The 57,671-nt window shown below is 42.0% G+C and carries 42 protein-coding genes (2 of these 42 running past the window's edge); 23 read left to right on the top strand and 19 right to left on the bottom strand.

The features are described from left to right. Positions 1 to 885 carry the end of a glycoside hydrolase family 2 TIM barrel-domain containing protein gene (locus ABNE31_RS14360; protein WP_349351607.1) on the top strand. It extends 2,307 nt beyond the left edge of the window, so 885 of the gene's 3,192 nt are visible here — the last part of the coding sequence; the start codon falls outside the window, past its left edge; it ends in the stop codon at positions 883 to 885. 144 nt (positions 886 to 1,029) lie between these two features. On the opposite strand, the gene ABNE31_RS14355 is transcribed toward ABNE31_RS14360, so the two are convergent. Next, complete coding sequence (locus tag ABNE31_RS14355) at positions 1,030 to 5,145, bottom strand: ATP-binding protein (RefSeq protein ID WP_349351606.1); 4,116 nt, start codon at positions 5,143 to 5,145, stop codon at positions 1,030 to 1,032. A 685-nt stretch (positions 5,146 to 5,830) separates the two neighbouring features. On the opposite strand from ABNE31_RS14355, the gene ABNE31_RS14350 reads away from it, so the two are divergent. The 5 genes from ABNE31_RS14350 (at position 5,831) to ABNE31_RS14330 (ending at position 14,470) form a co-directional block, all read left to right on the top strand. Continuing rightward, positions 5,831 to 6,937: a TlpA disulfide reductase family protein gene (locus ABNE31_RS14350; protein ID WP_349351605.1), complete on the top strand. Its 1,107-nt coding sequence runs from the start codon at positions 5,831 to 5,833 to the stop codon at positions 6,935 to 6,937. A 609-nt stretch (positions 6,938 to 7,546) separates the two neighbouring features. After that, entirely contained in the window at positions 7,547 to 9,058 is a 1,512-nt protein-coding gene (locus tag ABNE31_RS14345) for an arylsulfatase (RefSeq protein ID WP_349351604.1), read from the top strand. 333 nt (positions 9,059 to 9,391) lie between these two features. Further along, positions 9,392 to 11,959, top strand: coding sequence for a sugar-binding domain-containing protein (locus ABNE31_RS14340; protein ID WP_349351603.1), 2,568 nt, complete (start codon positions 9,392 to 9,394; stop codon positions 11,957 to 11,959). Positions 11,960 to 11,988: 29 nt separating this feature from the next. Then, a complete protein-coding gene (locus tag ABNE31_RS14335; protein WP_349351602.1) occupies positions 11,989 to 13,578 on the top strand; it encodes an arylsulfatase in 1,590 nt (529 codons plus the stop codon). A 46-nt stretch (positions 13,579 to 13,624) separates the two neighbouring features. Continuing rightward, positions 13,625 to 14,470 (top strand): alpha/beta hydrolase, encoded by an 846-nt coding sequence (locus ABNE31_RS14330; protein ID WP_349351601.1) that lies wholly within the window; start codon positions 13,625 to 13,627, stop codon positions 14,468 to 14,470. A gap of 440 nt (positions 14,471 to 14,910) precedes the next feature. Here the strand turns inward: ABNE31_RS14330 and ABNE31_RS14325 are convergent, their stop codons facing one another. The 5 genes from ABNE31_RS14325 to ABNE31_RS14305 all read right to left on the bottom strand — a co-directional run bounded on the left by ABNE31_RS14325 (position 14,911) and on the right by ABNE31_RS14305 (position 23,223). Further along, positions 14,911 to 16,767, bottom strand: a complete 1,857-nt coding sequence (locus ABNE31_RS14325; protein ID WP_349351600.1) for a sulfatase-like hydrolase/transferase — start codon at positions 16,765 to 16,767, stop codon at positions 14,911 to 14,913. 13 nt (positions 16,768 to 16,780) lie between these two features. Then, entirely contained in the window at positions 16,781 to 18,259 is a 1,479-nt protein-coding gene (locus ABNE31_RS14320; protein WP_349351599.1) for a sulfatase, read from the bottom strand. Between the two features lie 95 nt (positions 18,260 to 18,354). Continuing rightward, on the bottom strand, positions 18,355 to 19,764 hold the full coding sequence (locus tag ABNE31_RS14315) for a T9SS type A sorting domain-containing protein (protein WP_349351598.1): 1,410 nt from the start codon (positions 19,762 to 19,764) through the stop codon (positions 18,355 to 18,357). After that, a complete protein-coding gene (locus ABNE31_RS14310; protein WP_349351597.1) occupies positions 19,761 to 21,368 on the bottom strand; it encodes a hypothetical protein in 1,608 nt (535 codons plus the stop codon). Before ABNE31_RS14310 ends, ABNE31_RS14315 begins: the two co-directional genes overlap by 4 nt. 427 nt (positions 21,369 to 21,795) lie before the next feature. Then, positions 21,796 to 23,223 carry an RICIN domain-containing protein gene (locus ABNE31_RS14305; protein WP_349351596.1) on the bottom strand — a complete coding sequence of 476 codons (1,428 nt, stop codon included), beginning with the start codon at positions 23,221 to 23,223 and terminating at the stop codon, positions 21,796 to 21,798. Positions 23,224 to 23,900: 677 nt separating this feature from the next. Here ABNE31_RS14305 and ABNE31_RS14300 point away from each other — a divergent pair. From ABNE31_RS14300 to ABNE31_RS14240, 13 genes are all read left to right on the top strand, one after another. Beyond that, positions 23,901 to 26,969, top strand: coding sequence for a TonB-dependent receptor (locus ABNE31_RS14300; RefSeq protein WP_349351595.1), 3,069 nt, complete (start codon positions 23,901 to 23,903; stop codon positions 26,967 to 26,969). An 11-nt stretch (positions 26,970 to 26,980) separates the two neighbouring features. Beyond that, positions 26,981 to 28,528, top strand: coding sequence for a RagB/SusD family nutrient uptake outer membrane protein (locus ABNE31_RS14295; protein ID WP_349351594.1), 1,548 nt, complete (start codon positions 26,981 to 26,983; stop codon positions 28,526 to 28,528). An 18-nt stretch (positions 28,529 to 28,546) separates the two neighbouring features. Then, positions 28,547 to 30,034 carry an arylsulfatase gene (locus tag ABNE31_RS14290; RefSeq protein WP_349351593.1) on the top strand — a complete coding sequence of 496 codons (1,488 nt, stop codon included), beginning with the start codon at positions 28,547 to 28,549 and terminating at the stop codon, positions 30,032 to 30,034. 308 nt (positions 30,035 to 30,342) lie between these two features. Beyond that, the gene (locus tag ABNE31_RS14285) at positions 30,343 to 30,618 is read left to right on the top strand and encodes a hypothetical protein (RefSeq protein WP_349351592.1); all 276 of its coding nucleotides are present in this window, start codon (positions 30,343 to 30,345) and stop codon (positions 30,616 to 30,618) included. After that, positions 30,615 to 31,736: a galactokinase gene (galK, locus tag ABNE31_RS14280; RefSeq protein WP_349351591.1), complete on the top strand. Its 1,122-nt coding sequence runs from the start codon at positions 30,615 to 30,617 to the stop codon at positions 31,734 to 31,736. The genes ABNE31_RS14285 and galK overlap by 4 nt, the downstream gene beginning before the upstream one ends. After that, positions 31,729 to 32,052, top strand: a complete 324-nt coding sequence (locus ABNE31_RS14275; protein ID WP_349351590.1) for a hypothetical protein — start codon at positions 31,729 to 31,731, stop codon at positions 32,050 to 32,052. Before galK ends, ABNE31_RS14275 begins: the two co-directional genes overlap by 8 nt. Positions 32,053 to 32,095: 43 nt before the next feature. After that, entirely contained in the window at positions 32,096 to 33,757 is a 1,662-nt protein-coding gene (locus ABNE31_RS14270) for a sodium/sugar symporter (protein ID WP_349351589.1), read from the top strand. Positions 33,758 to 33,792: 35 nt separating this feature from the next. Continuing rightward, positions 33,793 to 34,839 (top strand): UDP-glucose--hexose-1-phosphate uridylyltransferase, encoded by a 1,047-nt coding sequence (locus tag ABNE31_RS14265; RefSeq protein ID WP_349351588.1) that lies wholly within the window; start codon positions 33,793 to 33,795, stop codon positions 34,837 to 34,839. Between the two features lie 4 nt (positions 34,840 to 34,843). Beyond that, positions 34,844 to 35,854, top strand: coding sequence for a LacI family DNA-binding transcriptional regulator (locus ABNE31_RS14260; protein WP_349351587.1), 1,011 nt, complete (start codon positions 34,844 to 34,846; stop codon positions 35,852 to 35,854). A 36-nt stretch (positions 35,855 to 35,890) separates the two neighbouring features. Further along, positions 35,891 to 37,015 carry a formylglycine-generating enzyme family protein gene (locus tag ABNE31_RS14255; protein ID WP_349351586.1) on the top strand — a complete coding sequence of 375 codons (1,125 nt, stop codon included), beginning with the start codon at positions 35,891 to 35,893 and terminating at the stop codon, positions 37,013 to 37,015. Further along, positions 37,012 to 38,025, top strand: coding sequence for a UDP-glucose 4-epimerase GalE (gene galE, locus ABNE31_RS14250; protein ID WP_349351585.1), 1,014 nt, complete (start codon positions 37,012 to 37,014; stop codon positions 38,023 to 38,025). The genes ABNE31_RS14255 and galE overlap by 4 nt, the downstream gene beginning before the upstream one ends. Next, positions 38,004 to 39,065, top strand: a complete 1,062-nt coding sequence (locus tag ABNE31_RS14245; protein ID WP_349351584.1) for an aldose epimerase family protein — start codon at positions 38,004 to 38,006, stop codon at positions 39,063 to 39,065. The genes galE and ABNE31_RS14245 overlap by 22 nt, the downstream gene beginning before the upstream one ends. Before the next feature lie 601 nt (positions 39,066 to 39,666). Further along, positions 39,667 to 40,941 (top strand): site-specific integrase, encoded by a 1,275-nt coding sequence (locus ABNE31_RS14240; RefSeq protein WP_349351583.1) that lies wholly within the window; start codon positions 39,667 to 39,669, stop codon positions 40,939 to 40,941. A 237-nt stretch (positions 40,942 to 41,178) separates the two neighbouring features. Here ABNE31_RS14240 and ABNE31_RS14235 read toward each other — a convergent pair whose 3' ends face one another. Continuing rightward, positions 41,179 to 42,177 (bottom strand): nucleotidyl transferase AbiEii/AbiGii toxin family protein, encoded by a 999-nt coding sequence (locus ABNE31_RS14235; RefSeq protein ID WP_349351582.1) that lies wholly within the window; start codon positions 42,175 to 42,177, stop codon positions 41,179 to 41,181. Then, positions 42,174 to 42,788: a DUF6088 family protein gene (locus tag ABNE31_RS14230; protein WP_067036133.1), complete on the bottom strand. Its 615-nt coding sequence runs from the start codon at positions 42,786 to 42,788 to the stop codon at positions 42,174 to 42,176. Before ABNE31_RS14230 ends, ABNE31_RS14235 begins: the two co-directional genes overlap by 4 nt. Positions 42,789 to 43,386: 598 nt before the next feature. Here ABNE31_RS14230 and ABNE31_RS14225 point away from each other — a divergent pair. Continuing rightward, the gene (locus ABNE31_RS14225; protein WP_090297488.1) at positions 43,387 to 45,183 is read left to right on the top strand and encodes a ParB/RepB/Spo0J family partition protein; all 1,797 of its coding nucleotides are present in this window, start codon (positions 43,387 to 43,389) and stop codon (positions 45,181 to 45,183) included. 558 nt (positions 45,184 to 45,741) lie between these two features. Next, on the top strand, positions 45,742 to 46,548 hold the full coding sequence (locus ABNE31_RS14220) for a membrane metalloprotease (protein ID WP_245668099.1): 807 nt from the start codon (positions 45,742 to 45,744) through the stop codon (positions 46,546 to 46,548). A gap of 62 nt (positions 46,549 to 46,610) precedes the next feature. Here ABNE31_RS14220 and ABNE31_RS14215 read toward each other — a convergent pair whose 3' ends face one another. From ABNE31_RS14215 to ABNE31_RS14165, 11 genes are all read right to left on the bottom strand, one after another. Beyond that, on the bottom strand, positions 46,611 to 47,564 hold the full coding sequence (locus tag ABNE31_RS14215; protein WP_072882303.1) for a DUF4382 domain-containing protein: 954 nt from the start codon (positions 47,562 to 47,564) through the stop codon (positions 46,611 to 46,613). A 444-nt stretch (positions 47,565 to 48,008) separates the two neighbouring features. Next, a complete protein-coding gene (locus ABNE31_RS14210; protein WP_349351581.1) occupies positions 48,009 to 48,830 on the bottom strand; it encodes an NHL repeat-containing protein in 822 nt (273 codons plus the stop codon). A gap of 24 nt (positions 48,831 to 48,854) precedes the next feature. Beyond that, positions 48,855 to 49,160 (bottom strand): hypothetical protein, encoded by a 306-nt coding sequence (locus tag ABNE31_RS14205; protein ID WP_349351580.1) that lies wholly within the window; start codon positions 49,158 to 49,160, stop codon positions 48,855 to 48,857. Positions 49,161 to 49,165: 5 nt separating this feature from the next. Beyond that, on the bottom strand, positions 49,166 to 49,651 hold the full coding sequence (locus ABNE31_RS14200) for a heavy metal-associated domain-containing protein (RefSeq protein ID WP_067036158.1): 486 nt from the start codon (positions 49,649 to 49,651) through the stop codon (positions 49,166 to 49,168). Between the two features lie 28 nt (positions 49,652 to 49,679). Continuing rightward, a complete protein-coding gene (locus tag ABNE31_RS14195; RefSeq protein ID WP_349351579.1) occupies positions 49,680 to 50,537 on the bottom strand; it encodes a hypothetical protein in 858 nt (285 codons plus the stop codon). A 17-nt stretch (positions 50,538 to 50,554) separates the two neighbouring features. Continuing rightward, positions 50,555 to 50,824, bottom strand: a complete 270-nt coding sequence (locus tag ABNE31_RS14190) for a thioredoxin family protein (protein WP_275648327.1) — start codon at positions 50,822 to 50,824, stop codon at positions 50,555 to 50,557. Positions 50,825 to 50,983: 159 nt separating this feature from the next. Then, positions 50,984 to 51,346 (bottom strand): metal-sensing transcriptional repressor, encoded by a 363-nt coding sequence (locus ABNE31_RS14185; protein WP_072882308.1) that lies wholly within the window; start codon positions 51,344 to 51,346, stop codon positions 50,984 to 50,986. A 58-nt stretch (positions 51,347 to 51,404) separates the two neighbouring features. Then, a complete protein-coding gene (locus ABNE31_RS14180; RefSeq protein WP_072882309.1) occupies positions 51,405 to 51,611 on the bottom strand; it encodes a GDCCVxC domain-containing (seleno)protein in 207 nt (68 codons plus the stop codon). A gap of 1 nt (position 51,612) precedes the next feature. Next, positions 51,613 to 52,215, bottom strand: coding sequence for a mercuric transport protein MerTP (gene merTP / locus ABNE31_RS14175; protein ID WP_349351578.1), 603 nt, complete (start codon positions 52,213 to 52,215; stop codon positions 51,613 to 51,615). Between the two features lies 1 nt (position 52,216). Next, positions 52,217 to 52,588 carry a metalloregulator ArsR/SmtB family transcription factor gene (locus ABNE31_RS14170; RefSeq protein WP_067036171.1) on the bottom strand — a complete coding sequence of 124 codons (372 nt, stop codon included), beginning with the start codon at positions 52,586 to 52,588 and terminating at the stop codon, positions 52,217 to 52,219. A 246-nt stretch (positions 52,589 to 52,834) separates the two neighbouring features. After that, positions 52,835 to 53,188 carry a hypothetical protein gene (locus tag ABNE31_RS14165; protein ID WP_141673419.1) on the bottom strand — a complete coding sequence of 118 codons (354 nt, stop codon included), beginning with the start codon at positions 53,186 to 53,188 and terminating at the stop codon, positions 52,835 to 52,837. 23 nt (positions 53,189 to 53,211) lie between these two features. Between ABNE31_RS14165 and ABNE31_RS14160 the strand changes: the two genes are divergently transcribed. Beyond that, the gene (locus tag ABNE31_RS14160; protein ID WP_275648324.1) at positions 53,212 to 53,520 is read left to right on the top strand and encodes a DUF6660 family protein; all 309 of its coding nucleotides are present in this window, start codon (positions 53,212 to 53,214) and stop codon (positions 53,518 to 53,520) included. 123 nt (positions 53,521 to 53,643) lie between these two features. After that, positions 53,644 to 57,671, top strand: the 5' portion of a protein-coding gene (locus tag ABNE31_RS14155; RefSeq protein WP_349351577.1) for a CusA/CzcA family heavy metal efflux RND transporter. The gene runs 346 nt beyond the window's last position; the window shows 4,028 of its 4,374 coding nt (coding positions 1-4,028); its start codon is at positions 53,644 to 53,646; its stop codon lies beyond the right edge, outside the window.

Genomic DNA, 57,671 nt, shown 5'->3' with positions numbered 1-57,671 from the left:
CAAGTAAATGGCAATACAATTCAGGGAGCGAACTTTACGGTCCAATTCGATACAAATACGGGACAATTAACACAATTTGTTTATGATGGAATAAACTTGGTGACCTCAGGATTGCGGCCTAGTTTTTGGCGGCCCTCTACGGATAATGACCGTCGAGGTGGGAAAACTCCCAAGGATTTATCAGTTTGGAAATCGGCATCACAGAACCCCGATAAAATTGATTTTCAGCTAAAACAAATTTCGGAACATGAAGCCAGGGCAATCGTGAACTATCTTTTCGCGAAGGGAAAGGCTAAAATGCGGCTGACCCATTCGATATTTGGAAATGGAACAATGAAAACGGATGTAAGTTTTACCAAAGCGGATGATTTACCAATGCTTCCAAAATTAGGACTGCAATTGGAAGTTCCCCAAACTTTAGAGCATTTGAGATGGCTGGGGCGTGGACCCCATGAAAACTATTGGGATCGAAAATTGGGTGCCAAAGTGGACGAGTACTCGGGAAAAGTCATGGAAAACTATTATACCTATATTTTGCCGCAAGAAAGTAGTAATAAAACAGACGTTCGATGGTTGAGTCTAACCGATGCCAAGGGACATGGTATTTTGATCAATGCCATCGACGAAAACCTAAGTATGAGCGCCTGGCCCTACAGTACATGGGATATTGAAAAAGCATTACACACCTATGATCTAAAAGCTAGGGACTTTATTACATTGAACATTGACCATAAACAAATGGGAGTAGGAGGGGACGACAGTTGGTCCAAAAAGGCACTGCCACATCCAGAGTTCAGACTTAAGGATACGGAATACTCATATTCATTTATCATACAACCGATTCAAAGCGTTAAAGAAATTGGCAGGGTTCCACCCCCTGAATAGGGTGCGATATCCTATATGGAAAAGACGGTTTGAGATTGGATCAAGTATCAGGTCCTGTGCTCAAATTGTCCTTTCTTCAGCAAAATAATTTAACAATAAGTACTTGGCCACTAAAGTTTGAGGTTTCGGCTAAGTCAACGCAGACTATGAGACCTTTCGGGTTTCATCCAGATTCTCTTCCTCATTTGACGCATACTTTTTTATGTATTCCGTTGGACTCATATTATATTCCTTACTGAAGCATTTTCCGAAGTACTTCTGATTGTTGAATCCGGTCATGTAGGCAATTTCCGATATATATATGGAGTCTTTTTTGAGTAACTGGGCAGCGCGTTCCAAGCGTATTTTCTTGATGAAATTAACGGGTGTATCATTTAATATCGCTTGCACCTTTCTGTAGAGGTTGGCTCGACTCATCCCTACTTCGGATGCCAAAAATTCAACATTCAGTTGATTGTCAGCCATATATTCCTCAATAATACCAACTAATTTGCTGATGAATTTCTCATCATTGGAAACGATTTCGTTATCCGTGGGCCTGGCAGTAATTACCCTGCTGTATTTTTCTTTTAGGTCAAAGGTCCTTGATAGGGTGTTTTTGATTTTCCATTTAACAAATTCCAAGCTAAAGGGTTTTTCTATGTAATCATCTGCACCCAATGCCAGACATTTTATTTTATCCTCAGCTGCATTTTTTGCGGTGAGCATAAAAATGGGAATATCCTTTAAATGTTCATTTTGCTTGATTTTTTGTAGCATTGATATTCCATCACCAAGTGGCATTAATATATCACTCACAATGAGTTCAGGTGTTTCGGCATTGGCAGATTTGTAACCTTCCACCCCGTTGGAAGCCTCAATTACATTAAATTCATTTTGTAGATCCTCCCTTAACATTTGTCTTAAATCGGTATTGTCCTCAACCAATAATATGGTAGGTTTATTTTTTTGGTGATTTGTATTATCCTTTTCCGTATCAGTTTTTTGAATTCCTATAACTTGATACTCTGAGTTTTTGATAAAGTTTTTCTTAAGGGGAGTGGCCCTTTTTATCAATTCGGATTTCTTAAATGCATCTTTATTGATGGGTAAATGAAAAGTGAATTTGGTGAATTCTTTTTCCACACTTTTCACATCTATTGACCCGTGATGCCTTTCAACTAGTTTCTGCACCAATCTCATCCCTATTCCTGTTCCGGGAATTTGATTTTTATAGGTCTTTATGGACTGATAAAACCGATCGAAGATATGGGGTAGGTCTTTTTCCGGTATACCGATACCATTATCTTGTACTGAACATTTGATAAAGGCCCCTTTATTGGAATTCTCCTTTTCAACGGGATTTCTATCCCTATCTACCAATGCAACGCTAATGGTTATTTTGCCTTGTTCGGGGGTGTATTTAAAAGCATTGGACAGTAAGTTGAACAATACTTTTTCCAATATATCCACATCGTACCATGCGTATAAATGATCAAGGTTCGTATGTAATTCATAGTTGATGTTATTGTTTTTGGCAAAGTCATCAAAGGCATTTTTTATGATTTTTATGTCCGTTATGATATTGTTCTTGGAAATATTCAATTTCAATTTCCCATCATCATGTTTTTGCAAATCCATAATTTGATTTATCAAACGATGCATTCTAAGGGTATTACTGTAAATTCTTTGAGAACTATCCGTACTCAGGGTGTGCTCTTTGGTTTTAAGCACTTTTTCCATAGTTCCAAGAATCAAAGTCAATGGGGTTCTTAACTCATGGGAAATATCGGTGAAAAAGGTCATTTTCATTTGGTGGTGTTCCTTATCCTTTTCACGACTAATGGTTTCCATCACGAGGTTCTTTTTCATGGTATACCATTTTCGTATCAAAAAGAAACAAGTGATAATAACAAGACAAGCTATAATGCTGTAGATCAAGATAGCCCATTGACTGGCCCAAAGGGGCGGTAAAATGGTAAATTTCACTTCAATTGGATCCTCGTTCCAGATACCATCGCCGTTGGAACTCTTTACTTTAAATATGTATCCACCTGGTGATAAATCATTATAGTTGGCATTTCTATTGGAGGCATCTGTGTATATCCAACCGTCATTAAGGCCTTCCAAAGTATAGGCATACTTATTGTTTTTGGGAGAAGTTAGGTCAAGAGCGGAAAACTTGATAGCTATACTGTTTCTATCGAAAGGTAGTTTGATTTCATCATTGGAGAAGATATTGACATCGCTTGAATAACTCATCCCATTGTATGGGTCGGAATTGTTTTTGGAGGCTCCCAAGGTCTGGAAACTTGTGATAACCGTAGTCGGGGTTTTATTGTTTTGTAAATATTTATCGGTTTTCACCATATTAAAGCCATCAGCACAGCCAAAAAAAAGCTCTTTACGATTTTCACTTGCAGTACTAACGTTAAATCCAGAAACAATCTCAATATTTTCGTTCTCCGCCCCAAATGAGGTGAATTTTTCGTGATCAACATCAAGCCTTATGATGCCTTCTTGGGTAAATAACCATAAATTGCCTGAATCATCACCTTCAATGGCTGATATGATGTTTGAATTCAGTCCATCCCGTACGCCATAAGTTGAAAAGGTTTTGGTCTCTGCATCGTACTTATTCAATCCCCCACCACGGGTGCCGATCCAAATATTATCATTATCATCCTGATAAAGACTTAAAATGGCATTCGAGGAAATACCATTGGATTTTTGTGGTTGAAACCCCTCTATTTTTTCATTGTTCATATCAATTTTATACAATCCTTGCCCTCTGGTTCCCACCCATAATTCCATTTTAGGGGTAAGAAGCATTGTTGAAACATGTTGATCATTGAATAATGAGACTACCTTTTCCTTAAAGTCACTCAAAGGGTTTTCCCTGTTGATGATTTGAATGCCACGTCCCCAAATGCCTACCCAAATTTCGTTCTTGTTGATAGGGATTATGCTCGTTATTTGCCCGTTGAATTTGGCAAGTTCACTTACATCCAGAGAAGGCATTGAAGATTTGAACAATGAAGTTTCATAAAGCGTATTGTCACTGGACAACAGCAGTTTATTTTTTTCAAAATTCTGGGAGATAAGACTAACCTTTGATAGGTCAACATCGATTTGGGAGAACTTTTGTTTTCTAAGATTGTATTTGAACAGTCCGCCCAATCTTCCAATCAACAATGTGTTTTTGCCGAAAGAGAGCAAGCTGTTCGACATAACGTTGTTTGTATTGGAAGGATAAAATTTATGTGATTCAAAAATGGATTTCCCGCGAACATATTTTTTTACCCCCTTAAATGTGCCTATCCATAAATTACCATAAGAATCGAATATCGTGCTGGTCACTTTTTTGTCCAGTGGAGTAATTTCTTGTGAGTTTGGGAACGATTTCCTAAAAATAAAACGATTGTCGCTTCTGGTACCTTTGTAAAGCCCATTGGACCCACCCACCCATAACTCGTTTTTAAGGGTATCCATCGCAATGCTTTTGAGTGAAGCCTTTCTGAAAAGGGAACTTGCGTAATGCTCAAGAACTTCTAATTGGATGGATGATTTGTTATACCCCAAAACATAGATGGAATCATCACACAATGCGAGCAGTTTGTTGTTCCTTAAATGGATTAATGACTTTACAGGTTGTTTGAATTCCGTATTGCTAAACTCTCCTTTTTGATTCAGGACTCCGATGCCAAACCATGAAGCAAACCAAATGCGTTCAAACCCATCTTCAACCAAATCCATGTTTTGGATTTTTGCCATGGTATTGGAATCATTATTGTAGTCGAACAAGGTTGTAAAAGTGGAATGATCTACCTTTTCCTGCGGTGTGATTTTTGTAAACCCTTTACCACTAATAGCGGCATAAATGTTTCCGAAGGAGTCCTTACCTATGATGGTGGAAGAGTTACTCTTGTAAAAACCATAAAACTTATTTTCCTTTCTATTAAAGTGTATGATATAACTTTCACTTCCCAGCCATAGATTTTGGAACTTATCCTCGATAATGGAGTTTATGTTGTTGTTGGGTATTGAGTAGTCATCAAAAACGTTGAATTGGAAATGTTTGATTTCATAACCGTCATAGCGGTAAAGCCCCGATTTGCAGCCAATCCACAAAAAGCCACTTTCATCTTCATAAATGGTATTTACACTTTGGTTGAACGGTTCGCCATTAATTTCCAAATCTTGGATTCCAGACAGTTCAGCTTGAGCAAGACAACTTATCAGCCCTAAAAGATTGAATGTTATTATTGAGAAGTACTTCATATAGCCTACTGTAAAAGGAAATCTTGACATGTTCAATGCAATAAATGTTAGTAATTACGGACAGTCTTTAAATATGGGGATTTTCTTTTTTGAAACAAATGTTGCACACCTATGGGTTTGTTTCAATATAGGGTAAAAAATGTTGCAATAAGTGGTTTAGAGCGAATTCTCTTGTACTTGTAACATTTTGAAGATGTATTTGGGAATTTTGGCCGTAATAGCCAACTTATATTTGACCTAAAAGAGAATGTGTTAAGGTTTTTTTCTTTTAGAGGTTCTCAATATGTAAAGAAGCCTTGGTCAGTTTATCAACTCTATATATTGTTGATAATAACTGAACTCTTATTAACAGAATATAGAGTGTAAACAAGAGGTGCTGATCGCGGGCATAACTATATTCTGATAGGGTTATTACATAAAGGTTTAATGTGAAACTGTAATTATTTTCAATGACAAATCTGAAGAGATTTTTTTGAGTGAAAACAATACCATTAAGGTAATAGGTCAAATTAAGGTTTCAGGAATTGAGCATAATTAAATAATGACTAATGCTGAAGTAATCCAATAGTGAAGAAAGTTCAAATAAACGATTGATACTTTGTCTTAGTTCCAAATTTGTGGCATATAGCTGTATTTTACATTCATATAAACAAGTTTCACAAAATTTATCAAAAACCGAAAGCAAATGAAAAAAACATTTATAATACTTTCAGTAATGATAGCTTTTTATAGTTGTAAGGAAGAAGCTAACATCGATACGAAATATGTCATTGCCAAATTTCAAGAAACTGCTGACACAATATATACCTTGGAATATCGAATGCAGAAAATTGACACTTTTGCCAAGGGTGGAACTGTTTGGAATAATACTGGTGTTGCCCTAATCGAAAAAGACAACAATGATAAAATATTTGGTTTTTCATTTTATGGCAAAAGAAATGATTATGACAAAGAATATATCTATGATGCTGGAAATGGATTTGAAATCTCTATAACTGATAAAACTTACGAAATGGAACCTGCACATTTTGGGTTTATTGGTTCTCCAGGTGGACAAATGGTTCATCAGAATATTTTCAAACTTGACTCAGTTTATAAAAACGTTACTCTTTCTGAGACAGAAAATTCATATTTGCTTTCATTCGAATTTGAAAATGATACAGTTTACAATGTATCTGACAGAATAATGGTTTATGAACTTAATAAAACGGATTTCTTTCCAATTAAAATTAAACAAACCGCATACGCACTTGGGAACAAGACCGTATCTATTTCAAAATTTAGCGAAGTAAAATTCAACAATAATGTCAATACCACAATTAAAGATTTAAAGAAAGGATTTCAGGATTATGATATAATACAGCCTGAACAAAGAAAGCCAAACATGTTGCTTACAAAAAAAATTCCTTTATTGGAACTGCCCGATTTATTTGACAACAATAATATTGTAAAGGTCAATAACAACAAGCTGACTTTAATTGACTTCTGGGAAGTTTGGTGCGGACCTTGTATTGCATCATTTCCTAATGTGGAGAACCTAAAAAACAAATTCTCAACTAAATTAAGCGTAATTGGGATAGTTTCGGAAGATTTTGAAAACGCCATTAAGTTGATAGAAAAAAAAGGAACCACCTTTCAAAATTTGGTAGGAAATAATGACTTGAAGAAAGAATTTGGCGTCAATAGTTGGCCAAGATATTTTCTGATAGATAATAACGGGATTGTTCAGAAGGAATATTTTGGATTTTCTGAACAAATAGAAAAGGACATAAAAGTATACATAAACAAATAACGGTTTTAGAAAAATTTGCGAACAAACATGGAATAACATGGCCTCAAATTATCGATAGTTCTAACAAAATTAAAGAGAAGTACGGGGTAAGAGCAATCCCAGCAACATTTCTGATTAACCCTGAAGGAATAATTATCGCAAAGGATTTAAGAGGAAAGGAGTTGGTGACCAAAATAGATAGTTTAATAAAGAAATAAAGCCTGAAGCTAAAAATGGAGATAATTCATTCTTGCAAGTATTTAAGTAAAGTTCAATTAAAAGATGCCATTGTATGTAAAATTTAAGAAAATAGTTTTACATATCAGTTGCAATGGTTCTTTATTCTAAATGAAAACAAAACCGAACATTTCATAACCGGTTAAACAAGTTTAGGTCAGTTTCATGAATTGTGTAAGTCCGTGTTAAACGATTGGGTTAAGTTCCAAGTGCCGAAATTGAAAATACCTTTTAAGTAAGGATTTGCCTCACTAGGAAACCCACATTAAAACAGGTTGAAAAGTGGGGACAATGCATATGTCAAATTAAAAAAAAGCTTTACAAAGATGCAGTGTAATGCACTACTGAAAAGATGAAAACGAAAAAGAGCGTCAGCTTAGTTCCACTTAATTAATGGAAACACTTAAAAAATTAATCAAGAAAATAATTCATAGAATGCATAAGAAAATATTTTTAGCTCTACTGTTTGTTTCGTTTGTAGTTTGCTCCTGTAAATTGGTCAAAGAAGATAAAAATGACCAGACTGCTTTAGAAATGAGCACTACTAGGCCACCTAATGTAATTTACATTTTAGCTGACGATTTGGGATATGGGGATTTAAGTTGTTATGGACAGGAAAAATTCAAAACACCAAACATTGATAGGTTAGCCAAAAGAGGAATGATCTTTACGCAACACTATGCTGGCAGTACGGTTTGTGCACCTTCCCGATCGGCCCTAATGACAGGAATGCATACAGGTCATACCATAGTTAGAGGCAATAAGGAAGTTAAGCCTGAAGGACAATATCCCTTGCCGGATAGTACCTATACTCTGTCCGAGATGTTCAAAAAAGCCGGATATGTAACAGGGGCTTTTGGTAAATGGGGTTTAGGATACCCTGGGTCTGAGGGAGATCCAAATAATCAAGGATTTGATGTTTTTTATGGTTACAATTGTCAAAGATTGGGTCATAATTATTATCCGGGACATTTGTGGTCGAATCAAGACTCCATCGTCATTCCCGAAAATTCCGGAACCGATAAAATCACCTACGCACCGGATTTGATTCATGAGAAAACGTTGAAATTCATTAGGGATAACAGGAGTTCCCCATTCTTTCTTTATGTGCCATCAATTATCCCCCATGCGGAATTGGCTGCTCCCAATGCACTAATTGATAAGTATAGGGGCAAATTTTTACCTGAACGTTCGTATAAGGGAGTCGATAGTGGAAACGATTTTAGGAAAGGTGCCTACGGCAGTCAAAAGGAGGCCCACGCTACTTTTGCTGCCATGATAGATTTATTGGACCAACAGGTCGGCGAAATAATGAAAGAAGTTGAACTAATGGGGATTGCAGATAATACCATCATTATATTCACTTCGGATAACGGTCCACATACTGAGGGTGGGGGAGATCCCGATTACTTCAGTAGTAATGGGCCCTTCAAGGGGACTAAAAGGGATTTGTACGAAGGTGGAATCAGGGTGCCTATGATTGCTAGTTGGCCTGGCAAAATTGAGGCTGGCTCGGTAAGTGATCATGTCTCAGCATTTTGGGACGTTTTACCTACATTTTCGGAAATTACCAAAGTTGAAGTTCCAAGTAACACGGATGGTATTTCTTTTATGCCTGAAATACTGGGGCAAAAGGATATTCAGAAGAAACATGAATATTTATATTGGGAGTTTCATGAAAGGGGAGGAAGACAGGCGGTGCGGAAAGGCAAATGGAAAGCCGTCAGATATGGGGTGTTGAAAAATCCCAACGCGCCCATTGAATTGTACGATCTTTCAAAAGATTTAGGGGAATCAACCAATATTGCAGAGCAACACCCCGAGGTTGTTAAAGTAATGGAAGGAATCATGGAAGACGCGAGGACTCCATCGGATATTTTCAAATTTGATAAGAATCCGATTTGATTCGGTCAGTTGCAATTTGAATCGTTGGTCCTCATAAAAACGGTAATACAATTACTGTTTTTATTTGCAGTCAAGCCCATAGGTTTAAACGCTAAGAGCCAAAGCATAATTCTTGTAAAAGACCGGCCCTTGATATTTCATAGCGTTTTATGGTCTTAACTTAAACCGATGATCATTTGGTCTTGCTTATGACAAAGGTAAAGTCAAATGCGGAGCTCTCAACTTATTTGAACCTTTGGCACTTATAGTTGAAGTGTATGTTAGTCGCTGGATAATAATGAACATTGACATCTCTATTTAGGAAAATAAAGTCAATACAATATAAACGTACCTATGAAGTATAGTATTAAATCATTTTTGCTTTTTGGTTTGATGATAATGGGTATGGTCGGTTGTGGCCATCAAATTAAAAAAGAGGTAAAGAAAAACAATAAGGTCAGATATACTTATAAAATAAATGATGACTGGTCTTTCAAGCTGGGAGATAGTAGTATTTTCAGTGATACTGCCTATAACGCTGAATCATGGCGGAAATTGGACCTGCCACATGATTGGTCCATCGAGGGAACCTATGACACCATTTATGGAACCGATTGGCAAAGCGGATATCTCCCTGCTGGAATTGGTTGGTACAGAAAGGATTTGTATTTAGAGGATAACCTCTTAAACCTTTCTGTCGAGTTACAATTTGATGGTGTTTATAGGAACAGCACCGTTTGGGTAAATAACGTGATGATTGGCACCCAACATTATGGTTATACCACTTTTTTCTATGACATTGGAGCCTATTTAAAACAGGGAAAAAACACGATAGCCGTGAGAGTTGATAACTCAAGGCCAAAATCGGCCAGATGGTACACTGGAGCAGGAATTTATAGGAATGTCTGGTTAAAAATCACCCCGAAGATACATTTTAAGACCAATGAAGATTTTGTCCAGACCAGTTTTTTGGATGAAAGACGGGTTTCCGTCAAAGCTAACTCAGTATTATTGAACAATACCAATACATCCATTACAGGAACCCATGTGACCAAAATTTTTGATTCTGATTTAAAACAGCTTGCCCTTTTGGAGAACCCGATCACTCTTGCGGGCAATGATAGTATTGAATTGATTCGGGATATAGAACTGGAGAATCCGCAGCGATGGTCTTTGAATGATGCCAAAAGACATATAGTGGTGAATGAAATTTATGACAATAAACAAGTTTTGGTAGATTCTGATTCCACGTTTTTTGGTATTCGTAAAATAGAGTTCAGCCCGGAATGGGGTTTCAAGCTCAATGATAAGAACATCAAGGTCAAAGGGGTCTGTATGCACCATGATGCTGGAGTTTATGGAGCGGCGGTGCCTGAAAGTATTCTATTATATCGCTTAAAGCTGTTAAAGAAAATGGGATGCAATGCCATAAGAACATCACATAATCCATTCTCACCGGAATTTTACACCATGTGTGATACACTTGGTATTTTGGTACTCGATGAGATCTTCGATGGTTGGGAAAAGACCAAAGCAGCTGATGACTATGGGCACTATTTTGAGAAAGACTGGAAAAAGGATGTTTCTTATTGGGTTAAAAACAACCGAAACCATCCAAGTATTTTTATGTACAGTATTGGGAATGAGGTTGCAAAACCCACTGTACAAACACAGAGAAAGCTGATAGATTTCATAAAAGGTATGGACGGTTCACGCCCCATAACCCAAGGGGGATTAGATCCTACGCGTGGAATGAAGGAAGTGCTTGGTTCAACGCAATTAGATGTGAAGGGATTTAATGGGGATGGAGAGGAAATGGGACGCTATGAATCATTTCATGGGGAATTCCCCAAGGTCCCCATGATTGCCACCGAGGTACCACATACCTATCAAACGCGTGGAGTTTATAAGACACAAACACAATGGAGACGTAGGGATTTTCCGGCCAAGTGGGAAATAGATAATGGGTCTGCCGGTACAATGAAAGGGTTGGAGGGGAAGCTCTATCCATTACCGGATTTGGCCAAAACAGAGGTATTTCCTGAAGAAAAAACGAACTTCTTCACCATTTATGACCAGGAATATCCCATACAGAATCCAAATCCTTGGAAAGAAGACGTATATTACCAATCGTCATACGATAACGCCACAGTAAGAACCAGTGCTAGAAAAGCATGGCAAAGGGTAGAGGAATTGAACTATTTAATGGGACAGTTTCGATGGACTGGCTTTGATTATTTAGGAGAGACCAATCAGTGGCCATCACGATTTGCCAACTTCGGCGTAATCGACATAGCCAATATGCCCAAGGATGCATATTACTTGTATCAGAGTTTATGGTCCGATGACCCCATGGTTCATATGTTACCCCATTGGACACATCCGGGAAAAGAAGGGGTTGAGATTCCGGTGGTGGTCTATACCAATACAGACATGGTGGAATTGTTTCTCAATGAAGTCTCCTTGGGAAAGCAGTATTACAAGGGGGAACAATTGAAATGGATGGTCCCATATACTCCAGGCAAAGTGGTGGCAAAAGCCTATAAGAACGGTGAGCTTGTGGCCAGGGATGTCTATGAGACAGCTTCTGGGGAGAAAAAGCTGAAAGTGAGTAGTCCTACCCAGGAGATATCATCCAAAAGCAAGGAAAATACGTTGGTGTTCATTGACGTAGTGGACCACAAGAATTCCAGATTTCCTTTAGCGGATGATTATTTGACCATTACGGTATCAGGTCCGGGGAAATTAAAAGGGTTGGACAACGGAGACCCACTTGATTTGACTCCATACACATCTTCCTCAAAAAGGGCATTTCGGGGAAGACTCGTGGCTTTTATAGAAGCAGAAGGGGAAGGATGGATTGACATCACTGTGAAATCCAGACAGGGTCTAGAAAGTAAATTACGAATCGAAAGCAAGTAGTGGGAACCCAAAACCTAAATAGTCACAACATGAAAAAATTGGCAAAAACCTATGTCTATTTTATATTTATTTTTTGCTTGCCTTTGGGTATTCTAATTTCTTGCTCAAAAAAAAGTGATAGTACTGGTAGTGAGAAGCACATCCCAACAGCGTATCACAATAAAAAACCCAATATCATTATTATCCTAGCAGATGATTTAGGTTATGGCGACTTAAGCTCCTATGACGGCATAGGTTTGTCAACACCGAATATTGATGGGCTGGCAGAAGGCGGAATAAAGTTCACTAATGGGTATGCCACTTCGGCCACATGTACACCAAGTCGTTTCGCATTGTTGACAGGGACTTATCCTTGGCGAAATGAAAAGGCCCAAATTCTAGCGGGCGATGCACCATTGCTTATTGATACTGCTCAAAGTACTATTCCAAAAATGCTCAAATCAAAAGGCTATGATACGGGAATCATAGGAAAGTGGCATTTGGGCCTAGGGAATGGGAAAGTCGATTGGAACAGCGAAATTTCACCAGGTCCAAATGAACTGGGTTTTGATTATAGTTTTATCATGGCTGCGACACAAGACCGGGTTCCGACTGTTTATGTACAAAATGGAAAAGTGGTCAATTTGCATCCGGATGACCCGATCAGTGTGAGTTATAAAAATAATTTTAACGACCAGCCCACGGGGTTGAACAACCCCGAATTATTAAAATTAAACTGGCACCATGGACATAACAATACCATTGTCAACGGGATACCGCGTATTGGTTTTATGAAGGGGGGGTATACCGCCAGATGGAACGATGAAACTATGGCAGATACCTTTTTGGTGGAAGTACAAGATTTCATAAGACGTAAAAAGGACAATCCCTTTTTCCTTTACTATGCTCTGCAGCAACCGCATGTCCCGAGGACACCGAGCCCGAGATTTGCTGGAAAGTCGGGCATGGGACCAAGAGGAGATGTTATTTTGGAAGCGGATTGGTGTGTGGGTGAGCTTTTGAAAACCTTAAAGAAGGAGGGCCTAATGGATAATACCTTAATTATCTTTACAAGTGATAATGGCCCGGTTTTAAATGACGGATATTATGACGGGGCGGTTGAAAAGTTAGGGAATCATAAACCGGGAGGCCCACTTCGAGGAGGGAAATACAGTTTGTACGAAGCTGGAACTCGAGTTCCTTTTATAGCCTACTGGGAGGGCAAAACCCAACCTAAAGTATCTGATGCCTTGGTATGCCAAATCGATTTGTTAAATTCTTTGGCCCATCTGGTAGGGAGTCCGGAGAAAGGGCCTGACAGCAAAAATATGTTGGAGGCACTGTTGGGTAAAAGTGATCAGGGAAGGGATGAGCTGGTTATAGAAGCCACTTCAAGAACTGCTTTAAGAAAAGGCGACTGGTTAATGATCCCACCCTACGGGGGAAGAACCTTGATAGAGCAGGTGAACATAGAAACTGGGAACGCACCGGTTTTTCAACTCTATAACTTAAAAGATGATATTGGGCAGCAGAACAATTTGGCCAAGGTCTATCCTGATACGTTGAATGCAATGATTATGTCATTTAAGGAAATTCGAGGCGTTGATTATTCAGACATTCGTAATCCTATGTTCAAATAGGATTTTATAATGCACTAAACTTTTTTAATCACTAAATACTAAATCCATGAACAAATCATACAGTTCCATTATTAGGTTTGGAGGTCTTCTCATTTTTATTCTATTTTTTTATCTGAAGGGGTTCAGCCAATCCCAAATGATTTACAAAACGGTGGGCAAGGATTCCTTGTTTCTTGAACTGAATTTACCGGATGAACAATTTAAAAGGCCAGTTCCATTATTGGTGTTTTACTTTGGTGGTGGATGGAATACGGGAACCATAGAGCAATTTCGACCCTATGCCGAGCATTTTACAAAAAGAGGTTTAGCGACCGCACTGGTCGATTACCGGGTATATAAAAGGGACGGTACAACACCTTTTGCCTCGTTAAGGGATGCTAAATCCGCTATTCGTTTTTTGCGAAAAAATGCAGATAGTCTAGGAATAGATGCGAACAAAATAATCGCCAGTGGGGGATCGGCTGGTGGTCATCTTGCTTCCGCAACCGCATTGATAGAGGGATTTAACGAATTCACGGATGATTTGGATATTAGTTGTAAACCGAATGCTCTGGTTTTATTTAATCCTGTATTTGATAATGGTCCTGCGGGTTATGGATATGATCGCATCAAGGAGCAATACCATCAATTTTCTCCTTTGCACAATATAAAGAAAGGTGCGCCACCCACCATTATTTTGCTGGGGACCAAAGATCATCTTGTTCCTGTTGAAACGGCGAGGTATTTCACCATGCAAATGGAAAGGTTGGGGAGTCGCTGTGAGTTACATCTATATGATGGTCAGAAACATGGTTTTTTTAATTATAACAGAAGCTTGGAATATTATCAAAAAACACTTGAGCAAGCTGATTTGTTCATACAATCTTTGGGCTGGTTGGAAAAACAAGGATAACTACGGTAAACAAAAAACAAGCCCAGAATCATATTTTTGGATGTGTTTTATTCTGAATATTGTTCCATGAAACGATAATTGGCAAGATTGTTTGTATTACTATGATTGCCAGCGCAAAAATGTAGTGACTACTCGCAATTAATTACATTGAACAAGTAGTGCTTCATTTCCATAGGCTGTATTTTGGGATTGCTGTAATTTGAAAAACTTAAGTATCAAGTGTCAGTCAGGATTTTTTTTGCCTTTGAAAGCCATGCCGTACCTTGGCTATGATTGAATCTTGTGCCAAAAACAATATCAGAACGCACAATAAGGATTCAAGCCAATTTCCCAAATACATAATTAATCATATAGAGTTATCAAAGTGTACTTAGGAAATTGGCCTGATTGCCCATCAACATCACATTGATTTCAGTTTAAAGGAAATCAACTGGTTCCTTTCAAGATTTTGGTTCTTGGTAGCCCAAATTTATATCCTTTTTGTCGCGATAAAGGTCGTCATACTGATAGTAGCCTGTGTTTATCAACGCAGAGCGTATATAAAATTGTTTTAGTTTGGGATTGTCCTCTAATTCCAACAATTCTTTTTCTATGGGTTTGGCATGGGAACCTAAATTTTGGAGCACCGAAAAAGCAATAAAATAATTGGCTTTTACCTGTTCCAAAATAAAGTTCAGGGCATTTTTGTCACCTTTTCCCTTTACCAGTAGTTCCGCGGCTATGAGCCTTATTTCTGTTTCGGAATCTTCTTCAAACACAGTAGTGATTTCATTTGGAATTTCCTCGAGTTGCCCATGCTCATACAAAGCCAAAACCCCAAGAACGCCCCAGTATCTAATGGCGTCTTCATCACTTTGTATGTTTTCAATCAAGGCCTGTAACTCGTTAATCGTGGCCGTACTGGCCAAAACAGCGGCATCAATAACCGCTTCGACATCTTGATCTGTTCTTCGCACATAATGATAGAAAGGTATACTGTCCTCTTTTTTGCGTATTGACCACGGATAGAGTCCCAAATCCTTTTCCTGTTTCATTAGCGCTAAAAGTTCTTCTTTCATTTCATCGATTTTGACTTTATGTTCAGGTGCGTTGATGAGATTCTTGGATTCGTAAAAGTCGTTTTCGGTATCATAAAATTCGAAGGGTTGCATAGGTTTCCAAAAGACACTTTCCAAAGAATCGGTTCTTTTCTCCAGGAAGGCTTTGTCCCAACCTTGGTAAGAGGGCATTTGCCATTGGTATGATTGTCTTGCACCGTTAGGGTAGGCGGTATTAAAGTTCCAGATTAAACGGTACTTGCCATCGGACAATGCACGCGAGGGAATATAATTCTGTTCTTGGTTGGTGCGATAGGTAAAAAGTGTATTTTTCGGCTTGGGCTGGTTTTTTCCTAAAAATGGCCTACCCATCATAAAGTCGGGTATTTCAATGTCCAAAAGATTGAAAATTGTTGGCGCAAAGTCCACAAAACCGACCAAACGATCGTCTCGCCCCGTGGTTTTACCATTTGCCAAATGTTTGAATTTTTCCGGAAAATGAACCAATAATGGCACTTTTGTGCCGACTTCATATGTAAAAGCCTTTGCTCGCGGTAGACATCCCCCATGGTCGGAGTAGAAGAATATGATCGTATTTTCAAGCTCACCGGAGTCCTTAAGTTCCTCCAATTTTTCTTTCACCCATTGATCCATTTCTGAAACGGAATCATAATGCCAGGCTAAATCGTTCCGAACTTCTGGAATATCAGGTAAATAGTCAGGAACTATTACGGAGTCGGGATGAATCCTTCTCGGACTCCGTCCCAGGGTATCGCGCGTTGCGATCCGTGATGTATGCGTGCCACCGTAGTTCATGACCGAGAAAAACGGTTTACTTGTATCAGTGCGCCCTACATAGGTCGCTCCTTTTTTGGATAGGTCCCATACATTTTTTGGGCGATTGCTGTCGTTGTAATCGGTTTTGCTATTATTTGTAGTGTAGAACCCCGCTTTTTTTAAGTATAGGGGATAGTAAAACTCTTGGGGCACCGGTCTTGCTAGGCGATGCCAATCTGTGCCCAACATGGGTGCATAGATACCGGAAATCAATGTGCTGCGTGCCGGTGAGCATTGTGCTCCATTTGAATGGGCATTGTCAAAAATGATACTTTTCCGGGCCAGGGAATCCAGTGTTGGCGTATGGGTAAACGTATTGCCATAAAAGGATAGGTATGGGCTCATATCCTCAACTACCAGCCAAAGGACGTTGGGCTTGCTCACTTTTTTTTGAGGTACACATCCCAAAAAGATAAGTACCATTACTATTGATAATTTACTTAATCGCTTGCGCCAACTTTTGATGTTCATAGTTCGAATCATAATTTGCATTTTTTTCATTAGGAATGGGAGCGTTTACATTTTTTTGCCAAACGCTGAGTTTTTTTAACAGTTCTCGAGTCTTATCGGGATACAGCTCTACCATATTTTCTCTTTCGCCGGGGTCTTCATTTAGATGATATAATTCTAGGCCATCGTCCTCAAAATAGTGGTGGAGCTTCCAGTCCCCGGAAATCACAACAGCACCTGGCCTTGTTCTGAACAAGGGGTCTCGACCATCGTCTTGCTTTGGGTTATAGGCCTGTAAGTATATGGGGAAATGAAAAAAAAGATCTCGCTCAGTCTTGGATACATCCATGAACTGATTTGCAAAACTTATCCCATCCAGAAAACGAGTCTTTTTTCTAGGATATGAGATTTCCTGGAAGGTTGGCATCAGATCGAGATTGCTCACGCGATTATTGTTTTGTGTCCCAGGGAGTACATGACCAGGCCAACGAATGATCAACGGTACACGAATACCACCTTCATAGTAAGAACCCTTACCCCCCCGTAAAGGATGTTGGTTGGAAATGGCACGAATTCCTCCATTGTCCGAAGTGAAAACGACCAATGTGCTTTCTGATAGTTTCAATGTGTCCAACGCCCTCAATATTTTTCCCACATTCTCGTCCATGGAACTTACCATCGCAGCATAAACAGGGTTGTCTTGTCCGTTCGTTCCTGCTTTATCTTTATATTTTTCCAACCATGCTTTTTTTCCTTGAAGGGGGGTGTGTACAGTGTAAAGAGGAAGGTAGGCGAAAAAACTGCTATCCTTATTTTTAGTAATGAAGGAGATAGCTTCCTGTACCAATCTATCGGTCAAATATTCTCCTTTGGGACCATCTTTAATGAAATCAATGTTATAGGGTGAAAAATACCCTTTTGTTCCAGGATTGCCTCGACTGCTTCCCCCTACATTGTAATCGATTCCTTGAGTTGTAGGATCTTTTCCTACATGCCATTTGCCAATATTGGCCGTAATATATCCAGCCGATTTCATCATTTCGGGGAGGGTATAAATGGAATCATGCAGATACAATCTATTCTTTATGGGAACAAGTTTACGGGTTCGACTGTCCCCTCTTTCTGATGAGCCTACGGTAAATACCCCGTGTCTTGGTGTGTTCAACCCAGAAAGTAGACATGCCCTGCTTGGTGCACAGTTGGCAGCATTGGCATATGCATTGGTAAAGACCATGCCTTCTTTGGCCAGCCTATCCAAATGAGGTGTATCATAATAATGGCTGCCCATAAACCCTAGATCTTTCCAGCCTAGGTCGTCAATATTAATAAGGACAATGTTGGGTTTTTTAATGGTCACTTCTTTTTTCAGAAGTGCATTTTCACCACGGAAGACCTGAATGGCAGTCAATGCCAAAAGGAAGCCTCCAAGACAGAGTATAATTATTATTTTTTGATATCGATTCATAGAAATCATATTAAGTTGTCAATTCCATAAGGATGTCATTGTTTTCATGTTTCAGAAAATTTAATTTCAGCTCTAACTGAAACCGACTTTTGATGTTACTTCACTAGGATCCTTCTATCATTCACTTCTCCGGTAGCTGAAACACATTTGACAAAATATAGTCCCGATTTGAATTTGGCACCATTGTCAATATCAATGGTGTCCCCGTTATATTTCTGAGCGTATACCAGTTGGCCGGATGGGTTATAAATAAATAAATTTCCTTCATCCTTTTTGTTGAATTTTATAGTAAAAGAGGCGTTGACCGGATTAGGGAAAATGGCCATTGATAAATTAGGATTTGATAGTGACTCTGTATTGAAAACCTCGCTTTCAGCCGTTGGTTCGGACTTTGGGGAAAGCGAGGATTGTGTGGATTTTGCAGACGTTCCTGTTCCTGTGCCATTCAACTCCCATTGTACCCAGAGACCTGAACTGGCAATGGTTCCTACGACAATTTCCTGGTTTGAGTTAGCTCTTAACCTAGCACCATGGAATTCGTTTTCTATAAAATAATATGAGCCTATTGGGATAAGTTCCCATTGTACCCATGACCCTGAATACGTATTGGCGACCAAATCAACAGAGCCAGTGTCGTTGCCATTGGCATTATTACATCTCAACCGCTTACCGCTGGGAGAAGATTCAATAAAATACTTGCCATTACCGGCATCGACCAGATTCCAATGGGTTCTCTCCTCCATATCCCCTGTATTGGTCGCAATGGCACCAGTATCGGTCCCATTGCTTTTCAGCCTTAGGTTAAGCCCTACGTTGTCTATGTAATATTCATCGGTGAAACCTGTTACGGCTATCATAAAATCCAGCGTTGATGTGCAACCATTTTGATCGGAATTGGAAACGGTATAGGTGCCGGCCTGATGTAATTGAATGTTGTTCAGTGTGATTTCTCTGGTTGAAGCGGAGAAACCATTTGGTCCAACCCAGTTCCAGTTGCCTCCCACATCACCAAATTCATTTGACTCAGGACCCAATAATACAGTATCACCAAGGGTCGCGTTTATTGTGGTAATGCTATCCTGCCACACACCTCCATTTATTTGGAAATGAGGTACTATTGAACACTCTTCCACTTGTTGGGAAGTAATGGTCCATTGAGTCCAAACCCCTGTATTGGTATTATCTGCACCATGAACGAAATAGGCCGGTAAATTGGTATCTTGTTCAATATTCGTAGCTCGTATATAGCTGTTGAATTGTTGGTTTTCTATAAATACTTTACCATTGGGGGCCTGCACCAAACGAAATCTTTTCCAACTACCATCAGAGGTGATGTCGGTGGTTCTAAGTGCCTTGCCCGTAACACTACCCAATGTATCCGGGATGTTTGTAAGTTGCAGAACTTCCCCGCTTTCGGTAAAAATATTATACCATCCAGGCTCTGAGCTGGGAACGAATTCCCAGGAAATACCGTTTTGGGGAGCTGAATTCGATAGTAATCTCACTTCCTTATAACTGGAACCCGAAGGGTCGGGTAATGTGGTCCATTGAAGAGCACCACCAAGCGATTCATTGTCGATGCTGGTCGGACCTGTTGGAGGTATAACTGTAGCAGTATTTGCGTTGTATTGATTACGGTTACCGAAACAGGGGGCAATGTTATGCTATAGCCATTTCCTTGAGGACTAGCGGTACCGGTTTGAGAAATCGAGGTAGCTGTATCCTCTGGCGACCCAGTATTCCCTGCGTACGTCCATATGTTGCCAGAACCCAATTGGGATGCATTATCGATATTGTTGATGTCTACTGGTACTGGATTGGTATCTTTATTTATTAAATAGATACTTAATTCTTCTGAATTTGGCGAATATGAAGCATACGAACGTATCAAGGAAGAGGTTGATGAGGTCTGAACCATCCGGTCTTTTCTGAACATATTGAATATGGTAAGCGCATTACCTTGGGGAAGTGTGTTCAAATACTGGTCAAAGGCATTTGCATATTTATCACTGAATCCCATTGCGTTAAAAGCGGAGTGAGTGGTCCAAAAATGCATGTAAGCAATCCGGTCATATTGTGCCAATGCACTTGTGATCATTTCAAATGTCACCAAGGATTTTCCAATGGTATTGGCTGGGTCATTACTGCCATTTGGAGACTTCCAGCTGCCTTGTGGACTAAAGGAGCTAAATTCTGTTGCTAAGATTTCTATCGTATCCCTGTAGGGTGCCGGCAGGTTACTGATGGCATTGTTCGCATTGGTAATATAGGTCAGGGGAGGGGGCGAAATCAAATTTTTGTATTCGTTATAATTTTCAAATCCCTGATATTGATGGGGCACCACAAAATCTGCTTTGGTGTAAGTTCCTGCAAGTACTTGGTCGAAATGTCCAAATCCTAATCCCAAGCCCACTTTTATGGTTGGGTCAACCGCCTTCATAGCATCCGCAAAATCATTGAAAAGATCAATGTATTCTTGCACAGTGATATGTCCCTTATTGACTTCCACACTTAGCTCGTTGCCAATTTCCCAATATTTAATATTGAGGTTTTTGGTTATGTTGGCATACCGTACCCATTCAACAGCATTGGTTTTAATTTGTTCGTAAGAGTAAAGGGATTCCGCATCAACGTGCCCGAATGCATTGACCATAATAATTGGTTCTGTTCCTGTTTGTTGGTACAGGTCGACGAACTCATCAAAGTCAAGGGCGCTGTCCTTAATGGTACCATCAGTATTTACCAACCAATCCCAGGGTGCTGGATTTCTCCCCTCTGAAGCTATTCGAGGATTTAAACCATTTACTGCATTTTGATAATCACCGGGTTCATGCCAAAGATAATTATCGGCAAGTGCACCCATTGGAAATCGTAGGGTACCTCCTTGTATGGAATTGAATGCTTCCGTTGTGGACCTAACCCGATTTGGAAAATAGTCGGTATCATCATGAGGATAGCTTAAACAAAGTCCAACAGGGTTTTGGGCAATATTTGTCAATGTATTGGATACCTCAACGTTGACCTGCACATTTTGACCTAATAGTTTTGGTGTATGTACAATTGCCAAGAGGCATACAAGTAGGTATAGAAAGTATTTATTCTGTTTCATAATATGTGTTTTTCTTAATTACATTAATGATGGAGCTGTACTTTTTGTCTTTTTATGATAAATGATCGACTTGTCAATACCTGCTTCAATTCTTCACATGCTGAAATGGTTTGGCCATTTACCATTATTTTTTGCCAATGGAAAATCAACCAGTTCAATCTTTTATTTAAATTTCTTTCAACCCAGGAACCCTTATTTTTCATAAAGCATTACCATTTCCAATGGAATCAAAAGCTTTCCGATTGAACCGATGTATTCTGGTAAATACTTCTAATTCTCCCGGTTTCTGTAGGCGTCAGTCGAAATCATTCTCCTTGGGCTGATATGTTATTTCGACAAAGGATGATATTTCCAAGTTTTATTTTATGTTGAGTTAAAGCGTCGATATAAAAATCTGGCCTTGAACGTTTAAAACCCATCTTCTTTTTTAGTTGGCCTCTATCAACTGCCATTGAGACCAGTTCCCTGTCCAGAAATTAGGTACTTGCTGAATTTTAATAACCTCCACATCATTATTGTTTCCCAGGTCATCGTAATTTCTTGCATTGAGTACTTTACCCGTCCCTCTATTCTCGATGAAGACAAATCCATTTCCAGCATCATTTGTTCTCCATTGGACATGCAATGCGGTACCATAAAAGGAGGTTTTGGAGAGGATGTTTGAAAAATCATTGTTGGTTTCTGGCCTTACATAGGTTCCGCCCCCTCTATTCTTTAGGCGATACCATCCATTTTCCACCGGGACCAATTCCCATTGGGAGTATACGCCATTCCAATAGCTGGGCACCTCTACTATCAAGGAATTATTATCGAAATTGGTATAAGGTTTTATCCTATCACCTGTTTCCTTATTCTGAACAAAATAATACTGTGTGATTTTATCCTTGAAGTCCTGACCTGAATTCGCATTCACCCCGGTACCGGTTAAAGTACCATCGGTCCAGTCAATCCCTTTTAAACTGTTGTAAAGGACAAGTCCGTCAACACCGGCATTTATGGCAGCATCAATTCTTACATCCTTATCTGGGAACTTTTTTCTGTTGTTTGTCTCGGAATCCCAAACAGGCAATGGTCCAGCGGCAGCAATAAAATCTGGCCATTTATCATGATGGAAGCCTAGATTATGTGTTGTTGCAATGGATATGTAGTCTTTGATGTTGGTATTGTTCAGTACCGCAATTCCCTCTGGTATTCCATATGTACATGGACCTATAAGTTGGGCGCCGTTAAGATTGGCAGCATGGACGGAAGAGAAAATGGTGTTCATCTGAGCTGCGGTCCAGTGTTTGCCAGGCCCTCCATCTTCATTAAAGGGGCATATCCAATCCACTGCATATTCTTGGGCGAAATCAATTACGCGATTGATCAAGGTTTCCGTTGCTGTAGTACTGCCAAGAACCGATGGTCCGGTTCCTTGATCAGGCCCCATCCCATTTGCTATCTTCTGACCTCCCCTGTATTCCATAGGGTTTGCAAAAATTTTAAAGCCTCTTGCCTTTGCCTCGGTATAGAAGTAATCGAACATTGGTTTATTTGGATTTACGCCTTCAGCAAAAATGGTAATTCTTATACCTCCAACGCCCATGCTCTCAAATCCGTCCAGTATGTTATCGATCTCTGTGGTAGTGGTGTACAAATTATAAATCTGACCTTGTTTCACATCTCCGAGGACGATGTCAAGATTTTGAACATAATGATGGTTTGAAATAGAGGAAACTAAGTTAAAGGAGTTAGAAGATTCCAAAATTGACATATCACTATGGGTTAAATCAACCTGCTGTAGTTCGTGGGAACATGAAAAAAGAATCCCGACAATTAAGGCCAAGGCTGTTTTTTGGTATCTAAGTAGTTTCATTTTGTGGTTTTTAGGTTAATCATTGTTCAACTTGTTTTGGTTTTCGGACAATTTGGAAAACCAATGGCCAAGAAAGATGTTTTGAATTTTCAACTTAAGGTTCTGCACCTGCATCAAATTTATGATGGTGCTCATATATAAGTAGGAGTCATAATGCTCATATTGCGGATAAAATTGTTGCATATACAAGAAGGGAATGGTTTAACATAAGGACGTCTGGTGCATTGATTTCTATTTATTGGCTTTTGTGTTAAGGATGTGAATCTAGGTTTTGTAAAGGGCACGATTTCAAAATTTGGATGAGTTTACGTTGCGTTCAGCCCTGGTTCTTTACTTGGGGATTATTGACTTCGTGGATTTATGCAGCCTATATAATGCTGTTTTTGAGCATCATGTTCGTTTACCTGTCAAGTTGAATCCTTTCCCAAAAAACTATGGATATCATCCCTTCTGATGAATAAGCTTATTTAAAGAAGTTGCCTTTGTCCAATATTTTAGATAAAAATGTTGCAATCGGATTACGAAAAGCGTTTTGGGTTTTGAATTATTGAATTTTGAGACAGAATTACACCTGGATTGAGATAAGGGAAGCCTTCAGGCGAGGGTATTGGTCTTACATTTGTTTTTGTTGAATAACTATCAACGAAACAAGAATTAACTGAATAACCTTACAAACAATGAGACTACTAGTATTATTTTTATGTATTTCCATATGGTCCTTTGGGCATGCCCAACAGACCATATCGGGTACAGTGACCGATTCCAATGGGGTACCAGTACCGGGTGTGACGGTGTTGGTTGAAGGAACCACAAACGGGGTAGCTGCCGATTTTGATGGCAATTACTCCATTAGTGCCAAGCAAGGCGATGTACTCAGGTTTTCCTCCGTTGGTTTTATTACCACCACCAGAACCGTAGGTACTGCACAGACCATCAATGTTAGCCTTCAAGAAGACACAGAATTACTTGATGAGGTCGTGGTAATTGGTTACGGTACCTCATCTAAGAAAAGATTGGTTTCAGCAATATCTTCTGTTAAGGCCGATGAAATTGAAAACCAACCTGTTGCACGGGTGGATCAGGCCTTACAGGGAAGAGCTGCAGGTGTTGAGGTGACATCGAACAACGGGGCCCCTGGAACCGGTTCCACGATTCGTATTAGAGGGAATAGTTCCATCAACGGCAACAACAGTCCACTTTTTGTGGTCGATGGTTTTATTGTTGGAAATGATTTCAACTTAAACAATATCAATATCAATGATATTGAGTCATTGGAGATTTTAAAGGATGCAACGGCCTTGGCCATTTATGGAACAAGGGGGGCGTCAGGAGTTGTTATAATTACCACCAAAAGTGGTAAGTCATTGCCCATAGGTAAACCGACGTTCGCCGTCAACTCCTATATCAGTATGGATGAAATGGCCAATAAAATCAATATTTTAGGAGGTCAGGATTATGTCGATTATGTGAATGAGGCAGGTCAATTTATCCCGGGCGACCCCATCGATGTAAATGGTACACCAGTACCTATCGGTTTTACAGACCCGAATTTACCTTTGCAATTTGAGGGAGACATTCCCACAACGGATTGGATTGACGAAGTTACCACTACCGGGGTAATTTACAACACTGACCTGTCAGTCACGGGTAGAACGGAAAAAACCAATTATTACGCTTCCATCAATTACTTTAATCAGGAGGGCTTGATTAAAAATTCCGGACTTGAAAGGGTTACGTTCAGAACCAATTTTGATGTTAATTTGTCAAAACGTTTCAAATTTGGAACACGATTGAATCTAAGTACATTTAGGCGAGAGAACCCCAAGGTGAATTTTTCGCAAATCATAGCCAATGTCCTGCCCATTAGAACCGTTTTTGATGAGGAGGGTAATTTTACCGGCACGAACCCGATAAGTGGTACATTGCAACGTAATCCGGTAGCGGATTATCAATTGCGGGTGGATCATAATTTGGTAACCAATATAGTGGCCAATCTATATGCGGAATATGAGCTTTTCAAGGATTTTAAACTTAAGACAAGTTTTGGGGGCACCTTTAATTTCTATAAAGGCAATGACTACTTACCTGGAAGCTTGCCTGAACGAATCTTGTCCAATAATGTTGGCGGGTTTGCGGAAATTGCAACCAATCAAACCAAGGATTTGCTCAGCGAGACCACCTTTCAGTGGGACAAACAATTGGGAGACCATTCCCTAAATGTCCTAGGAGGATTTACCGCACAAAAAATAACGAGCGAGGGAATGTCATCTTCAGCGGAAGGATTTCCTAATGATGTGGTGGAATTCAACAATTTATCCCTGGGGTCAGACCCGGAAACATTCCAGGTGGACTCTGGCTACAATCAAAGAACATTGACATCTGTTTTGGGAAGGATTACCTATGGATACAAGGATAGATACATATTGACCCTTGTCGGGAGACAGGATGGGTCTTCTGTGTTTGAGGCAGGGAATAAATACTCCTTTTTTCCCTCGGCCGGAGTTGTATGGAACGTTGACGAAGAACCTTTTTTACAGGATTCACAAACCTTTGACATCTTAAAACTCAGGGCCAGTTATGGTCTTGTCGGTGAGCAGGGTGTTAGTACGTACAACAGTTTTGATCTGTTAGATTCCCAATACGTTTATTTTAATGAAGTGCTCACTCCTGCAGTGCTTTTAGCAAATCCGGGGACCAACGACTTGACCTGGGAAACAACGAAGCAATTGGATCTAGGTATCGAAGTTGGTCTTTTTAAAAATCGGATATCATTCGAAGCAGGATATTATAAGAAAACCACAGAAGATTTACTGCTCTTTAGGGATTTGCCCAATACGGCCGGTAACAGGGTCTTGGAAAATGTTGGAGGTGTCGAGAACCGAGGCTTCGAATTTTTGTTGAACACCAGAAATGTTGTAAACGATAATTTCACATGGAATACAACTTTTACGTTAACATCCAACGATAGTGAGGTCTTGGACTTGGGGGATGAGGAATTCATCAATTTGCAGTCTACAGGAAACCAAGGGGGGCCATCCGCCCGCCTTATACCGGGAGAGGCATTTCCGGTTTTCTTTGGGGCAGAATATTTGGGAACTTATAAAGATCCGCAAGAGATTGTAGATGATGGAGCTGTAGGAAGGGCGTTTTTGGGAAGTCCACGATATAGGGATGTAAACGAAGATGGGACCATAAACCAAGAAGATTATTCCATATTGGGTAGTCCACAGCCTGATTTCTTTGGAGGGCTCAGAAACCGATTTTCTTGGAAGGGGCTTAACTTGGACATATTCTTCCAGTATTCCTTTGGGGCTGATATTTTCAATGTCGTGACCCAGCGCTCCCTTTTTGGACGAGGTGATGAAAATGTCGACCCGAGAGTGTTGGATAGATGGGTAGAGGGAGTCAATGAAACCTCTAATATTCCGAGGGCTGGTACATCAACCAGCACCTTCAATCCCAACAGTACGGCAAACATTGAAGATGGCTCTTTTGTTCGATTGCGAACATTGACACTGTCCTATGATATTCCTTTGAAAAAGGCGGGCTTGGATAAGGTCTTTAAGTCTTTCAATGTCTATGTGACAGGCCAAAATCTATGGCTGATATCGGATTTTACCCTGGGTGACCCGGAAGTGAACAACTTTTCGGCGAGTAACGGTTTCGGTTCGGTATCTCAAGGTTTTGCAAACGGTCAATATCCCTACGCCAGAAGTATAGTAACGGGCGTGAAAGTAGAATTTTAAAATATACAGCGATGAAAAACATACGAAATACAACAATTTTATTCACTTTAATGCTTGTGCTTACGAGTTGTGAAAAATATTTAGAGGAAGATTTACGGGATCAAATTGCCGTGGAGAATTTCTTTAATAACGATCAGGAAGCATTGCTAGCTACCAATGGTCTTTATAGGATTTTGCTTCGCGGAAATATGTACGGAACCCGGGGCATTGACAATTATTATGTCAATGGGGCGGATGAAGTGGGGCCTAGCCGTAATGTAAACGGTCAAATACACAATTATTTGATTCAAGAGGGTGTTGCAGATGGGAACGCCATTTGGTCTTCATGTTATGAGATTGTGCGAAATGCCTCCCTGAACATTTCCAATATCGAAGGTAATGAGAACATCTCCGAAGATATAAGGAACCAGACCCTTGGCGAATCGTATTTTTTAAGGGCATTGGCTTATTTCCATTTGACCAATCTTTGGGGCGACGTTCCATATTACAGGGAGTTGTTGCCTTTAGAGGAGTTGGGATCGTTAGGCCGATTCTCAAAAGACGAGATACGATCCGACATGAAGGCTGATTTGTCCTTGGCATTTGAATTATTGCCCAGCGAACCAGATTTGGGCAGAGCTTCCAAGTGGGCTGCTGCAGCTTTAAAGGCCAAATTTCATTTATTCGATAGCGAATGGGCGGAAGCCAAGGCTGAATGCGATGAAATTATCGATAATTCCCCGCATCGATTGCTGGAAAATTTTGCAGATGTTTTTGATCAAACGGACAGAGCTGATCAATATAATGACGAGCAGATTTTTGTAGTTGATTTTACCACCGAAGGTATTTTTAATGACGCAGGAACGCGGCGAACAGATGATTACAATCCTAGATTAAGGGATGAGCCAAGTAACCGTAACAATAGGCCAGGAGGTCCTGGCACCCCTCAAAGGTGGCAGTTGCTTCGAGACACATTGCAGACTTTAAATCAAGATATGAGTGGATTTGGATGGGCTGTTCCCTTACCTGAAATTGCCGATCGGAACAATTGGGACCCAGATGATTTACGATATGATGCAACGATAGTAACGGAATACGCCGGATTTGAATTACAGTTTCCTTATTACAGGAAAAATTGGAACTTGAACAATACTTCCCCACGGGCCGACCATCACGAGAATTATGTGATGTTTCGACTAGCTGATATTTATTTGATGGCTGCAGAGGCTGAAAATGAACTCAATGGTCCCAATGGAGCCTATCCCTATGTGAACAAGGTAAGAGAAAGGGCATTTGAGCCAGACAAGCCATGGGGGGGAATGACACAGGAATCTTTTAGGACAGCGATGTACGATGAACGGAAATATGAATTGTGTACGGAAGGTTATCGAAAAATGGATTTGATTCGTTGGGGCATATTATTGGAGACGGTCAAATCGACGGAGCATAGGCCTTGGAATAATCCTGGCGATAATATTCAACCCTATCATGTTTTGTTGCCGATACCCCAAGATGAACTTATTCTAAATCCAAACTTGCTTACATCCGACCCATCCAATAATGGTTATCGAGGTGGATAATAAACACAAGAAAACCAAATGAAGGAGAAAAAGTTTCTATTTTTTAATTTGTGGGTTGTTTTGGGTGTATTTGTTTTGGCATGTCATCCCAAACAAAAAAACAGGAGCAGCGATAATGTGAAGACTTCTTCCTCATTGTCAAAACCTAATATTATTTATATACTGGCGGACGATCTCGGTTATGGCGATGTTGGAGTTTATGGTCAATCTAAATTTGAAACCCCTAATATTGATAGGTTGGCCGCGGAAGGTATGTTGTTTACCCAACACTATTCAGGAAGCACGGTATGTGCCCCATCACGCTCTGCACTTCTTACCGGAATGCATACCGGGCATACCGTGGTTAGGGGCAATCATGAGGTGCTACCCGAGGGGCAGTATCCCATTCCTGAGGATACCCATACCTTGGCGGAAGCATTGAAGGAAAACGGATATGCGACCGGGGCTTTTGGAAAGTGGGGACTTGGGTTTCCAGGTTCTGAAGGTGACCCGTTAAATCAGGGTTTTGATACATTTTATGGGTATAATTGCCAACGATTTGGACATCACTATTATCCACATCATCTTTGGTCGGATCATGATTCCATTCCATTGTTGGGAAATTCCGGAACCAATAAAAACCAGTATGCACCAAAATTAATTCATGAAAAGACCATGGAGTTTCTGGTTAGAAACAAGAGCAATCCGTTTTTTCTGTACGTTGCCTCCATTATACCGCATGCAGAATTGGCCGCGACTCCAGAAATGATGGAGCAACACAGGGGTAAATATCCACCGGAAAAATCGTTTCAAGGCTATGACGAAGGTCCTGAATACCGGAAAGGGCCCTATGAATCCCAACCGGAAACACATGCTGCGTTTGCTGCCATGGTGACTTTGTTGGATAAACAGGTTGGCGAAATAATGGATAAGGTAAAGGAACTTGGAATTGAGGAAAACACCCTGATCATATTTACTTCGGATAATGGGCCACACAAAGAAGGGGGTGGCGATCCTGATTATTTTGATAGTAACGGTCCATTTAAGGGATATAAAAGGGATTTGTATGAAGGAGGAATTCGTGTTCCAATGTTGGCCAAATGGGAGGGCACAATCCCCGAAGGCTCAAAAACGGACCATATATCTGCCTTTTGGGACGTTTTTCCCACATTTTTGGATTTGGTCGGTGCAAGCATTCCTGAAAATTTAGATGGTATATCCTTGGCACCAACACTTTTGGGAAACCCCAAAAAGCAAAAGAAACATGAATACCTTTATTGGGAGTTTCATGAGAAGGGTGGGAGACAAGCTATTCGAAAAGGTGACTGGAAAGCCGTAAAATACAATGTTTTCAAAGATGATTCAGCCATAGAGTTGTATGATCTCTCCAAGGATATTGCAGAGGAGCACAATTTGGCAGATCAGTATCCTGAAAAGGTAGAACAATTTGAAGCTTTGTTCTCACAGGCAAGGACTTCTTCAGAAGTATTCAAGTTTGATCAAAGCACCTATTTGAATACTCCATAATGTTTAGTTTAGTTATTTTGAGTTAGTTGACATGTGCAGATCAGCTGGGAATGGGCCTGTTCGCAGGCCCTTTTTTCTTTTGTGGAGAAATGAAAGAAAACCATATCCTAAGGATCATTGGTTTTTCACAGCGAAGCATTTCCAAATATTTTCAGGGCTTCATTTTGGACCAATGGGAATTTAAGCTAGGCTGTAAATCAAGTACTCAATCTTGGAAATCAAGTATGAATTTCGAACATGGTGGATTAAATCTAAAATTCAATCCATGCCACTGTCGAAATAATTAACAAGTCATTTCCAACTAGAAAATGAATAAAGAAATCAAAACAAATTTGAGCTACGATAACTTGGGGTATTCCATCGATAATCCCAATTCTGGATGTTATATGCCTCAAAACAATAAGGATATTGAGGCCTCTTTTTCCAATTGCGGTCTATGGCTTTTATCCCCAATAGTATCTGTTCGAAAAGTAGGATATGAAGATGATGGGTTGACACTTGAAAGCCTGAAGCGATCCCAAGAGGCCCAGTGCAATCATCTGGATAATCTTCAAGAGCTTGAAATAAAACATGAAAACATATGACATGGGATTTATCGATTGCCTCCCCGGGTAGGATTAATTTAATCGGCGAGCACACGGATTACAACGACGGTTTTGTATTGCCGGCTGCCATAGACAAACATCTTTTCTTAAAGCTTAAAAAGAATGGGACCAAGAACAGGTGCACGATAAAAAGCGAGGGATTCGAAAACACTTATGTGGCAGACTTGTATGATCTGAAGCATGGGACGGAGGGTTGGCACGACTATGTACTTGGGGTACTTAAAGAGCTTCAAGCCCTTACCCAAGAGTTGAAGGGTTTTGACTGCACAATGCAAACCAATGTTCCCATAGGGTCTGGCATGAGCTCCTCGGCTGCACTGGAATGTGGCCTTGCCTATGGATTGAACGAATTGTTTGGACTAGGGTTGGAGAAATGGGAACTTATCAAATTGTGCCAAAGAGCGGAGCATAACTTTGTGGGCACCCAATGTGGGATTATGGACCAGTTTGCTTCCATGATGGGCAAGGAAGGACATTCCATGTTATTGGACTGTAGAGACCTTGACTATGAATACATCCCCACAAATCTAGATCCCTATGTCATTTTGATGTTGAACACCAATGTTTCACACAACTTGGCCGCAAGTGCCTACAACACCAGAAGGGAGGAAAGTGCTTCAGGACTTAAGCTCATCTCGGAGTTTTTTGGGGTCAATAATTCATTCAGGTCCATTACGAAGGATATGGTAGAGGAATGTAGTACCATGCTTGGGGAAATAAGATATAGAAGGTGCTCCTATGTTTTGGAAGAAAACCAGAGGGTGTTGGATGCTGCGGAGGCTTTAAAGAGAGGGGATATCATCGCTTTGGGTGAGCTTCTTTATAAATCACACAAAGGACAGCGCGAAAAATATGAAGTGAGCTGTCCGGAACTTGACTTTTTGGTGGATTTTTCAAAAGGCGAACGAAAGATTCTTGGGTCCCGAATGGTCGGTGGTGGATTTGGCGGCTGTACATTAAACATTATTCACAAGAGTGCGGTCGAAGAATATTTGGCCATTGCCTCATCGGAATATAAGCGCAAATTCGGAATAGAACTATCTTCCTTTCAAACGGTTCCCAGCCAAGGGACAACAATTATGAAACAGGATGGCTGAAAACCAATGGAACCAAATACCGTACCGCAGCTACAACATCCTCACTGGGGAGTGGACGCTCGTATCAACGAACAGGATCAAAAGGTCATGGCAGGGCACACAGGAAGAGCTTACCAAGAAAACCAAACCATCTAACGACAAGGATTGCTATCTATGCCCGCGAAATATGAGGGCTCACGCCCACAAAAATCCTGGATACGAACAGGTGTCCAGCTTTGCCAATGATTTTTCGGCCCTTCTGGAGGACACACCTCCAGAGGAGTCGACGGCGGTCAGATTAAGAAATCTTCTGACTCAACATTATGGAAAGGTATAACAGGAATTTGAAAGTAAAATACTAACTAACAAAATGCAAACACATGGAAGGCAGTTTTGAATTTTGGGACTATTTGGTCTTTGGATTGTATGCAGTGGTCATTTTGACCGTGGGCCTATGGGTCTCTAGGACCAAAAAAGGGACGAAAAAGAGCACCGAGGACTATTTTTTGGCCAGTAAATCCCTGCCATGGTGGGCCATTGGCGCCTCACTGATAGCGGCCAACATATCGGCGGAACAGTTCATCGGGATGTCGGGTTCGGGCTTTGCCTTAGGGCTTGGTATTGCATCCTATGAATGGATGGGAGCCTTGACACTTTTGATCGTGGGGAAGTATTTCCTACCTGTCTTCATAGAGAAAAAACTGTACACTATCCCGGAATTCATTGAAAAACGGTATTCCTCCGATTTAAAATCGATTTTGGCGGTGTTCTGGGTTTGCCTCTACATCTTTGTGAATCTTACCTCAGTTTTGTATTTAGGTGGACTTGCACTGGAGACCATTCTGGGGGTTGATATGATCTATGCTATTATTGGCTTGGGGCTTTTCGCGGCGGCCTATTCCCTTTACGGTGGATTGGCGGCCGTTGCCTGGACAGATATTATCCAAGTGGTGTTCTTGGTCTTAGGCGGATTGGTCACCACCTATTTGGCATTGGACACCGTTTCTGGTGGAGAAGGTGTCATGGCCGGGCTCCAAAGGGTCTTTGATACCGTACCGGACCATTTTGATTTAATTTTGGACAAGAGCAACCCTGAGTATGTAAATCTGCCCGGAATAGGGGTGCTCGTAGGAGGGCTCTGGGTGGCCAACCTGTATTATTGGGGGTTCAACCAATATATTATTCAGCGTACCCTGGCGGCCAAGTCCCTGAAGGAGTCGCAAAAAGGGATATTGTTTGCCGCTTTCCTGAAGTTGATCATACCATTGATCGTGGTGATCCCGGGAATTGCGGCCTATGTCATTGTAAACGATCCTGGTCTGTTGGCGGGCCTTGGTGAGACCGGGCTGTACAACATTCCATCCTCTGGGGCCTCGGACAAGGCCTACCCGTGGTTGATGCAGTTTTTGCCCACCGGACTCAAGGGAGTTGCCATTGCGGCCCTTGCCGCGGCCATTGTATCCTCCTTAGCCTCAATGTTGAACTCGACCTCCACCATTTTCACCATGGATATTTATAAACAGCACATGAACAATCATGCGAGCAACAAGACATTGGTTGGGGTTGGGCGTCTTTCCGCCGCGGCCGCCCTGGTCATCGCTATGGTCTTGGCACCTCTTTTGGGTGGGTTGGATCAGGCGTTCCAGTTCATACAGGAGTATACCGGAGTGGTGAGCCCGGGTATCCTTGCCGTGTTTTTATTGGGCCTTTTCTGGAAGAAGACCACCAACCGGGGAGCCATCATCGGTGTTTTGGCCTCCATTCCTGTGGCCATGTTCTTCAAAGTGGGACCTAAGGGTTGGGTTAATGGAAGTGCTCTGGAACCCATTTTTCCCTCCCTTCCATGGATGGACCAGATGGGCCTCACCTTCTTGATTACGGTCATGGTGATTATGTTGGCCAGTTATCTTCAGAACAGCGGCAAGGAAGACCCCAAGGGCATCAAATTTGCCAAGGAAACCTTTAGGACCGGTCCTATGTTCAATATTGGTGCATTTGCCATCATGATAGTACTGACAGTACTTTATGCGCTGCTTTGGTGATTCATAAGCGATATTAACAATTGACAGATTTCGATATGACAAATAAACTTAATAAACACACACATAAAAGATACAATATCCTGACTGGAGAATGGATTTTGGTTTCTCCCCATCGGACCAAGCGACCTTGGCAGGGAAAGCAAGAACAAAAAGCTTCTCCTAAAACTGAGGTCTATGATGCCAATTGTTACTTGTGTCCCGGAAATATGCGTGCCGGTGGAAGCACCAATCCAAATTATGATTCGGTCTATTCTTTCACCAATGATTACTCTGCTTTAATAGAGGACACTCCTACGACTGAAATAGAAGAAGGGCTGTTGATATCCAAGGGGGAAAGTGGCATCTGTAAGGTAATATGTTTTTCGCCTGACCATTCTCTGACCCTGCCCTTAATGAAAACTGAAGATATCGAAAAAGTCGTTCAACTTTGGCAAAAAGAGTATAAGTCACTGGGAGAGGAAAAGAATATCAACCATGTCCAAATATTTGAGAACAAGGGTGCCATTATGGGCTGTAGTAACCCCCACCCCCACGGCCAAGTATGGGCCCAAAATTCAATCCCCTTGGAGGTAGAAAAAAAGTCAATGCGACAGCTTCATCACTGGGAGAAAAATGGCGGAAGTCTATTGCAGGATTACCTCATACAAGAAATAGAGGCCGATGAACGAATAATCTTCCAAAACGAAGACTTTATCGCCCTTGTTCCGTTTTGGGCCGTATGGCCATTTGAGGTTATGATCGCCCCAAAAAAACACTACCAGAACATTGCACAGCTTTCAAATGCTGAAAGAAGTAGTTTTGCTGAAATCATTAAAGTGGTCACCATAAAGTATGATAATTTATTTGAGATTTCATTTCCATATTCATCTGGCATACATCAAGCACCAACGGATGGAAAAGACCATCAAGAGTGGCATTTCCACATGTCATTCTATCCACCATTGCTGCGATCTGCAACGGTCAAGAAGTTTATGGTCGGATATGAAATGTTCGCCAATCCGCAAAGGGATATTACGGCGGAACAAGCGGCATCGACCTTATTGGGGCTTTCAAATACCCACTATACTTTAAAAACTAACTAAAATAATGGCAGCCATAACCGGTATAAAAGATCTGGCGGCAATTCTGAAAGTTTCACCGTCCACAATATCCAAAGCCTTGTCCGATAGTCCCGAGATAAGCAGGGAGACAAAAAGTCGTGTAAGGAAAATGGCTGAATCCATGGGCTATGTTCCCAACCACTATGCGCGAAGCTTGAAATCAAAACAGACGAAAACAATTGGTGTTATCGTACCCAATGTCATTGATGATTTTTTCGCTAAAGTGTTGCACGGAATCGAAAGGGAGGCTTCAAACCATGGTTTCACCGTCTTAGTTACGTTTTCAAACGATAGAAAGGCAAATGAAATCAAAAATCTAATCAGTCTGGTCAACCATTGTGTGGATGGGATTCTGATTTCCTTTTCAAAGGGAACACAAAAAAACAACGATTATGGTACTGTGGAGCGGGTTATGGGTCACGGAATGCCAATTGTGATGTTTGATCGGATATATCATGAACTTGCTTTGGATTCTGTTTCTATCGATGATTTTCAGGGGGCCTTCAAAGCAACGCAACATTTATGCAATTCAGGCTGCAATTCCATAGGGTTCTTATCATCAATTTCAGGCACCAGTGTGGGTCGGGCCAGAAAAAGAGGGTATCGGAAGGCACTGAAAGAGCATGGGCTCTTTAATAAAAAGCCCTGTAGTATAGAATTCGGTAGCTATCGAAATTTCAAAAGCATTTTGGCCAAAGGAATGAAGGAATATAAATTGGATGGAATCCTTGCCGCGGATGAGCTTTCGGCCGTCTATGCGTTAAATACCCTGAAGCAATTGGGCTATCAGGTACCGGGGGAGATCTCAATTATAGGGTTTACAGATGGTCCTATGGCGCAGTCCGCTTTTCCTGCGTTAAGTGTGGTGTCACAACAAGCGGAGAAAATGGGATCAATGGCCTTTGAATTATTGAGGGGCAGATTGACAAAGGGGTACGGAAAAATCCAAAATATGGTCATTAAACCCGAATTATTGCTTAGGGAAACCACTAATTGAGCATATGCAAATAGGAAAAAATAATAGATAAAACTGATGATACAAAAAAAACGTTCACTTGTTCCGTCTTGCACCATATTGGCCACATTATTGATGGCGATAGGGTGCAATGGGAAGAAAGAAAAAGATACGGTGCCAAAGGAGGGTCAATCCAATATCAGCATCGATATAATGATGGATCAACCCAAAAGCTTGGAAACCCCTGATGGTATGGTTTGGATTCCTGGAGGTATATTTTACCAAGGTGCGGTGGCTTCGGATAAGATGGCCATGGCCCATGAGAAACCAGTACACCAAGTGGCGGTAGATGGTTTTTTCATGGACATCCATGAAGTGACCAACGCCCAATTTTCAAGATTTGTAGAAGAAACTGGTTATGTGACGGTTGCCGAACGTGAGATAGATTGGGAAGAATTGAAACAACAACTTCCTGAAGGGACCCCCAAACCCCATGACTCTATTTTACAGCCAGGGTCTTTAGTATTCAAAAAAACAAAATCAAGTGTACCCAACCTTTATGATTATTCACAGTGGTGGGAATGGAAAATGGGCGCGAAATGGAAAGAACCCAATGGTCCTGGAAGCAGTATCGAAGGCAAGGAAGACCATCCCGTGGTACACATAGCTTATGAAGATGCCCAAGCCTATTGCAAATGGGCGGGACGCAGATTACCAACGGAGGCAGAATGGGAATATGCTGCCCGTGCTGGAATGGAAGAAAGTATTTTTTTCTGGGGTAATGACCATTCCCAATTGAGCTTCTTCGCCAATTCCTGGGAAGGGGAGTTTCCAGTAAAGAACACGATGGAAGACGGTTTTGAGAACAGTGCCCCTGTTATGAGTTATCCTAGAAACGATTTTGGTCTTTATGATATGGCCGGCAACGTTTGGGAATGGACCAGTGATTGGTATAACACCAATTACTATCAAACACTAGCGTCGAATGGAGAGGTGGACCAAAACCCAAAAGGAGCAACAAATGCATTCAACCCGAACAATACTTATGTCAAGGAACGTGTAATTAAAGGAGGGTCTTTCCTCTGCAGTGCCTCATATTGTGCCAGCTATAGAATTTCAGCTCGCATGGCCACCAGTCCGGATTCTGGAATGGAGCATTTGGGGTTCAGGACAGTGAAGTCAATCTCAAAAATCAAAAAATGAAAATACTTGTAACAGGGGGACTGGGCTTTATAGGTTCCCATACCGTTGTTGAACTTCAAAATGATGGTTATGAGGTTGTAGTCGTGGACAATCTTTCCAATGCCTCATTGGATGTTTTGGACGGCATCGAAAACATCACGGGAATGCGACCCTTTTTTGAGGAGTTTGACCTGAGGGACAAAGCAAAGGTCCGATTGTTTTTTCAGAAATACACCGATATTGAAGGTGTGATTCATTTTGCTGCCTCCAAGGCTGTTGGTGAAAGTGTTGATGAACCACTTTTATATTACGAGAATAATTTGGTTAGCTTAATCAATATTCTTCAGGAACTGAAGAAGCGACGGAAAGGCAGTTTCATTTTTAGTAGCTCCTGTACGGTATATGGTCAGGCCGATGAGATGCCAATTTCCGAGGATGCCCAGGTAAAACCAGCGGAGTCCCCTTATGGCAATACCAAGCAAGTGAGCGAGGAAATTATTCGTGATACCTGTAAGGTGTGCCCAATGCTCAACGCCATAGCACTGCGGTATTTTAATCCGATCGGAGCCCATCCTTCCGGTAAAATCGGCGAACTGCCCATTGGTATGCCCCAAAACTTAGTGCCTTTTATAACACAGACCGGTGCGGGCCTAAGGGCCCAGCTTTCAGTTTTTGGTAACGATTATCCCACAAAAGACGGAACCTGTATCAGGGATTATATATATGTTGTCGATCTCGCCCGAGCACATGTGGTTGCATTGTTACGGCTTTTGGAAGGTAAAAATGACAGCGATTATGAAGTCTTCAATTTAGGAACGGGAAAAGGAAGTTCGGTATTGGAGGTGATCCAAAGTTTTGAACGTATTTCCGGCAAAAAACTGAACTATGAAATTATCGATAGAAGAGCTGGTGATGTGGTACAGGCCTATGCGAATACCACAAGGGCAAATGAAATATTGGGTTGGAAGGCGGAACACGACATTGATTATGCAATAAAAACGGCATGGGAATGGCAAACCAGGATGTTATGACGGTTTCAGGTATGTTTCAAGGAAGGGAAGTCAGGAAATACACTTTGGCCAACAAAAACGGGATGGAAGTGGATGTGCTGAACTACGGTGGAATCATTAGCCGTTGGACAGCCCCGGACAAACAAGGAAAATTTGAGAATGTGGTTCTCAGTTTTGATGACCCCATGCAATACCTGACCGAAAATCCTTTTTTAGGTGCATTGATCGGCAGATATGGCAATCGGATTGCCAATGGACAATTTACCCTTGACGGCAACACCTTTACGTTATGTAAAAACCATGGAAAGCACCATCTCCATGGTGGTTTTAAGGGGTTCGATAAAGTGTTTTGGGATATATCGGTATTGGATACATCCAAAGGTACCGCTTTGGAATTATCATATACCAGTCCTCACGGAGAGGAAGGCTACCCTGGCAAACTGCAGGTAACCGTAACATATACACTATTGGATACCAATGAACTTGATGTTCGGTACTTGGCAAAAACAGATAGGCCTACTATAGTAAATCTAACCCAACATAGCTATTTTAATCTATCAGGTAACCTTTGTAGTCCCGTTTTGGACCATGAAATCTTTTTGAATGCCGATAGTTTTCTTCCAGTGGATGACGAATTGGTTCCTACAGGTGAACTTCGTGATGTTTGCGGAACCCCGTTTGATTTTAGAAAACCCAAGTTGATAGGGAAGGACATAGAGAAGCATCATGAACAGTTAAGTTTTGGAAACGGATATGATCATTGTTGGTCGCTCAACACAGCTGAAAATAAATTTCAATTGGCTGCTTCGGCATATCACGGTAAATCAGGTCGCTTTTTACAGGTCTATACATCGGAACCAGGAATTCAATTTTATAGCGGAAACTTTTTGGACGTGAAATTACCTGGCAAATCGGAGAGCTCTTATTCAAATCGATGCGGTTTTTGTTTGGAAACACAACATTTTCCTGATACTCCTAATCATACGCATTTTCCAACGGTTACCTTAAAGCCGGAGGAAACTTATTTTTCAAGAACGCTGTTTAAGCTTTCAAGCCATTGATTCAATGAGCTTATATTTAGTTTTTATTCTACTATTACAGGAAATAAAGGACTGTATCGAATTCCGTTGATCATAAATGCAAATAGTATGGAGGAGACTAGACTTATAAGGCAAGACGGGTAAAATACTTTCGGCGTTTCGATCAAAAAGTGATTCAGCATTTAATTTGGAATGATTATCCAGATTTGAAATAACATGGATTTCGTTTTAAAAAAAACGGTACTTTTTGACGAGTTTTGATTATTTTTATTCTTTGAGGACATGTTCCTATGCTCAATCCTTACAGAAATGTGCAATAAGGTGTGCAGGATTTATAATATTGGTGCTAGTTGTTGATTAACAACAACTTACAATCATATGGATGGTTCAGTCATCCCGACGAACCATGGTTTTATGACACTAAGTAAAACCTTAATTAATTGAAAACCAGAAAATTAATTTTTTCTGGTTTTTTTTATTTCCATCTGAAACCATCGATGAGGATGTCCTATAGAGTGTCCTATTTTTGTCGGGAAAAATTCCCTAAATTGTACTTCTGTAATTGATTTTTCGTGTGATTTGACTTTCGCTTAATCCAAAGTTTAACTTAAAGCGAGAACACATGAATACCTCTAACGCCTTCAGTATCAGTTTTTGGCTGAAAAAATCAGGAAGAAAAAAAGATGGACGTTTTCCAATTTATGTCCGAATCAGATGTAAAGGAAAAAATGCAGATCTCAGTGTCCATCGATCAACTTTTGAAGAACGATGGTGTCCTGTTTTGGGAAAAATGGACCATAGGGCCAGTGAATCCGTTGTTGTCAACAAATATTTGGACGACGTCCGGGCAAAATTGCTGGAATGCCACCGACAACTCTGTGCGGAGAGCAACTTTATAACGGCACAATCCATCAAGCTTAGATATCTGGGGAAGGACAAGGTGATGCTCACCCTATTGGACCTTTTGGAGTATAACCGAACCTATGAGTTGCCCAAACTGGCCAAAGGGACAGTCAAGAACTATTCTTCTACAGAGACCTACCTGAAATGTTTCATTGCCAAAAAATATCGGGTGCCCGATATTGGGTTGGCCTCCATTGACTATGCCTTTTTGATTGAATTTGAAAACTTCCTGCGGAACTGCGAACCCATCAAGTCGTTCCAAACATTGAACAACAATGGCATCATGAAACATATGCTACGGTTCAAGAAATTGGTGACCATGGCCTATAAATTTGATTGCATCCCCAAGAATCCCTTCAACCTCTATAAAGTGAAAATGGAGGATTATGACAGTGCTTTTCTGGAAGAGGAGGAAATCTTGGCACTGGGCCAATTGAAATTCGAGGAAAAGGGGATGGAACTGGTCCGCGATATTTTCCTTTTTGCATGCTATACTGGACTGAGCTACATTGAGATCAAACTTCTCAAACCCAACGGTATCGTATCCGGCATCGATGGGGAACTATGGATCGATGTAAAGCGCCAAAAGACCAAGACCGAAGTCAAGGTCCCCCTATTGACCAAAGCCAAGAAAATCTTGGAGAAGTATGCGGATTTTCCCAAAAATGAAGATATTGTTCTTCCTGTGTACTCAAATCAAAAGGTGAATCAATACCTAAAGATCATTGCACAAAGGGCAAATATTGATAAGCACCTAACGTTCCATGTGGCCAGACATACCTTTGCAACAACAATCACCCTTATGAACGACGTACCCATAGAGACCGTTTCCAAGCTCTTGGGGCATACCAAGCTTTCTACGACCCAAAAGTATGCAAGGGTGGTGGAAAAGAAAATCAGTAAGGACATGGCCCAATTGAAAAACATATTGGATGAGAGCAGCCATAAAATTCAAGATAACAGTGGGGTTCCCAATTTGAGAATTGTACGGTAGAGCTGTAGGGGTATTGTTATTTCTATTTAGAATACCTTTCAGGAAAGCAGTTTTTGCTGATGAGCGGGTTGTTTTATGCGCAATATCGAATGCAGTTCGACTTCAACAGATAAGACAGGACACTTAGTTTCAAGGGGTCAAAAGTCAGCTGTCGCGGAAAGGGACTCTACTTCAACGCTACTTTAACATTTGAGTCCTGTTTCTGGGCTATTTGAGAACAATTGGAATCAAAATGAACTAGGCTGAATTAAACCTATCTCTCAAGCCGGTTAGCTTGTTGATTAAATCTTGAAAGCTTTCCGTTTTACCATAGAACATGCTCTCTTTCATCTCCGCATAATCTTCTTCCCATTCTGCCATAACTTCTTCAGGTGGAATGAAATTCAAAGTTTTATAACCATGCTTTGAATAATCGATCCAAGATATTCGTGCATATACTTCTCGGTGTGCCACAATTTTGTCGTACAATGCTTTGTCCTTTATTGCCGATTCCCCAAATCCTGTATCCATCATTCTGGATACATCATATAAATGCCTTGTCATTCGATGACCTCTTATTGGTCCCCGTTCTTTTGGTTTCTGAAATTCCTCATGCAATAGGAACAGTTTTTCCAAAAATGTGCGTTGAGGCAAAACTGTGGGTATATAAACGGCTTTATCAGCAAAGGATAGGCCTTTGTACATTTCCCCAATAAACGATATAACCTCTCTATTTTCAAAGGGTCCCCGAAGTGACCTGGAGCTTATTTCAACCAGTATTCTGGGTTCTAAATAGGGAACCTTGTCGACCAATGACTTATAGCGGATTTCAATGGCCAAGGGATCAGTATCTGATTCTTCAAAATCGCGGACATGGATGGTAAAATCCTTGATGCCCATTTCATGAAGCTTATCCTCTAAATCTTGTGGCAGTATCTCGCTCACAAACTTGCATGATGCCTTTCTAAGTTTTTTAACCTGTTTTCGGGAAAGATCTCCCTCAAATTCAAAAAAGGATTTATCCATACCCAGATCTATGTCCTCCGAAAAGCGCTCAATAAGTCTCCATGCCTTGCTCAAGGATGTACCTCCTTTGAAAACCAGATGGTTTGAATATTTGGTTTCGAATAGGGTGCGAAGGACAGCGACCACCCACCAATCCTTTTCTATGGCCGCCTGTGGAAGGCCTTTTAAAATACTTGTTTGAACAATCACTTCTCTTCTGTCCTGTTCGGATAAATCAAACCATTCCTTCATGTCGGTTCCCTTTTTGATAGTGAATTTTGCATAATTTCAGAAATCCAAACAGGAGCTAGCTTCATATCATGAACTATTGATTCTCTATCAACCTTTTGGAGTATCATATTTATTTTCTCCAAGGTTTTGTCATCTATATTGTGTTTGCCCAATTGGCGCAGGGCTTGCATGATAAGAATATTGGTCTCACTCTTGACGGCTAGAATTTTAGGGGAAGCCTTTTTAAACTTTATTGTATTTTCCCCAACGGATATGGTACGGGAAGTTCCGTCCGTCAAGTAAACTAAATTCAAAGGTACCTGTGTGGAAAGCCCCAGTTGGTTGAGTGCCTGAATCCCAGTGGGAATAATTCTGGCCTTATCCCTTTTAGAGATTGCTTTGGCAATTTCTTCCAAAGACGGATATAACGTCCCAAGTAGCTTGTGTTCTTTGGGATATAGATAAATGCCTTGGGCCAATCGGATCAAAAAACCTTTGTCCTCTAACCTTTTCAATGCTTGCCTTATCGCTTCAGATGTACCGAATTTGGAAAAGTTTTTCGGGAAAAAAATTTTTCCACGCTTATGGTTCGAAATTGAATTTTTTATAAGTTTTTCAGTGGGTATGGGCATTTTGTAACTTATTTTCCGTCACAAATTTAGTAAAAAAATGTGACGAATAAATTTTTGGGGAGACAAGAGTGAAAATCACAAAAGATGGAGGGTGTAAACCTAGTGCTGTTGGTCAAGACCAACAGCACTAGGCAAATTTTCCACATGGTAAACATCGGTGTTCATGAGCTATTTTGATATTTCGAGTGAATTGTGAACACCGATGTTTACCATGTAGTGAAGTTAGTTTTTTCCAGGAAGAAAGTCAATGGGGTAGGGGCTTTGTCGACGGTGTGTTATAAACAAATTAATGAACAGTGTGCTCTTGGGCCAAAATTCTTAAACTTGTCTATATGCATGGCAAGGGCAACCATTGGGTTCCCAAGGAGCGCTTTTGAAACCATTATAAATCACATCAGGTACCAACGCTTGAATTTTGCCTTATAACTTTTATTTTCTTACCAATATTCCCGAAAGTTAAGCTCGCATAATTTTCTCGGACAAGGGACGGCATAAAGCCGTTCCGTAAGTCTCTTTTTATTCCGTTTCCTTGCCACCCCAAAATTTTGTCTTCCGCTTGGTTTTTGCTCAAATATTGTTTAACCAAAATCCAAAAATCATGGAAGCACAAACAAAACAAAGAGCGACACGCAAGGGAAACGCCAAGCAATCATCAAAAGTAAAGCGACCCACACCGCAGAAGGAACGGAATGCTGTTCCACAAATCCAGATGTTGGAAATCGGTTCGGTTTCTCCAGATCCGACACAACCCCGAAAGACCTTTGATGAGCAAAGTCTCCATCATTTGGCACAGAGCATTGCCGAACATGGGGTGTTACAGCCGATCACGGTACGAAAATCAGATGATGGCTATATCATCGTCATGGGGGAACGTCGGTTCCGTGCCAGTAGATTGGCAGGATTGTCCACTATCCCTGCCATGGTAAGGAACTATGTCGATACGGAAGTTCTGGAAGTGCAGATCATTGAGAACCTGCAACGGAAGGATGTGGAACCCACAGAGGAGGCAGAGGCCATCCAGTTTCTGTTGGACCGCTACGAACCGAACGAGATTGCCAAACGGTTGGGTCGTTCCGAGAACTATATCCGCCAGCGCATCAAACTAGCAGGCTTGATCGAAGGGTTTAGGGTCTTTGTCCGAAATGGGGAAATGACCATTTCCCTTGGGGTGGCAGTGGCCCTTTTTGAACCTGGGGAACAACAGATGATGCTAGAAAGCCTTGAAGGAGAATACCAAGGGCATCGGATCAAACGGATGATTGAAAGCCGGACCTTTGACCTGACCAAAGCCTGCTTTGATGTAACGGACAAAACTTTGGTGCCCAAAGCAGGGGCATGTGTTGTCTGTCCCTTCAATGCCGCTAACCAAGGTAACTTGTTCGGGGAAGGGAAGATGGTCTGTACCCGGACATCCTGTTTTGAGAACAAAAAGACCAAGACATTTATGCAACTCTTGAAAAGGGTGAAAAAGGAGGGACTGAAACTGGTACCCAACATCAGCAAATATTGGGTGGATGAGGAACACAACCAATGGGTCATGGCCCAAATGGAAAAAGAAGGTCTTGAGGTACATTTGACCAATGAACTGGAAATTTTAAAGGAGCCTCTTGAGCCTACCATGAAAAGCATTAAAGAAGAGCACCGGCACTATGAATACACCGAGGAAGAATTGGCTGAATTCCTTGACGAAGCTTTGGAATCCTTCACCGAGGAAAAGGAGGCATGGGACAAGGCCGTGGAAAATGGATTTGAAAAGGGTATTCTACTGGAAACGGATACCTACTTGACACAGTCCATTTTTGTAAAGGTCAGGGAAGAAACCAATAATGGAAGTTCAGGTGCCAAGTCCTTGGAGGAACGGAAGATGGCCGAATGTTCCCCAGAGGAACAGATCATCAAGATTCATGCACGGGAACTTAGGAAAAAACAGATCGAGAACAACCACCAGTTCAAGGAAGTGGTGGATATGATCCGGGAAACGGATTACATCAATAGGAACAAACCTTTGACCACGGATGAAATGGTGGCCATCTCCATCTCACTGTTCGAGAACAACATTGGATATTATAGTCAAAGGGAACATTTTGAGGGGTTCATTGGGGAGGATTCCAAATTGTCCCGAGAGGAGCTGGTGGCCCGGTTCAAACAAAACTTCAAGAAAGAGACCTTCTATAAACTGATACGGTTTTTGTTGACCCGGCAGGTACACCTTGGGGAAAGCAACCATACCAATGACCTGACCAACCAATCTTTCTATGTGGCGATGCTATCCTTTTACAAAAAAAAGATCTCGGCCATTGAAGAAACATATGCAGAAAGTCGTCAAAAGCGTGAAGCAAGGATCAAGGAAAGGATTATAGTTCTGGAACGGCAGGCCAAGGCAATTGAGGATTAACAAAGATTGATGGAAGGGGCCTGTCACCAGGTCTCTTTTTTTTGGACATCCATTGTTTATCTACATCGTTATGTAAGCTATAATGTCCAACTGATTATTGTGCTCCCAGGGTTCTACTGAATGGACCAAGGTAATGGGATAGCTTCCTTTATCCCTTCCCTTAATTAAACCTATGGTTCCATTATGGGCATGGACACCAAAAAAAGAGTGGGGGACATGTTTTTTATCTAGGGTATTACTTTTAAAATTCTTTTTTGCCAAACTCACTATCAATGAACCGCGATTTGTTCTTTGCGTTACTGAAGGTATAGGATAGACTTGGGATAATTATGTCCACCACAATGATATATTTGATGGTGGTAAAAAATTCCCCTTCCCCAAAGGTCGTGAAAGCTACTCTTTGCTGCCCAAAAGCAAAAGATCGATATTTTGCCACCGCAAGGTGGTGCTCAGGCGATTGTCCAAAAAGGTCTTTCGAAACGTTAGGTCGAGGGAATATGGTTTAAAAATAAACGGGACAAGGGCATACTATCCTTTTTTATCTGCCGTTGGGTAAATATGGAATTACATGTAAGAAAAAGATTTTGTTCCATTTGTTTAATGGGATTGCTTGGTATTTTGGGTCTTGGCTGCAGTGCCGACTCGGGACAAGCGGATGATGGAAATGGATTGAACGACACAATGGATGTTTCACAGAACCGTAAGTCCGTCGGGGATTCGGCCGCAGATCTGTTGGATGGTTCCCGTTTTCCAGCACTGCACCTTGAAATATTCTATGTGGAAGGTCTAAAGCCCAGTGCAACAACCTTGGACAATTTTGAGTCCTTCTTGATGGAACGGCTCCATAAACCCGATGGGGTTACCATTGCGCTTACAGAGATTTCATCCTCGGGGCAGGCCGTTTATTCCATTACGGATATCAGGAACTTGGAGGATGATATACGTACAGCCTATAACCAAGAGGGTATCCTAAAGGTTTTTGGCCTTTTTATTGATGGGGAATATTCCGAGAACACGGAAAACGGTTCCGTATTGGGGGTAGCCTACAGGAACACCTCCTTTGTCATCTTTGCAGATACCATCCGGGAATTTAGCGGACAACCCTTGGCCCCGAGCACTACGGTTCTGGAGACCACGGTCCTTGACCATGAGTTTGGACATCTATTGGGATTGGTAAATGCCGGTACCCCATTGCAAAGTACGCATCAGGATGAGACACACGGAAAGCATTGTACCACTGAGGATTGTCTGATGTATTGGACAGCGGAAACCGGTGAGGGGCTCATCAATATGATTAGTGGCGGCACCATTCCAGGATTGGATGCAGCCTGTTTGGCAGATTTACAGGCCAATGGTGGCAAATAAAACCTTTGACCATAAAAAAAGCCCCGTTCTGGGGCTTTTCTTGTTATAATCGATGGGATTGCCTATAGCGAAGCGGTCCCGGTCACGGTGACATTGGCGCTCAACTGTAGGGCCGATGTGATATTGATGGCCCCCAGGTCGAGACCTGTGGTGGACTCCACTTCCAATTGTGAGTTGAAATAAAACTCAGTACCATCTTGGGTATAGGAAGCAAAGATGAGTTCATACTCCCCTTCGGCCAAAAAGTTAAGGCTATAGGAGTTGTTGATTCCGCCCACTTCAGCACTGGTCACGGCATTGGCGAACCTGATACTGCTCTCGCCCTGGCCCTGGGTCTCCACTTCGGCATTGTATGTGCCCTTTTCATAGGCATACACCACAATTTTATCGGAAGTATCTTGGGAATCGTTGACCGTACCCGAAATCTCTCCCGTCGCTTCTTTGTTTACGGTCCGAATACCTGCGGAAAGCTCAGAAAGCGTCACGAAATCAAAGTCCGATTCCAAGGTCCCCTGTTCTTCCTTTATGGTCTTTCGCAGGTCGAAATCGATGATGATCTCATTGGTATTGGTGGCAAAGACCTCAAAGGAATCCGTGATGTCCACAGTATTGGAAGAGGCCTCTATCCTGTCCTTGGTCCCATCGGCCATTTCCACATAACATCCGGGACTGTTGCCGTTCATGTCATTGGCATAGTCCAGGACCAATTCAATGTTGGAATAGGTCCCTGCCTCCATTTGGAGATTGCCCAAGGTCTTCGTCTGGCCGTTGACCAAGGCCGAAAGGTCAAAAGTGGTCTTGGAGAACCCCTCAATGGAGTTTCCGTCCACCTTTACATCGGAGACCGTGATGAACACCGCTTCCACGTTCGCATTGTCAATGGGTGCATCGGTCATTTTAAGGGTTGTTTGATAAGATTCCTTCTCTACATTGTCATTTTCATTGTTGTCACTACAGGATACTATCAAAAGCATTGTTCCAAAGATAATTCCCAAGTTTTTCAAAAGGGTCTTCATAAAAATTAAGATTTAAGGATTTATTATTTGTTTCAGTAATATAACAATTGGCATACGTCAAACCCTACTTGGGTCAAACAGGCCCAATACAATGCCGACTACATGGAATGATGGTTCGGACTCCCTACGATAGGGCTCACAGATGATACGGCATACTTAGAAACACATTGGATTTTTTTGATTAAAGAGGTCAAGGATCCTGGTCTGTATACGTAGAACATTGGTTCTGAAATTTTAAATCAATGAAGGTTCAATCATTTACGTTTTTCGATTGGATTGTTCAAACAACAAGCGGGAATGTGAACCTTGAAATTTGGGACAAAAACATGATTCTGGGAATCTTGTTTTCAGTAATGGCTTAATCGGTTTCCCGCTCAGTTTAAAGGATGGTCGTTTTGTAAAGCGAACTTTTTAAGGAACAAGTGAATTGTCCAATGTCCCCCACTATTTTCTTGACCAGATTAAAATTGCGTTCTCCTTAAAATTCGTGCTGTATAGGTATTCCCCGTCGAATTGCACATCCGTTGGATACTTGATGCTTTCGGTCAAGACTTGCCGCAATGATCCATCAAAGCTGTAAATCAACACCCGGCCATTTTCTTGGTCGGTAATTGCGAACTCCCTTCCCCCCATTGCAATACCGGAAGCGACGTTCATTTTTTCATTTCCACCAATGGTTTTTAGGTGTGTTCCATCGAACCCGAAGACCTGTATTCTGCTGTTGTACGCATCGGCCACATATATCCTGTTATCCTTCATCTTTACGTCTAACGGATAGTACAGCTCCCCATCTTTGTGCCCCTGCCTACCAATAGTGAAGCATTCATTCGGTGTCTGTACGATGATTCGGTGGTTATAAAAATCGGCTACAAGAACTGTATCTCCGTAAATGGAAACCCCTGCTGGGGCCTGTGGTCTTTTGGATAGTTTCAAAGGCCATCTTTTGTCATCTCTATATTGCCAGATGGTGTCCGTCAAAAATTCGGGAATAAACAGGGTGCCATTGTCAGTATGGATGTTCATTGGTCGCTGGATACCAGTAATCGAATCCAACAGCTCTCCGTCCCGGTCGATCTTGTAAAGCCTAAAATAATCAGGATCGGAAAACCATATCGCATCACCATCTTTGGCCAAAGCCAAGGGTCGGGCTTCCTCGGGCAGCATGATCTTCCGTTCGAACTGCCATTGTTTCTCGGGCTGCTCACAACTTGACATAAGGGACAGTAAAAAAACAACCTGAATAATATGTGCGGGTCTAATATTCATATCCATAGTTTACTATCGTAAGTATTAAAACCAGAAATGTAACGGTCCAAGCGTCCACGAATTAATGTGGTGCTTTTGTCCATGGTTTTGACAAGGACCTGCATTCCCACATTTCCTTTCATTTTTGATGTTTTTAAAATGGGCGAACCCAAGCGTTCCTGCCGAAATAGTGGTCAGATAGGGCTGCACGGGATGTACCCATTCAAAATTCCCACCCAAGAAACCCAGTCCCGCCACGACCGACAACAAGGTCGGGGCCAAACAGCACATTACCGGAAGAAGGGCCGCTACCAAGCTGGTGCCCAATACCATTTTGAGAATTACTTTCATAAGGCCTATTCTATTTTGGACAGTATGATCTCCCATTGGTCCGAGAGATTATCATCATCTTCATCCTGTACCGTGCCACTTAGCGTTGTCCTGCCCACCGCCAATTTTTGAACCAATTCGATAGATGTATCCTGCGATACCGCAAACCGTTCGTTATCGGTCTCGATGTACCATTGGCCATCCTCTTTCGTTGCGTTACCCATTAGAACCACTTCGGCTTTCTTTGCCGAAAAACCGTTCTTTTTGACCTCTTCCTGAATGCTACGTAAGGTAAGGTCATTTTTTTCGGCCAATCCCAAATACGCTTTTCCATCGTTCAGGCTGACGCGAACCTCCTGAAGCCCGTCCATCTTTTTCAACCCGCGTTCCAATCCATAGGCACAGGGCGCGCAGTCCATTCCATAGACTTCTTGGTCAACCCTGGCGATTTGGCCGCTTATCGTGCCTATTCCAAGAATACCGATCAGGGCCATCATTTTGATGTTTTTCATTATATGTGCTTTTTAATTTATACTGTGTTTACAACCAATAACTTAAATTTACGGCAATCCGATACCTTTCTTTTACCGAACCGGGTGTCAAATCCTGTACTACTGGAACCATCGCACCAAAGGATATGCCCCAAGCACCGTAAAGTCCTAGGAAAGAAGGTCCCACCAAAACCTTTGTACTGCGCGTATCGCTAAAATCCAGTTGTCCATCAATTTTATTGCCTCCAGGGAATTCGGCCAATGATTCGATAAAGATGCGCCAATCGGGTTTTGGGTAATCACCCATAAAGATATTGGGCCGGTACCCCACAACGGCACTCGCATAGGGCAGGTCGCCCAATCGTTCGTCATCTCTTTCAAAATAATATTGGTAACCGCCACCGATCCATGCATACCAAGTGCGTGAGGCATAGCCCGTGGAAATGGCCGCATGTATAGCGTTGCCGACATTGACCTGTCCCCTGACATTATCGGTAGGAGCGGAAACACCCACGATGGCAGTGGACTCAAACCGCTTTCCCACACCAAAGGCGTTCGAGAAAAAACGGTACCAAAGGGAAGCCTCGATATCCCCATTGGCGGGCATATTGCTATTGCCCCGTGTCCTTGGCGTCTCGCCCAACCGTTCTATCAGTGTGGGCGTGGTAAGGTTTACCTGTAGATCTTCTGTAATGCCATAGGAAAATAGGTAGCGCAACATATAGGAGGTTTCGGTTTCTGTGCCTAGGCTCATCCCGGCCACGTTCAAATCCACACCGCCTTTGGCAAGGGTCGGTGTCTGTAGCCCATAGAGGGGGCCGTGGCCCTGGGCCATCACCGATCCTGATATGGCCAATAGCAATATCAATTTGACATAGCGAATGTTCAGGAATATTCTGCAAATCATATGCAAACACTTTTCAATTATGACTGCCCAATTCCTGCTTCCACCAATTCCATTTCGGTAATGGCCGAATCCTTACAGCATTCCAAGAGCTCACCGTTCACGACCACAGCAGGCACTTTCTTGATGCCGTATTCATCCAACTTATCAAGACAGGTCTTGTCCTCACATTGCCTGACCAGATCATAGGTCGTTACCTCACATGTATCGCAGGCCAGTTCCTTTATCTTTTTGACCACGGGGTCACAGACCGGACAATTGGCCGTAAATACTTCTACTTGACGTTTCATGTTTCTGTTTTTTAAATAGTTTAAAATTTCCTGTACGCGACATGGAATTCAAACAATGCATCAAAGGTAGAATGGTGGGTAGGGTGGTCTCCAAATAAAATTTCAAAAAAAAAAGCCCGCATCGTGCAGGCCATCCAATCGGTAGTGATTATGGGGAGGTCAAGCATTTTTGTGGTTTTCGAGTTTGGCCTTGAGCGCATCTATTTCCTTCATCTTTTCCGTTAGGCTGTCCAATTCCAAATCTGGAAATTGCTTTCGTATAAATTCGATACGTTCTTCATTGCCGCAATTTCCTGGACAGGCCTCGACAGTCTCGGATATCTTGATGGCGAGGGTCTTTCGATAGGTCTCATCGAGGAGCAGGTGATGTGCCTTGTCCAAGGCGTTCTTCACTGCTTTGAACTGTACCAAAATCTTCTCGGGGTCGGAACTTTCGTCCAATAACCTGACCAAACCGTTTACCTGTCCATTGATGCTTTGAAGTCTTGTTTTGATGTCCTGGCTTAAATCTTTTGGTATCATAATTTATATTTTATCTGCAATATATGGTTGTGAAAAGGTTGGTCAACCACTATTCTCGTCAACAACAGGAAGATTTATTCTGTATGGGTGGACAGGCGACAGAGCCATAGGAACAAAAAACACAGCAATCGCCTTCTTTAGGTCGAATTACTTCGTGACAGTTTTTACATTCATAAAAGTACTGGCAAGCATCGGTTGGCATTTCTTCCTCTTCTTGGTACCCACATTTGGGACAGGTAATGGTAGATAATATTTTTGTATCCATATTATTCGGAAACCTTATAGCCCGTATTGTTGATGGCCTTTATGATTCGTTGCTCCGTAACTTTGGTACGGTCATATTTAACTGTAGTATTGCTTTTTTCATAGCTTGCTTTTACTGAAACGATACCGTCCAATTTGTTGACCTCGTTCTCAATGTGGTTTTCGCAGCCGGAACAGGTCATTCCTTCCACTGTAAAGGTTATATCTACCATGTTGTCCTGGGGCACATATATGATTTCCTTGGTCGGTTGGGCATAAAAAAGCCCTGAGAAATATGGAAATGCCAGCATCAGTCCCGCAAAGAGGGTAACAAATAGCAGGAACCTTTTTGATTGTAGAAAGGAAGGTTTTACATCATTTTCACAGGCACAATCAATTTCTTGCTGCGATTTTGACTTTAGCTTCTGGTACCAGGCAAATCCAAGTACCAATACGGTCAGGCCTATAAAAAATGGTCTGAAAGCTTCCAGCCATGCAAAGGTAGATGCCATTCCGCTGGTGCCCGCAATCAATGCAAGCACAGGTGTGATGCAGCATAATGAGGCTGTGATCGCTGTAAAAACTCCAGTGAACATTGCTGAATATGATGATCTTTCTATGTTCATTCTATGCAACTTTTTTGTTTTCCTGAAGCCTGCTGAAGATGCCTTCCAACACCTCGCTTTGGCCTTTTACCAGTGAGTAATACAAGGTTTGGCCTTCCCGTCTGGAGGTAATTAGACCAGCATCCTTCATCTTACGGATATGCTGCGAAATTGCGGGTACGGTCATTTCCAGTATATCTGAAAAATCACAAGGGCAGAGCTCACCTTCCTTGTTCAGCAGGAAAAGAATCTTCAATCTGGTCTCATTTCCTGCTAGGGCCAGTACCTTACCAATAGTGTTGATTGAATTCGAACTCATCCGTAGTGTCTCGCGACAGCGCATCAACTGCTTTTGGTCCGCCTCGGCGCGGGTGCAACTTAATTCAAGGGCCATGATAAAAATTTTATTAAAGATAAGGTTATATCATTATATAAGCAAATGCTTAAATAAATTGTGTTTTTTTATGACCGGTTTATGGAACGACTGGCTTATCCTTCAAGGAAGCATCCCATTACAGGTCAACTTGCCCCTTTTGAATAGGACTTTTATACATCCGACGTGGCCTTTAGTACTGCCCGCTACAGAAATTGAATCTTTTAGGCCACCATTTTGTACTATGATTAAGACCGTTTATTACGGTCAGTTGGACACCTGTCCATTACAAGGAACGTTTGCTTGTTCCACTTGCCAACTGTACTTTGTTTCGTGTTGCATGGCAGTTGTAGAGGCTTGTTCCAGCAGTGATTTATTTTTTCGGTTATATGAGCGTTCTTGGATACTTTGATTTTTTCCAGACGAATTGGGATTGGGACGTGCTCTGGTAAAGCCATAGCCTTTTGGGGCGTTGGAATGGATTGGAAATTTCCTGTCTTGAATTTTGGATGGTCCGGATTGCCCCATTTGATCATCCCTTGAAATTTGAAATGGAATGCTCTTGGTTCCACACACTAAATCTTCAATAGGTCCTTTCCGGATTTTGCAATGCAGTTGCACCAAAGTTCTGTTATCTTTGCAAAGTGAAATTTTTTACCGTCATATTATCCATCTACGTGTTGGCACTCAATGTGGTTCCTTGCAGTGATGCGGGTAACGTAACAGAAGACTCCCAAGGTGTTTATCTGGTTCAATTTGATGGTGAACACAGCGAGAATTGTGAACTATGCTCACCATTTTGCCACTGCCATTGCTGCCATGTGCACACGGTGGATTTTGGTATAGCTCGATTCCAGCCGCTTCAAGAGACTTACCTTGAAGAGGTTTTCACCCATTTTGAAGGATTGGGCAAGGAATTTACCGACCCACTATTTCAACCTCCACAGGTTTAATTCAGTTTTACAGGATAGCTATATCCGATTATGAGGTTTATGGACTTTGAACTTTTCAAAGACCTGTTCCCTCATACTTGCAACCCTATTGCATTGGTTCAACTGAATTAAAACACATTTTATATGATCAACAGAATCATTGATTTTTCAATCAATAACAAATTTATTATAGGTCTGCTGACCCTCGCATTGATTGGTGCGGGCGTTTATAGCATGACCCAAGTTCCCATCGATGCCGTACCGGATATCACCAATAATCAAGTGCAGGTCATCACTCAATCACCTAATCTGGGAACAGAGGATATTGAGCAATTCGTGACCTATCCCGTGGAAGTTGCGATGAGCAACCTACCCAATGTCAAGGAAATCCGCTCTGTTTCCCGTTTTGGGCTTTCTGTGGTGACCATTGTATTTGACGATGAGGTGGGCACTTATTTGCCCAGACAACTTGTAGCCGAAAAACTGCCCGAGGTTCAAGAACAGATCCCTTCGGGTTTTGGCAAACCCGTTATGGGTCCAATTTCAACGGGATTGGGCGAAATCTATCAATATACCCTTGAAGTAGATGATGAACATCAAGGTGAATATTCGGCAACCGAACTGCGTACGATCCAGGACTGGATTGTACGGAGACAGATGGCCATGGTGCCCGGCGTGGTGGAGGTAAACGCCTTTGGCGGAAACAAAAAGCAATACGAAGTGGCGGTTGACCCGGACGAACTTCGCGCCATTGGTATAACCATTACAGAAGTGTTCTCGGCCCTTGAAAACAACAACCAGAATACAGGCGGGGCCTACATCGAGCGTAACCACCAAGCCAACTTCATTCGTGGTGAAGGGCTGGCCAGGACCATATCGGATATCGAAAACATGGTGGTCAAGGCCGTTAATGGCATTCCCATCAAAGTGAAGGATATAGGTAAGGTAAGCATGGGAAGTGCGGTACGCTATGGTGCGCTTACCAAAGATGGAAAGGGCGAAGCCGTGGGCGGAATGATCTTGATGCTCAAAGGGGCAAATTCCAACGAGGTGATCGAGAACGTGACCCGACGTGTGGAACAGATACAACGGTCCCTTCCTGAAGGGGTGTCCATCAAACCTTTCCTTGACCGCAGCGAATTGATCGCCGAGACAACAGGCACGATAACTGGGAACCTTTTGGAAGGTGGGCTTATCGTGATCTTCGTGTTGGTCTTGCTGTTGGGGAATTGGCGTGGCGGACTCATTGTGGCTTCGACCATACCCTTATCCCTATTGTTTGCCTTTATTCTGATGAATGTTTTTGATGTATGGGCAAACTTGATGAGCTTGGGGGCTATCGATTTTGGAATCATCGTGGATGGTGCGGTGATCATCGTAGAGGGCACCGTTTTTTTAATGTACTCCTATGTGGTCAAAAAGAATGGCGTTAGTGCAGAAACACGGGATGACATCGCCGCTAAGGCCTCCAAAAAAATGATGAACGCCGCTTTCTTTGGCCAGCTGATCATTCTGATCGTGTTCCTGCCCATTTTGGCCTTGGAGGGTGTCGAAGGGAAAATGTTCCGGCCCATGGCCCTCACCTTCATTTTTGCCATGATCGGGGCCATGCTATTGTGTCTTACCTATGTGCCCATGGTTTCGGCATTGTTCCTACGGCCGCCAAAATCCAAAAAACAATCCTATGGCGATAGGTTCGTGCATTGGATTGAGCAGAAATATGAACCGTTGTTGACCAAATCACTTTCCAAGGCCAAAATGGTCGTAAGCATTGCACTTGGCCTTTTTGCCATTGCCATTTTCGCCTTTACGAGAATGGGTGGTGAGTTTATCCCGCAATTGGACGAAGGTGATATTGCCTTTCATGCCATCTTGAAACCCGGCAGTTCCCTGTCGGAAACCATCGAAACCACGACAAAGATTGAACGTATCGTGAAGGCCGAATTTCCCGAAGCGGAAACCGTTCTCAGCCGTATCGGTGTCGCCGATGTACCAACGGACCCGATGCCCATGGATATCGCCGATGTCTTCGTTATCCTCAAACCAACGGATGAATGGACATCTGCAGAAAGCAAGGATGAATTGGTGGAAAAAATGAAGGAGGCCATCAGTATCGTTCCCGGTGTGAATTTTGAGTTTACCCAACCTATAGAAATGCGCTTCAACGAATTGCTTACGGGTGTTCGTGAGGATGTGGCCATTAAATTGTTCGGGGAAGACCTCGGCATATTGGCAAGCAAGGCCGAGGAAATGGGGGAAATCATTGCCACCGTTCCCGGTGTGGCAGATATGAAAGTTGAGGCCACGGACGGCCTGCCACAAATCACCATTGACTATAACCGCAATAAATTGGCACAGTACGGTCTAAAGATCGAACAGCTCAATAAAGTGGTACAGGCCGCCTTTGCAGGAGGAAAGGCGGGCGTAATCTTCGAGGGTGAAAAACGGTTTGACCTGGTCGTAAGGCTTCAAGAGGAAAACCGCCAAGGCATCGAGGACATCCAGAACCTGTTCATCAACCTGCCCAATGGTTCGCAAATCCCATTACGGGAAATTGCCGAGGTAAGTTATGAACCCGGCCCCATGCAGATAAGCCGTGACAATACCAATAGGCGGACCTATGTGGGCATCAATATTCGCGACCGTGACGTAAAATCCGTTGTAGAGGATATCCAAGAAAAATTGGATGCCCAGTTTGACCTGCCCACAGGATATTACATTCGGTATGGTGGAGCTTTCGAAAATCTGGAACGCGCCAGCAATAGATTGCAAACTGTGGTCCCTATTGCCTTGTTCCTGATTTTCATATTGATTTATTTTGCGCTAAAGTCCTTTCCACAGACCTTGATGATCTACCTCGCCATCCCGATGGCCACCATTGGCGGTGTGTTCGCCCTCTGGTTAAGGGATATGCCCTTTAGTATTTCCGCGGGGGTCGGCTTTATCGTGCTTTTTGGCGTGGCCGTTCTGAACGGACTCGTCATGATAAGTGGTCTCAATGAACTGAAGGAAGAAGGCGTGACCAATCTTAAAGGTAGAATTATAGAAGGCACCAAAAGACGGATTCGTCCCATTATGCTCACGGCCTTTACGGATATTTTAGGGTTTCTTCCCATGGCCGTTTCGGCTTCGGCCGGGGCAGAGGTACAGCGACCTTTGGCCACCGTGGTCATTGGTGGCTTGATAACTTCGACCCTCTTGACCCTCTTTATCCTACCCATCTTTTACCAATGGGTCGAGGGACGTTCGGAACGGATGAGGAAACCCGACCCGAAATGGGGTACCCCTGTGGTCATGGTCCTTCTTTTGTTCGCCACCGCACTGCCTGCCAAAATGCATGCGCAAGAAGGTTTTGAAAATGCACGGCAGATCCAGCCTAAAGATTCACTGCCCGCTATTTCATTGGAAAAGGCGGTGGAAGTTTCCAAGAAAAACTACCCGCTGTTGAAAGCGAAACAATGGGAGGTCCAAAAACAAACCGCCCTAAAAGGTATGGCTTACGACCTTGGCAATACCCAAGTCTTTACAGGTGGCGAAGAAATTGCGGACGGACAAGGAATTTATACCTTGGTTGGGGTTGGACAACAGAATATCGACCTGTTGGGCATCAGTGCAAAAAGGCGTTTGCAGAGACAACGCATCGCTTTGGCCGAGACAGCTCTTGACCTTTCCGAACTGCAAGTGGAACAGGAGGTCAAAAAGGCTTGGTCAGAAGCCTATCGACAACGACAGAAATTTGAACTGTACCGTGAACTGGATTCCATTTATTCACAGTTTAAAAAAGCAATAGAACTCAACTTCAAGGTAGAAGCCATTTCCCGGCTGGAATATTCATCGGCCACAAATCAGGCCTTACAAATCAACAATCAACTGCAACAGGCCGAAAGTGATTATGCCATCGCCCTGCAAAAGCTCAATCTTTGGTTGGTTTCGGACATCTACTATTCCGTTCCAGAAAAGCTTGATGAAAGTGCGGTAACGGTTTTGGGATGGGACGGGGATTTGGGAAAACACCCAGAGCTGGAACTTTCACAAAGGCGCATCGAAGAGGCCGAGGCGACATATGATGCGGCACGGGCTGACCTGCTGCCTAAGTTCAACCTTCAGGGCGGACTGCAACAGGTCAATGGCAATAGCGGGTTCTACACCTATCAAGCCGGCATTTCGGTTCC

The sequence above is a fragment of the Flagellimonas sp. MMG031 genome, assembly GCF_040112705.1.
Classification (GTDB): Bacteria; Bacteroidota; Bacteroidia; order Flavobacteriales; family Flavobacteriaceae; genus Flagellimonas.
The sequence above is the reverse complement of the archived record's forward strand: the minus strand, read 5'-3'. Positions and strand labels throughout refer to the sequence as shown.

Excerpts from the sequence above, each read along its gene's own strand:
- ABNE31_RS14355 (WP_349351606.1), bottom strand. The coding sequence starts at position 5,145 with ATGAAGTACTTCTCAATAATAACATTCAATCTTTTAGGGCTGATAAGT.
- ABNE31_RS14350 (WP_349351605.1), top strand. The coding sequence starts at position 5,831 with ATGAAAAAAACATTTATAATACTTTCAGTAATGATAGCTTTTTATAGT.
- ABNE31_RS14345 (WP_349351604.1), top strand. The coding sequence starts at position 7,547 with ATGGAAACACTTAAAAAATTAATCAAGAAAATAATTCATAGAATGCAT.
- ABNE31_RS14340 (WP_349351603.1), top strand. The coding sequence starts at position 9,392 with ATGAAGTATAGTATTAAATCATTTTTGCTTTTTGGTTTGATGATAATG.
- ABNE31_RS14335 (WP_349351602.1), top strand. The coding sequence starts at position 11,989 with ATGAAAAAATTGGCAAAAACCTATGTCTATTTTATATTTATTTTTTGC.
- ABNE31_RS14330 (WP_349351601.1), top strand. The coding sequence starts at position 13,625 with ATGAACAAATCATACAGTTCCATTATTAGGTTTGGAGGTCTTCTCATT.
- ABNE31_RS14325 (WP_349351600.1), bottom strand. The coding sequence starts at position 16,767 with ATGGTACTTATCTTTTTGGGATGTGTACCTCAAAAAAAAGTGAGCAAG.
- ABNE31_RS14320 (WP_349351599.1), bottom strand. The coding sequence starts at position 18,259 with ATGAATCGATATCAAAAAATAATAATTATACTCTGTCTTGGAGGCTTC.
- ABNE31_RS14310 (WP_349351597.1), bottom strand. The coding sequence starts at position 21,368 with ATGAAACAGAATAAATACTTTCTATACCTACTTGTATGCCTCTTGGCA.
- ABNE31_RS14305 (WP_349351596.1), bottom strand. The coding sequence starts at position 23,223 with ATGAAACTACTTAGATACCAAAAAACAGCCTTGGCCTTAATTGTCGGG.
- ABNE31_RS14300 (WP_349351595.1), top strand. The coding sequence starts at position 23,901 with ATGAGACTACTAGTATTATTTTTATGTATTTCCATATGGTCCTTTGGG.
- ABNE31_RS14295 (WP_349351594.1), top strand. The coding sequence starts at position 26,981 with ATGAAAAACATACGAAATACAACAATTTTATTCACTTTAATGCTTGTG.
- ABNE31_RS14290 (WP_349351593.1), top strand. The coding sequence starts at position 28,547 with ATGAAGGAGAAAAAGTTTCTATTTTTTAATTTGTGGGTTGTTTTGGGT.
- ABNE31_RS14285 (WP_349351592.1), top strand. The coding sequence starts at position 30,343 with ATGAATAAAGAAATCAAAACAAATTTGAGCTACGATAACTTGGGGTAT.
- galK (WP_349351591.1), top strand. The coding sequence starts at position 30,615 with ATGACATGGGATTTATCGATTGCCTCCCCGGGTAGGATTAATTTAATC.
- ABNE31_RS14275 (WP_349351590.1), top strand. The coding sequence starts at position 31,729 with ATGGCTGAAAACCAATGGAACCAAATACCGTACCGCAGCTACAACATC.
- ABNE31_RS14270 (WP_349351589.1), top strand. The coding sequence starts at position 32,096 with ATGGAAGGCAGTTTTGAATTTTGGGACTATTTGGTCTTTGGATTGTAT.
- ABNE31_RS14265 (WP_349351588.1), top strand. The coding sequence starts at position 33,793 with ATGACAAATAAACTTAATAAACACACACATAAAAGATACAATATCCTG.
- ABNE31_RS14260 (WP_349351587.1), top strand. The coding sequence starts at position 34,844 with ATGGCAGCCATAACCGGTATAAAAGATCTGGCGGCAATTCTGAAAGTT.
- ABNE31_RS14255 (WP_349351586.1), top strand. The coding sequence starts at position 35,891 with ATGATACAAAAAAAACGTTCACTTGTTCCGTCTTGCACCATATTGGCC.
- galE (WP_349351585.1), top strand. The coding sequence starts at position 37,012 with ATGAAAATACTTGTAACAGGGGGACTGGGCTTTATAGGTTCCCATACC.
- ABNE31_RS14245 (WP_349351584.1), top strand. The coding sequence starts at position 38,004 with ATGGCAAACCAGGATGTTATGACGGTTTCAGGTATGTTTCAAGGAAGG.
- ABNE31_RS14240 (WP_349351583.1), top strand. The coding sequence starts at position 39,667 with ATGAATACCTCTAACGCCTTCAGTATCAGTTTTTGGCTGAAAAAATCA.
- ABNE31_RS14235 (WP_349351582.1), bottom strand. The coding sequence starts at position 42,177 with ATGAAGGAATGGTTTGATTTATCCGAACAGGACAGAAGAGAAGTGATT.
- ABNE31_RS14230 (WP_067036133.1), bottom strand. The coding sequence starts at position 42,788 with ATGCCCATACCCACTGAAAAACTTATAAAAAATTCAATTTCGAACCAT.
- ABNE31_RS14225 (WP_090297488.1), top strand. The coding sequence starts at position 43,387 with ATGGAAGCACAAACAAAACAAAGAGCGACACGCAAGGGAAACGCCAAG.
- ABNE31_RS14220 (WP_245668099.1), top strand. The coding sequence starts at position 45,742 with ATGGAATTACATGTAAGAAAAAGATTTTGTTCCATTTGTTTAATGGGA.
- ABNE31_RS14215 (WP_072882303.1), bottom strand. The coding sequence starts at position 47,564 with ATGAAGACCCTTTTGAAAAACTTGGGAATTATCTTTGGAACAATGCTT.
- ABNE31_RS14210 (WP_349351581.1), bottom strand. The coding sequence starts at position 48,830 with ATGAATATTAGACCCGCACATATTATTCAGGTTGTTTTTTTACTGTCC.
- ABNE31_RS14205 (WP_349351580.1), bottom strand. The coding sequence starts at position 49,160 with ATGAAAGTAATTCTCAAAATGGTATTGGGCACCAGCTTGGTAGCGGCC.
- ABNE31_RS14200 (WP_067036158.1), bottom strand. The coding sequence starts at position 49,651 with ATGAAAAACATCAAAATGATGGCCCTGATCGGTATTCTTGGAATAGGC.
- ABNE31_RS14195 (WP_349351579.1), bottom strand. The coding sequence starts at position 50,537 with ATGATTTGCAGAATATTCCTGAACATTCGCTATGTCAAATTGATATTG.
- ABNE31_RS14190 (WP_275648327.1), bottom strand. The coding sequence starts at position 50,824 with ATGAAACGTCAAGTAGAAGTATTTACGGCCAATTGTCCGGTCTGTGAC.
- ABNE31_RS14185 (WP_072882308.1), bottom strand. The coding sequence starts at position 51,346 with ATGATACCAAAAGATTTAAGCCAGGACATCAAAACAAGACTTCAAAGC.
- ABNE31_RS14180 (WP_072882309.1), bottom strand. The coding sequence starts at position 51,611 with ATGGATACAAAAATATTATCTACCATTACCTGTCCCAAATGTGGGTAC.
- merTP (WP_349351578.1), bottom strand. The coding sequence starts at position 52,215 with ATGAACATAGAAAGATCATCATATTCAGCAATGTTCACTGGAGTTTTT.
- ABNE31_RS14170 (WP_067036171.1), bottom strand. The coding sequence starts at position 52,588 with ATGGCCCTTGAATTAAGTTGCACCCGCGCCGAGGCGGACCAAAAGCAG.